Consider the following 57671-nt stretch of genomic DNA (forward strand, 5'->3'; position numbering starts at 1 on the left):
GGAGTTGGCCATAACTGCTGTTCAGCGCGAATGCACACCGGCAGCAGGTCCAGTTGACGCTGGCCGCCGACGATCCGCGAGGCATTCATCAGGGCGCGTCGGGCATTTTTGCCCAGGCCCCCGAAGCCGTCTTCACCGATTCCCACAACTGTCAGCCAAGGTGTCATACCGTTCCCTGATCCAGGATTGATCTACAAGGGCGGCATGATAACGCGGCGGTTGAGATCTGACGCGGATCTCGTCGCCTGCGGCGTTTTCGGGGTGGCTGGAAACTCGATGTATATAAAAATTACTTCTTCAGGTTGTTGGTTTTGTTAGTTTCAGTGCGCCTCGGGCTGTTGAGGTTATTTGAATATATTTTGTTAAACCGAAAGTTTGATCGAGGGAAAAGATATGGACATCAATTCAAGTTCCAATGCCGTCACCAGCCATGCGGTTGGCATGGGCAATGTGCTGTTTGCAAACGTCGAAGGCCAACCTGCAGACGACATGAGGTTTTTCATGAACTGCATTTATATTGCCTTGGACAAAGCAGATAAAACGTATAGCAGTGATAAGAAGCCGGGGCCGTGGTTCGACCATTTTGTCGGAATGCTCTGGTCAATGGGCTGGACTGCCGAGGGCGAGTCGATCGAACGGGTCGAAGAGGACTTTTCCGGCTCGGTTCAAAAGGCCTGGCGCAGTTCGGTAGCGCCTCTTCTCACCCGAGCGCAGTTGTTGCAAGTTGAAGCCAGCCTCGCCAGGCTTGAAAGCGACGTTGCACTGCTCAATAAGTTTGTCGGGTTAAGCGGCAAGACCTTCAATTCGCACATCGTACCTGTCAGTTATAACCGGCGGGGGGAAATAGAGATAGTGATCAGCCATGTTCGACTCATCAAGTCTGTCCTCACGACTAATGTGCTGTTCTGGCAGGTACATCAGCCACAGTCCCAGCTGGATGTTCGCGCCTGCAAACTGGTGATAACCCGCCGGGCATTGAATGCCAATCAAACAATCGTGGAACAGGCTATTGGTGAGGTTTCCCTTGAAATTGAGGAATACGAAATCTGAGGTCTGCGGTGGAGATTTTTTATGGGGTTCGCGAGAATTCCGATGGGCAGGCATTTTCATGCGCCGGGGCAAAACAGGCATAATGGCGCCCTCTCGCCCACCACAGCGCTGCCCTGCCAGACGGCCACCCTTTGAACGAACACCCGATTTCCACCGCCCTACGCCCCTCGGCCTGCCCGGGGTTGCTGCGTATCGTCCAGGCGTTGGATGGCGGCATCTGCCGGATCAAGCTGAATGGCGGTTCGATAAGTTCCGATCAGGCTGATGCAGTGGCCGATGCCGTCGAGCGTTTCGCCAGCGGCGCGATCGAGGCAACCAACCGCGCCAATCTGCAGATCCGCGGTATCGGCGGACAGTCTGCTGCGTTAATCAACAGCTTGCTGGGCGCCGGACTCGGGCCGCGAACCGCTGCGGCCGATGACGTGCGCAATCTGATGCTCAGCCCTGCCGCGGGAATTGACCGGCAGATGCTCTGCGACACTCGCACACTTGCCGGGCAGATCCTCGAAACGCTGCAAAGCCACCCGCGTTTCCACGAGTTGAGCGCCAAGTTCGCCGTGCAGCTGGACGGTGGCGAGGCGCTGGCGATGCTTGAGCATCCGCATGATCTGTGGATGTCGGCGTTCGATTGCGATGGCGAAACGTTGCTGGCGTTTGGTCTTGCGGGTTGCCCGACGGATCGTGCTGTCGGTGCCGTGCCTTTGGAAAACGGTCACGCGCTGGTGATCGCGGTGCTGGAACTGTTCCTCGATCTGGCACGGCCAGAGCAGACGCGGATGCGTCATTTGCTTGATGAGCTGCCAATGCTGGCGTTCCTCGAACAGCTCAGAACACGCCTGCCGATCAAAGCGACTAGAGATTGGCAGCGCACTCCGGCAGCCACGGATGATCTGCACATCGGCGTTCATCCACAAAACGCTGACAAGCATGTCTACGTGGGTGCGGTGCCGCCATTGGGGCGCCTCGATTCGGTCATGCTGCGCGGCGTGGCTCAACTGGCGCGGCGATTCGGCGATGGCAACCTGCGGTTCACGCCGTGGCAGAGTCTGCTGGTGCCAAACGTGAAAACGGACGATGCCGTTCAAGTTGTCGAAGGCCTCAAGCGACTCAACCTGCTGACCCAGGCCGCTGAGCCCTTGTCGAAAATCATTGCCTGCACCGGTTCCAGCGGCTGCGGCAAAGGCCTGGCCGACACCAAAGGTGATGCGCGTGTGTTGGCGAGGTTGTTGCCTTCTGCGCAGAGCGTTCACCTGTCCGGCTGTTCGCGCTCCTGCGCCGCCGCGCACCGTGCCCCGGCCACTTTGCTGGCGGTCAGCCCCGGTCATTACGACCTCTATTTCCGCGATTCAGCAGCGCCCGGTTTCGGCGCGCTGCACGCTTGCAACCTTACTATTGAAGCGGCCGCGACCCTGCTCGACGCCCGCTCCCGGAGCCCCCTTGATGCTTGATTACATCCGCGACGGTCAGGAGATCTATCGCAACTCCTTCGCGATCATTCGCCGCGAGGCCAATCTGGCGCGCATTCCCGCCGACCTGGAAAAGCTCGCGGTGCGGGTGATTCACGCCTGCGGCATGGTCGAGGCGGTCGACGGTTTGCAATTCTCCGAGGGCGCGGGCAAGGCCGGGCGCGATGCGCTGGCGGCCGGTGCGCCGATCCTGTGTGATGCGCGCATGGTTTCCGAAGGCGTGACCCGTACGCGCCTGCCGGCCAATAACGAAGTGATCTGCACCTTGCGCGATGACAGCGTGCCGGAGCTTGCGCGTGAGCTGGGCAATACCCGCTCGGCCGCCGCGCTGGAACTGTGGCGTCCGCATCTGGCCGGCAGCGTCGTGGTGATCGGCAACGCGCCGACTGCGCTGTTCTATCTGCTGGAAATGCTCGACACCGGCGCACCGAAACCGGCGCTGATCCTCGGCTTCCCGGTCGGCTTCGTCGGCGCCGCCGAATCGAAAGCCGCCCTGGCCGCCGACAGCCGTGGCGTGCCGTTCGTGATCATGCAAGGGCGCCTGGGCGGTAGCGCCATGGCTGCCGCCGCCGTCAATGCCCTCGCCACGGAGATCGAATGATGCAGGCCAAAGGACGTCTGATCGGCCTCGGTGTCGGCCCTGGTGATCCGGAGCTGATTACGGTCAAAGCATTGCGCCTGCTGCGCGAATCGCCGGTGGTCGCGTACTTCGTGGCCAAGGGCAAGAAGGGCAATGCGTTCGGCATCATCGAGGCGCATCTGGTCGAGGCGCAGAATCTGCTGCCGCTCGTCTACCCGGTGACCACCGAGGCCTTACCGGCGCCGCTGTCGTATGAACAGGTCATCAGCGATTTCTACGACGAAGCCGCTGTGGCGGTGGCCGAGCATCTGAATGCCGGCCGCGACGTGGCGGTGATCTGCGAGGGCGACCCGTTCTTCTACGGCTCTTACATGTATTTGCATGATCGTCTCGCCAGCCGTTACGAGGCCGAAGTCGTGCCCGGCGTGTGCTCGATGCTCGGCGGCGCCTCGGTGCTCGGCGCACCGCTGGTGTATCGCAATCAAAGCCTGTCGGTGCTTTCCGGCGTGCTGCCCCATGATGAATTGAAGCGGCGGCTGGCGGACGCCGACGCGGCGGTGATCATGAAACTGGGGCGCAACTTTCCCAAAGTGCGTCAGGTGCTGGAAGAACTCGGCCTCGCCGAGCGCGCGTTGTATGTCGAGCGCGCGACCATGGCCAATCAGAAGATCGTGCCGATGGATCAGGTCGAGCCGATGTCCTCGCCGTACTTCTCGCTGATCATCGTCCCGGGCGAACGGTGGCAAGGTTGATGACTCACTCCACCCCCGCCATTGTCATCCTCGGCCAGGGCAGTCTCGCCACGGCACGCCGTATTCAGCAGGTCTATCCGGCCGCAAAGATTCATGGCCTTGCCGGGCGCGTCGAGAGCGCCGACTGCACGTATCAGGAATTCGGCGCGACCTTGCGTACGCTGTATCAGCAGGACACGCCGATCATTGCCCTGTGCGCGGCCGGCATTGTCATTCGCACTCTTGCGCCGTTGCTGCTGGAGAAGGGCGCCGAACCGGCGGTACTGGCCGTGGCTGAAGACGGCAGCGCCGTGGTGCCGTTGCTCGGCGGGCTGGGCGGGGTCAACGTCATGGCGCGCGACATCGCGGCGGCGCTGCAAGTGGCGCCGGCAATCACCACCAGCGGCGAATTGCGCTTTGGCACCTGCCTGCTCAACCCGCCAAGCGGTTATGCCCTGGCGGATATCGAGTCGGGCAAACGTTTCGTTTCCGATCTGCTCGCCGGGCACAGCGTGCGCATCGAAGGCGCGGCGCCGTGGCTGGATCAGGCGCAGTTACCGCAGGATCCGCAGGCGCAGCGTTCGATCCATGTCAGCAGCGCACAGCGCGAGGCGCGCGCCGATGAGCTGCTGATTTATCCGCGCAGTGTTGCGGTGGCGGTGAGTGCTGAAGTGGCGGATCTGCCGAACGCTGTTCGCGATGCATTGCATCAGGCGAACGTTGCTGTGCAATCACTGGCCTGTCTCGTGGCGTCCGATACTGAAATGGCTTCGGCGAATTTGCGTGCGGCTGCATTCGAATTGGGTGTGCCGCTGCGTTTCGTGGCGGTGCAAGGCGATCTTCAGGCGTTGACACGCGTTGCACTGCCTGAAGCCAACGTTATCTGCCTCGACAGCGTTGCGATCGCCATCGCCGGGCAGCCGCTGGACGTGTCGCAGATCGGCCGCCCACGCGGTCGTCTCGCAGTGATCGGCCTTGGCCCCGGTGCCGCCGAACTGATGGTGCCGGCCGTGAAAGCCGAACTGGCCCGCGCCACCGATGTGCTCGGTTATGAAACCTACGTGCGGATGGCTGGGCCGTTCCGTGACGATCAGGTGCAGCATTGCACCGACAATCGCGAAGAAATGCAGCGTGCCCGCCATGCCTTCAGACTCGCCGTCGAGGGACGCTCGGTGATCGTGGTTTCTTCCGGAGATCCGGGCGTATTCGCCATGGCCGCCGCCGTGCTCGAAGCCCTGCACGAAACGGATGATCCTGCCTGGCACAGCGTCGATCTGGAGATTCTGCCGGGCGTGTCGGCGTCGCTGGCCACTGCCGCCCAGGCCGGTGCGCCGCTGGGCCATGATTTCTGCGTGATGTCGCTGTCGGACAACCTCAAGCCGTGGACAATCATCGAGAAACGTCTGGACCTCGCCGCCGAAGCGGATCTGGCTTTGGCGTTCTACAACCCGATTTCCCGTGCGCGTCCGTGGCAATTGGGCCGCGCGCTGGAAATTGTCGCGCAGCACCGCACGCCGCAAACCCCTGTGGTGCTGGGACGTGACATCGGTCGTCCGGGACAGACCTTGCGTACCACCACGCTGGGCGCGCTGACCCCGGATCAAGTGGACATGCGCACGATGGTGCTGATTGGTTCCTCCACGACCTGCACGTTTCCCCGTGCCGAGGGAGGTGACTGGGTGTATACGCCGCGTTGGTATGGCGAAAAACCGATTGGCTGACACAGCCTCTGTTACTTGCCGACGATAAGTTGTAAGAAATTCCATGTCTGCCTGACATCAGGTCGATACTATTTATTAAGTTAAAGAGTAAAAAAAGTCGCAATCCTTCCGGGGGCGCGGCTTTTTTCGTTTATATGACCGGCCACTGACAGACGCAGTTGTTACTGAGTAGTGCGATATGCGCGACGAAACGTTATTCGATGTTTCCTCTGACAAGGCTTGAGCCTATTGCAAGTTTGAGTGTACCGGGGTTCCCCATTAGGTTTGTCCGACTTTAATGATTCTTCAAGGAATAAGGCGGATGGGCACGATAGGGAATAAGGCAGGAGAAGTTTCTTTTGCGTCGGGTGCGGATTATTCAATGCTCCAGCTGGCACTGAGCGAATTTTCCAATTCAACTGAATATGCGGCGTTGTCTCAGTATTATGAAGCGGCCCGTGCCAGCAGCGATGCGACGGAAAAACTGCTGGCGGTAAAACTTTTTCAGGAAACACTTGGGTTATTGCTGGATCGCAAGTCTGTCCCTGTACCCGTGGAGGTCAGTCGTATCCAGGCCGAGTTGCACCGTTATGTATCACGGCTGTCAGCGACAGTGGACATGCTTACCGGCGTGGCCCGGCCGGTCCCGAAAATCATGCACTTCGTCTGGGTCGGTGGCAGTGAGGTTGGCACCATCCAGCGCGATTACATGAATATCTGGCGCGAGGTTCTGAAGTCCCAGGATTACAAATTCAACCTCTGGTACGACAGTGATGCACTGCTCGCCTTCGAAATGAATCGGGTAATTCTCGACAGCGCCAGAATAGATGCGATGGAGTCCGGGGGCGCCAAGGTCACCAAACCCAGCCAGTTGGCGCAAATGATTGAAGACCGCGCGCGTGTACTCAAACACCAGATGTTCGACTATCTGAATCAGCCGAAGTGGGCGGGCCGGGCGGACCAGGCTCGCATCGATCTGATGGTTCGCGCGTACGGCAAGGATCGCGCGACGCTGGAGGCTTTCCGCCAGCGGTGTCTGGAGACGCATCTGGCCATGGCCGGGACGGACTTGCAGTTGCGCGACGTTCACTATGAATTTGCCGGGCACTTTCTACAGGATGTCTATCAACGCGAAGTGGCCATGCGCGGCAACTTTGCCGCGGCGAGCGATGTAGTGCGTTTGCAGGCCGAACACATGGAAGGTGGCCGTTACAGCGACATGGATTACTTGCCGCCGCTGGCCGACAAGTTGGGCGGTGTGGACATCAGTGCGTTCAGTAGTAATCAGCGATTGGGCGTTCTGCAACTGTTGCTCAACCATAACGAGGCGTTGATGCCCGGACGGGATCAAGCACGCTATGAGGACAGGACCGGCAGCATTCCGTCCAGTCTCAAGGACGCTCTCGTTGCTTTCGCTTGCGCTAAACCTGATGTCGGTGAAGTTTTCGTTCCACCGCATGACACCTCGGTGCCCCATAACGGGTTTCGCATGGGCACTCAAATCGACAGAGAAATGAACGCTCATTTCCTTGCTCATCCTGACAGTGGCATGACCTTGGCAATCAAACAGTTGATTCGCTTCAACTATGACTGTCTGTATGACGTAGAACGCAGGGCTGCGGCGCAGGGAATAAGTTGGGCACAGAGTGACGAGCTGTCGCTAGTCATTGAAAGCGTATTAAACGAAAAAAGAAAAGGGGTAAAGCTAGGTCAACCGATTGAGGACTTTCTGAGTCAATTAGGCCAGGCCATCTATGACTATTACAAGGATGGCATTCGTGTCGACGCTCGCAGCACGATAGCCATGACCGGGCCTGGTGCTGCAGTCACCGGTCTAAAGCAATACATCGACATGCATCTTCTTGCGGCTTCCGAGCTCAGTATTCAGGAACGTTTGCGTCTGGCTGAAGGCTACAACGTCGATACCGAAGAGGAAAAAATCTCCGGCTGGACTGTCAACGATGATCCGGAGCAGTGGCTGGCGAAAGAGCAGGAGAAATGGAGCTCCGGCAAACTCAAGTCTCGTTACGCCGGCCAGTTTCCGGATCTGCTGAAAGAGCAGACCCTGAGCTTCAAACGAGGCTGGCCTGTCATAGAGGGCAAACCGGTTCTGTTGACCCCAGTGCTGCAACAACTGATGCATGACTTGGGCGATCCGTTCATTCGCGCGCTGAAAGACAAGTTGACCGGCGACATTACCTTCCACAAAGCCGTTTCCATCGGTTTCGACACCCGTCAGCAAATACGGGCTCAACCTGACCATGAACTGCCGCCCTCGCACGGCGCCGAGTCCACCAGCAACCTGAACGAGTTGCTCACCCGGGTTGCCCACCGCTCGCTTGCCGTCGAACAACTGAGCCCATTGCTGCGCGTGATGCTGGGTGGGATGTTCGGGGCGGCGAGCGTGGATACCGACGGCTTCGCCAGTACGTGGAAGGAGGTGGTGAACCTGGCCACACAAACCGGCGTCGATGGGCTTTTTGCCCGCTACAACGCGATCGAAAGAGCCTTGCACCTGCGCTCGACTCCGGCCTTCGAAGCCGGCCTTGCAAGTGCAGGTCAGCCGGGCGACCACACCGCGCGTGAACTCAAGGTACTGGCGTTTAACGACCCGCTGACGTTGCAGCAGTGGGGCGAGCGCATCGGGCAGATCAACAGCACGGCGCAACGTGAGTATCGCAGGCAAATTTTCAGGCGCGGCAGGCAAGTGGGGGCCGAGCTGTTCGAGGCAGGAGCCATTTCTGCCAGACAACTGCCACAGGATTTGCTCATGCGTACACCGGGCGATCCAGGTCGCCGTTGCTATCCGCTGGCGCTGATGATGGCGGCGGCGCTGGCGCTTGGCGACTCGGCGGAGCGCGCGCTGATCGGCCGGGTGGCCAATGCCAGTCTGGCCGCTGAAGATGCCGATTCGCGTGCTTTGCTGTCGGCGCTGGATGAATTGCAGAGCGCGCCCTTTTCTGAGGTCGGAACGCCTCAAGGCAGTCATGGTCTGGAGGGTATTGCGCAAGTGCTGGAGGCAAAGGCAGCGCCGACGGTCCTGCTGCTCGACACCGGTAACCATGCGCTGTTGGTGGCAAAAACGCTGGTGGCCGGCCAGACGGCCTACCGTTTTTACGAGCCCAATTTCGCCATTTACGGATTTTCCCGGGTGCAAGACCTCAGGTACGGCATACAGCGATACTTGAAGGGTGATGAAGGCGCAATGGCCAGGTTATATGGTCTCGCTGACGGCGACGCTGCACGATTCAATGTTGTCGAACTGAACACCCAGGCGATTGCCGACAAGATGGTTTCGTCGAATACCCGGTTGGACAGGTTTCTGCAAAACGCACCCATTTTCGACGCCAGCGCGCCTGCGGTCTGGGAAAAGCAAGCCGTGGGGCGTCATCGCTCCCTGAGTGAAAACGCCCGGATGGGCGCAAGTCTGGCGCATCTGGATGGCCATTACTGGGCTCGGGAGTTTTCACAGACCTGCGCTCAATTGCGCACCGAGCACAAGCTGAGCGCAGGGTTTTTGCCCTTGCTGGACACGGTTCAACACAACCCGGACGCGAGTTATAGCGTGACATGGGTCGATGCCCGCGATCCACAAATCACCCGAGTAGTCACCACCACCGATGCGCGGCTCAGCAAACTGAAACAGCACGTTCAGCGCCTGGTGACGGCAGTGCGCGGCCAGCCGTCAGTTGCGGGGGAGGCTGACGGCGGCAGTCGATTGAGTTTTGCTTTTGCTATCCAGACGCTGGTCACCGAGATGCGAAACCGCGAGTATCAGACCGGGAAAGAGCAAGTGCCGACGTTGTCGATCGCGCTTCAGGTGCAGGTCTACGTCAGTTACGCCCAGTTGGTTTATGGCGTATTGAGCGATTCGTTGCAAATCATCAACCTCGTCCGGCAGGTGGCTGCCAGCGAGCAGGCGCTGGCGTTGCGCCAGTCATCGCTGTCCGGTCGGCTGCTGGGCCGGGCCGCTGCGGGGATAGGGGTTGGATTCTCTGCCGTCAACGTAGGCTTTGATGTCTACGGATTGACGGTGGCCACCCATCAGGAACAACGCTCGCGGCTGGCCACACAACTGGTGTTTGACGTGACGGCACTGGCGCTGGATATCACTGCGCTGGCGGTTGGCGGAACGGTGGGCGCTGCCGCCGCGATTCTGTCGGTGCCCTTGCTTGGCGTCGGCATCGGCGTCACAGCCATCGCCAGCAATCTAGGACAAATCAGCGACAAGGCCAAAGCCGTGGGCGCGCACCTGCGTAAGGTTCAAGACGCCTACGGGCCCGGCGTTTACACGCGCAAGGATGGCGTGCTGACATTTGAACCCGAGGCCGTCATCACCGAGCTGGATTTGCAAGGCAACCGGATCCGCTTCGACAGCCAGAAGTTTTACCCCATGGATCGTGGAGGGCTTGAGCTGCCGCAGTTCAACATTGATCCGAAGCGCCGGCACCAGGCAATTGATATCCGCGAGGCGCTCGGATTGCCAGAGGCTGTCAGTTTGATCCGGCCGGCACCCGGTGATGTGCAGACGGTTGTGCTGCCGTGTACGCCGCTGTGTTACTACGGTTATGAGTACCAGCTTGGAACGGCCGGCTATCCCTACCAGCCACAGCCAGGTGAGTTGGAACGCGAGCCCCGGCAAGCAAGCGAAATGCCCTCGCTTGGCGTGCTCAGTGCTTTTTCGCCAATCGGCGTGTTAATTGATTCGCTCGCCCAGCCATACATGGAGACCTGGTACCCGAGCCTGCGCAACCGGACCGTGGAAAAGCTGGAGTACGACAAGAGTGGGGAACAGCGTTTCTATCTCTTCGCCAACACGCCTTTTCCGCACATTCTCTACAAGCTGCACCCGTTCAATAAGCCTACGCAAATCCGCGTGACACTCGACGACCACGTGCGCCAATTGCTGGTGCCGGCGTTGCCGGAAGAATGGAAACAGTGCATTTCCTACGAGATCCTTACGCGTTCACCGGGGGTTCGCCAGCTCTGGTTGACGCCTGGCCTCGTGGCGGTTTACTTGCGTAATGACTCGGCGAGCCAGTGGATCATTCATGCGCCTTGGGCCAGCGAAGACACGGTGCGCTTCGAGGACACAGGCTTGGCTGTCGACGGAATTCGCATAGAAGGTCGGGTGGACTTCATTGAGTTGGGCAATGGCGAATTGTTCAGTGTCGACCTGCAAACGCAGCGCTTGGTGCTAATGTCTATCACGCTGCAGCATAAGGCTGTGCAGGCAGGCTCGTCGACATGGAGTGTTTCGGTTGGCCGGCAAACCTCCCAAGCCGCAGTGCTCGCCCGCGTTCGAGCGCTGGCGGCGGAGCAGCGCGTTGCAGCGGCCCATATACCGTTACACAAGCTGAGGGTGCCGATGAGTCCGGCGGCCCGGCCCGCGTTTGTCACTGCCTGGTACGACGTGGCGCGTGCCCGCCTGCTGTATGCACGCAACCTCCCAAACGATGTCAGTGACGGTGCTGTGCTGGGGAGTGTCAACGCCGGGCACGCCTGGTTTTATCATCCGGAGCACGCGACAGTGTGGCGGGTCGATGTGATCACCGGCACGGTCAATCATCGCTACCGTCTGATGAATCCGGCCAGTGGTTCCAGGATTACGGCTTTTGAGCAGACGTCCCGCGGACTGCGTGTCCGGCAAAAAATGCTTGAAGTCACCAGCGGGGTAGAGGTCGGTTTCGAGTACCTTCTGTATGAAATGGCGGTAGTGCTTACGGGCATCGATACGTCAGCCGACTGGAGCGATTACACACCGAAGCTTGCAGCGCAGTTCTGGCATTCATTGGTGGCTCGTTTCACAACACCGCGCACTTATGCCGACGGGACGCCGGACATGGCGCCAAGCCTGAGCGCCTGGGGACCGACCGGATTCGTGCAAATACGCCGTCATGAAAAGCAGACGCTGCGCGATCTGGCCTGGATCCGTCTGGCGGATCGTCTGTTTTTCCAGTTGGACCACGACACTGGCCTGAAGCTGGACACCGTCCTGCTGACCTGGGATGACGGCCTGGGCGATTATCCGCTGTTCTACAGTAAGCAAGCCACGATGCTGTTCCGGCAATCGGCATCGGCGGAGGGGCAAGTCATGGCCACGGATGTCATCGATGTCAGCAAATTCGACCGGCGTCATATCGCGACCCGCGAAGACGGTCGGCTGTACGAGATAGACAAGCAAGGCCAACTGCAGTTTGTGGGTGTCGGGGCGTATTGGTTGAAGAAAAATACCGATTGGCTCTCTGCCTTGGCCGTTATTGCCAGACAGTATCGAACCGCACCGTTCCCGATCATCGGGCTGAGCAATGTCTCGGGGACTCACTCCGTGGCGGCGTGGTGTATCAACGAACACGTCGTGCTGACCGATGTCGGGTCGGGCAGAGAGTTGGCGTTGCTGGGGCTCAATCCGGACTCAAATGCGGCCTGGCTGCTGGATGTCCTCGCCGGGGAGCTTTATCGGCAGGCACTGGTTCCAATCGCGGCGTTACGCCAGGTATTTACCGATGGCACCCGGTTCGTGCATCCCGGCCAGTTGCCTGCAGCGACCAGGGTCTGGAGTCAGTGGTCGTTCACGCAAGTGGTGCCCCATGGTCAGGGACTGCTCGGACAAACCTACGAAGGCGTTCAACTGGAATTGCTCGATCAGCAGCCGGCACGCATTGTCGGCCTCGACAACCAATGGTCTTACAGGGGAGGCCAGACGGCTGAGCATCTGCGCTGGCGATTGAATGCGTTACTGCGCGGGAAGTCCCATGCACCGGTGCTACAAGTCGAAAGCTTTGGCGATCGCTACAAGTACTTCGTGCCGGAACTGGATCGTCTATTCGACGTTTCGGGCCGCGCCGATGGGCAATGGGCGGTGTTTCTGGGAACCCGCAACGAATCGGTGCCGATGCTCTACGACCCGGTCGATGGTTTGATGTTTACACGTGGCGCGCCCGACAATCTTTGGCTTGCGGACTGCCATGCTCGCCGTGATGGCAAGGTACTGACACTGGAAATGCAGGGCGAGGTCACAGACGTCGTGGCGCTGCTGCCAGACGGTGTCGATAAGGTGATCCTGGCATTCGGTTCGCAGACATCAAGTTATTGTGTGTCGGACGACGCCTGGCAGCGACTGGATTGCATTGTGGTCGATAGCCGGCGTCCGCTGGATGTCGAGGCGACGAGAACATACGCGCTGATTCTGGACATGGCCGCCACCGACCGACTGCTGGTGTCGCTGGTGGATGGAAACCTCGTATTGGCCGATCCCGACAATGCCCACAGTCTGATCGTGCGCGATGCCGAGCCACAGTCCGGTGAGCCGGTACTGTCGCTGCAGATGGGGATCAAGTTTCACGACAAACTTCACGCGTTCCCGATCAGGAAATGGATCGAGGCGCTGTCACTGGCTGGGGGCGATAACACGGTTGGCAGTCTGGTTGCGGCGATTCAAAAGCTCATCTGACATATCCAGCCAACATTGTCCGTAAAGGTCGTAAACGCTGCGTTTACGGCCTTTTTTTGTTTTTTTAGGTTTTCAAATAAAACGTCGCTGACCAATGTTATATGGGAAGGATTGGTTTTAAATGATCAAATGAAATGTGTGGTTTCAGACTTGTCTCGATATACCGTTTAATACCTTGTCGCGTTTGTCGCTATTGAAATTATTTGAATGTCTTCCTGTTTGAGTTTGTTCTCGTTCATCGTTATTTTTTCGCTCTGTAGTTCTCTCTACTTTATTGGGTAAGTTGCTATGAAGGTCGTGGATTTGGCAGGTGGCGAAAATTACATTGGTTTTAATGCGCTGTTAAGGTTGACGGACTTTGAGCAGGCTTTATTGCCATATAAAGGCAGTCAACGCTATGGCGCACTGCTGCGCTATTACGCTGCGTGCGTCGACGCCAAAAGTTCGCAACAGTTGCTCGAGCCGCTGGGCCTGCTCCGCCAGACTCTTGAGCAGGTAGCAGGATCGATGCGGATGAGACGCGAAGTGGAGTTATTGGCGCCCGCCTCGCAACTGTCACAGGTTTATCGAAAGGTCGAAGACTTTGAGTCCCATGTGCAGTCCAGTGCCGCATTGATCAAAGTGCGGGCAACACCCGTGCCCAACATTCTTCATTTTGTCTGGCTCGGCGGTGGGGTCGGCGAGATTCAACGCGATTACCTTAACGTGTGGAAACAAGTTCTCGCTGGCCACGGTTACACACTTAACCTCTGGCACGATAGCGACGCGCTACTTGCCTACCAGACCAACAAACTCATCGTTGAAGCGGCCAAGGCCGACGCCTTGGCAAAAGTTGCCGGCAAAGAAGTCTCCGAGAATGAATTGGCCACGCTTTTTGAAGAGCGCGCCATTATTCTCAAACAACAAATGTTCGCGCATATCAGTGCCGCGACGACGAGCGGCGAGTCGGCCGATGGCGCGCGCATCGACTTGCTGGTAAGCGCCTATGGCCAGAACGCTGCAGAACTTGAATCGCTCAAAATGAGTCATCGCAGCAGTCTGTTGGCTCTGGCCGACGGCAACTTGCAACTGCGTGACCTGCACGGCGCCGTTCCGTTGCAACTGCAGGATATCTACGCGCGGGAAACGGGTTTACGCGGCAACCTGGCTGCGGCCTCCGACGTCGTTCGCGCCGAAGTCCTGCACGGTGAGGGCGGCAGCTATGCCGATGTCGATAACCTGCCGCCACTGAGCAATATCCTCGGCAGCACGGATATCAGTGCTTTTGGGAGCGATGCACGCGTGGGCGTGTTGCAATTGTTGCTGGATCATAATTCCGAGTGGATGCCGGGGCGCCAAAAGTTGCGCAGTCGTTATGCCAGCTACCTGGAAAGTATCCCCGCAGAGCACCTTGCGGCGTTGCAGGGCTTTGCCAAAAGCAGCCCCTCCCTTGCTGAGGTTTTTCAGGCGCCGGCAGACCGCCTTGCGCGCCCATTTGCATTGCGTGCGGTGGCCGAAGGAGGCTCGATGAGCAACGCATTTCTGATGGCTCATCCCGGCGCGGCAATGCTGCAGACCCTTATCGAGCGGTTCCGCTTCAACTATGACTTGATCGACGCCACCGCTCGCCTGGGCATGCAACGAGGGATTGCGCTGAGTGACTTTGATCGGTTGACGCCGGTGGCCGAAGAGGTACTTGCCCAAACCTACGGTGTGCTGGAAGAACTGGCCACCGAGCGGGAAATCTCCGCAAGGCTGCTGGCGAGTGCAGCAGCCGGCCACTTCAGCGACGGCATTCGCCTCCAAAGCGAGTGGACGATCTACTTGACCGGCCCCGGCGCCATGCGCGATGGCATGGCCGATTACGAGCGCGCTCATCTGACCCCGGCGGATGCGCAGGCGGTGCGCCGCGACGCTGCTATTGCCGCCCTGCCGACTATTAACCGCAACACCGAAGAAGAACAGGATCATTCTTGGAAAGACAATGAAACCGATCCGCTGCAATGGGTTAAAAAGGAGCAGCAACGCTGGCAGGAGGGCAGCTACAAGACTCGCTATGCGGGCGATATCACAGAGTTGCTCCTAGGCTCGACCATTGAGTTCGAGCAAGGCTGGCCATTAATCGAAGGACGGGCAGTGTTGCTGACCCAAATCCTGCAGCGACTGGTCGATGGGCTCGGCGATCGCTTTGTCGAGGCCATGCGCCTGGGCCACGATGGTGCGATTACTTTCGAAGAGCCATTGCCGTTGAGCTTTGCTGATCGTCAACTGATCAGGCATCAGCCGCTCGATGCACGACCCGCGGTGTATCCCCGTGACCGGCGAAGCTTGAATCTGGGGCTGGACGAAGTGTTGAGCGGCATGGCTCAAGGTGAGCTGTCTCTGGCCGAGATAACGCCGCTGCAACGCCTGGCGCTGGGCGCGTTGCTGGGCATTGATTCGCTGCATGACCAAGGATTCGAAGCGGTCCGTGGTCAGACAGATAACTTGGCCAACAGCGTGCGCGAGCGGGGGGCGTCGAGTCGCTATGCCGTTATTGAACGGCACCTGTATACCCGTAAAGAACCGGCATTCCTGGCAGGTCTGGTCAGCCATATCACCGCGCCGGCAGCTTCGGTGGGCGCGCTGGCTCTGAAAAAGGCTGCGCTGACGAAGGCTCACTCTTTGCAGCAGTGGGGACGCTACGTTGCGCAGATCCAGCAAGCGGCCACGCTTGAGCATCGCTTGCAAATCGCCGAGCGCGTCGATCAGGTGTTCGGCCAACTCGACGTCAGTAGTGTATTACCGGTCCCGCAAGATCTGTTGGTCGATGGCGTGGGCGAATCCATTGGTGGGCGTTGTTATCCGCTGACCCTGATGATGGCCGCGGCTTTCGCCACTGGGGAGGAAGCTTCGCGGCGCCTGCGCGAGCGTTTTTACCTGGCTGTCATGGAGCCGCAACAGAATGATTCGATTGTTTTTTTGCAAGCGCTGGAGGAGCTGCAAGGTACCCGTTTGAGTGAAGTGGGAACCACGCTTTTGCGCGCTGATGTAGCGCAGATCACGGCGGCCCTGGCGGACTTTGCCGTCGATCGAACGCTGTTGCTCAACTCAGACAATCACTCGCTGCTGGTGGCGAAAACCCGGGTGGGTGAAAAGACCCTCTTTCATTTTTACGACCCCAACTTTGGTGTGTTCGAGTTCGAGACGCCTGCCATGCTCCAGCGCGCGCTTGAACATCTTCTTCTGAAAATGGGTATGGCCAAATATTATGCCGCCTACGGTACCGAGATCCGGCCAACGTTCGATCTGATCGAGTTGCAGGGCGAGCGAGTGGCAGCCTTGTCATTGTCAGCCGGATTCAAGGTGGCCAGGGTGCTGAGCGGCGAGCCGTTGCCGGGGCAACCCGCAGGCAGGTTGCGCCAGCGCATGAACAGTGCGCACGGCCGGTCGCTGACCGAAAATGCCCACTTGGGCGCCAGTCTGCTAGGGCTGGACAGCCATTGGTGGGGGCGCCAGATCGCTCACGCTACGCAGGCTTTGCAAGCGCTCCATGCTTCGACCACACCGCTGGTACCGTTGTTTGAAACGCTGCAAATCACGCCCGACGGCAAGTATCAGCTGAGTCTTGTTGACCCTGCGCAGCCCGAGCGGGTGGTGCAGGTTCTCAGCGACGATCATCGCCTGTTGCGGATCAAAAACTGGTTGTCAGAGCAGTTCTCCACCCTGGCGCGTAAACCGACCGCTGCCGGTACGGTGCTGGATCCCACCGAGGCCGGGAGTGTTCATACACTCAACGCAGGCTTCACCATACAGGCGTTGATGAATGCGTTGCGTGCTCGCGATGGCGATAGCCGCACGCTGACCACAGCAGTGCGTTTGCATGCTTACGTCAATTATGCGCAGTTGGTGCATGGCAACGTGGTGGACGTTGTCGGGCTGATTCGCCTGGTGCGCACTGCGCTGAATGAGCAAAAGGTCATTACACGCACGGTCGCCCCCGTGGTCAGCGAAGCGTTGGGCCACGTTGCAAACGAAGGCGTCGGCGCGGTGCTGGGGCTCGCCAACGTAGGGTTTGATATCTACCAATTGGCGACCGTAGAAGACGATGTCGCAAAGGCACAGTTTGGTACGCAACTGGCGTTCGACTCCGCCAGTCTGGCGCTGACGGCCGGCGGTGTTGCGGCGGCGGTGGCCGGCGCCTCGACCGCCGCGGCAGTACTGGGTGGCGCCGGCGTGATACTGGGCGGACTGGCCGTTGGAGTAGCGGCTCTGGCGCAAGGATTTGCCGAAATCGCCCGTGATGCACAAGCCGTGGGAGATTTTTTCGCTGACATGGAGCTTGCTTACCGTGGGGTGGGTTACCACTTCGATGCCGGAATGGGGGCGTGGATCGCCGATCCCGCGTTGACGGTCAGTAGCATTGATCTGGAGGCGGGGAAAATCGTCCTGGACAGTGCGAAGCTTTACCCGTTGCGCGACCACTTCGGCGTACCGGATTTCGATCCTGACTATGATCGTGCGATCGATATACGCAAGCAGTTGAACCTGCCCCGACAGAAGGATTTTGCACCGCCAGCCAATCAAACAATTGTGCTGCCGGCCACTCCGCAGATCTGCTACGGCTATGATTACAAGGCACTGCCGTTCTCCACGTTGCGCCATGATCGTGGATTCGCGACGGCACGCCGTCTGGAAAGGAAAAAAGCTGATGGCCAATGGCTGTTTCTGTTTTCGTTCTACTCGTTTCCTTCCCATTACATCGTGCAGCATCTGGTACCGGTTTATCGCGATACGGTCATCAGCGTTAACCTTGACGCGGTCGAGCGCGCCCTGGTGGTGCCGACGCTGCCGAGTGCCTGGAAGGGCAAACTGGCCTACCGGATTTCCGGTCAGGGCGCGTCCTGTACCGTGACGCTGACCCCCGGGGTCAGTCTGGAGTTACACGCGCCCAGCCTGCAGCAGTGCCGCTGGGTGCTCCAGGCCGGGTGGGCGCGTGAAGCCGACATTCACATCGAGCGTTCAGGCGAACTGAACATCGGTAATGTTCGAGTGACGGTGTCCGGCCGGGGGCATCATTTACTGTTGATCCGCACCGGCGACCATCAGTTGTTCAGCGTCGACCTGAGCAAGCGTCGGCTGAACATCATCGAGCAGAGTGCCCCCGAGGGACTCGATGAACAAGCATTGCTCAAGCACTACAGAGCCTTGGCTCACCAGCATCGTCTGGTGCTGCCGTATACGCCGGTTCATGACTGGCTGATCCCGTTCGAGTCGCCGCAACAACCGCGCTACACAACAGCATGGTATGACGCCTACGAAGACCGTTTCCTGTACATCCGCAATGACCGCTTCGATACCGACGATGCGCAATTGGCGCTGGTGGCTGGCGAATCTGCCTGGTTCTACGCGCCCGAGAGTTTACATATCTGGCAGGTCGATGCCGTCAGTGGCTTGCTCAAGCATCGATACCGATTGCTGTTCGCGGGGGACCAGAGCACGATTGGCAATGTCCGGATGGACACCCACGGTGTCATCCACCTGGAGCAGTCGGTCAGTGACACAGACGGGTCGCGACAATTCGGTTATTTGATCCACGACGGGCAACTGCTGTTGAGTTCGGTCACTCATGATCTGGCCCAGGAGCTGCAATCCGTGTTGCTGGACAACGAGACCCTGAACGATTGGGACAATGTATTGGGCAAACATCTGAGCCCCAGTGCATGGCCCGAGACCGACGGATTCACGACCGTGGACTGGCAACCGGCACCCTACGTTTCAGTCTGCTGGCAATCGGAGCCGAACAAGCGTGACATCACCTGGATCCGCAGCCGCGACCGGTTGTTGATCCGTCCGCTGCCTTCGCGGCATCACGCGCGGGGTTGGCCCGACTCGATCAAAAAACTGAACGATCTGGTGCTCTTGCCTCTGGCTGAGAAAGACGATGCATACGTCGTTTACAACCGCCTGCATCAGACACTGTGCTGGCTGCGTCGAGCGGTGGTGCAGGGCAAGGCGCAATGGTCGCATCGCTGGGTGAGGCCCGAAGGGCTGAAGCAAGTGGTGGCGGTCGAGAGCGGCTATCTGGTACTGGATGAAGAAGGACGATTCTTTAACCTGACCACCGAGGGCGATGTGCAATTAGGCGGTCTCGGTGAGCAATGGTTCAAGGATCGTCCCCAGTGGTGGCTGGCGCTGGCAGCTGTCGCCAAACGCTATCCGGTGATGAGCTTTGCTCTTCTGGGTTTGCGCAACATCAGCGGTGACGGCAGCCTGAGTGCCTGGTATGTGAATGACCGCGTGTTGCTCTGCGATCCTGGGCACAGCGAGACCCTGCGCCTGCTCGGCGTAACGCCGGATCAGCGATCGGGCTGGTTGTTCAGTGTGTCGAGTGGCGAAATCCTGAAGCAGGCACTCGTCGATCCATTGTCCCTTGACCGGTTTTTTGCCACAGGCACGCGATTATTGCATGCTGATGCATTGCCGCAGGCGCAAGCGCAATGGGCCGACTGGCGGTTCGCCGACGTCACCGTTGATGGTTCGAATCTGCGCGGCACGACGGTCGAGGGCGTGTTACTGCGACTTCGCGACCAAGCGCCCGAAGTGGTGGTAGGGGTTAATCGGCAGTGGGTAAACGCACAAGGCGAATCACTGGTCGAGCGCCTGAGAGCTTTGTTGCGCGAGGTCGCTCACGGAGACTTTGTTTCCGTGGAGTCCGCGCCCGATACGTTGCGATGGTACGACACGCGCAGCGCCCGACTGCTGAGCATCCACTCGAGTACCTTACCCAAATCGTTTGATCTGCTCGGCACGCAGACTCAGTCCGGCATGCAGACCAAGGTGTTATTGCACGAGCAACGGGAAGACAAGGTGCAGGTGTATCCGGGCATGCAAAGCTTCGGACCATTTGATTACTTCCAGCGCAATGAGCAAGTCATGACGATTGAAGGGCACGACCATCTGGATGATCTGCTGCCGTTGATGGCCGATGACGTCCGCACGGTGGTTCTGCGACTGGGGCAGGGCAACGTGACGTGTCTGTTGTCCAGGGCCGCCTGGTTACGACTGGACTCGATTGTCATCGATTGCCGGCATGACTGGGGAGCCGCGCCAGCGGTGCCGGGTAAATTGATCTGGGAGCATGTACAGGTGGACGACCTGCTTTTCGAAATCGTTGCAGACCATCTGATCATCATCGATCCAGCCACCGAGCACAGCCTGATTTTTCGCGATGTACGTTCCGTTGATCCTGCATTGCGCGCAGACGTGTTCCTGGCGTTCAACGGGCAACAGCCCCTTGCTATTTCGGGGTGGGTGCAACGGGTACAGGCAGGGAAGGCGGACACGGCCCGCATCACTTTGCAGACGCTGATGGCGGAGCCGGCCATCGCCGAGTGAGCCGACACTGACAGCAAAACGCCGCGAATGGTGTCGTTCGCGGCGTTTTGCTGTGTGTCATTGTTCAAGCAGCACTGCTCAGGGCACCAGGTAGCCTTTAATCCCGGTAAAGATGATCTGGGCGGCCAGCGCGCAGACAAACAATCCCATCAAACGGCTGACGATCTGCAGTCCCTGGTCGCCAAGAATGCGTTCGATACGGTTCGACAGATACAGGACCACGCCCACGGTGAAACTGGCCAGGGCGATACTGAGGATCGCGGTGAGCTTGTCGTCCCAGTGTGGCTGGCTGACACCCATCACCAGCAAGGCACCGATAGTGCCGGGGCCGACGGTGAGCGGAATGGTCAGCGGCACGATCGTCACGTCCTGCTGCACATTATCGGTCTGTACTGCCGGTTTGCCCTGCGCCATGCCCAGCGCAGAGATGAACAGCACGCTGCCGGCGCCGATGCGGAAGGCATCCACAGTGATGCCGAATACATCGAAAATCACTCGCCCGAACAGATACAGCAGAACGCTGGAAACGAGCGTCGCGACCGCCACTTTCCAGGCCAGGCGCCGTTGTTCCTTGCGCGAGTATCCACGGGTCAGGCTGATGAAGCAGGACAGCACGAAGAACGGGCTGTAAAGCACCAGCATCTTCAGGTAAACGCTGAATAACACGTGGAGCATGGTTTCGGCTCGCTGCAGAAGAGTGTTGGGGTGGAGTCTATCAGCCGTAGATGAATCTGTGGGTTTGCGTATTTAAAGTTTTAAGTTTGTTGTTTTGTTAGTTGTTGGATGGTTTTGCGTGGTAACTAATGTTACATGTTTTTGTTTGTGTGGCGGTTGTTAATTTGTTTATTGTTCTTCTCGCAAGTTCATGAGGGCTTGTTTAAATGTCGAAAGGAATCCGCAGTGAACAATCAAGCAATGCACAAAAACTATATTTCCAACTGCATTGAAAGTCTGCAGAACTATGAAATCGATGGACTTTCAGTTATTCAGAATCGCAGTTTTGCTGTGGATATCAACTCGGGTGACGAAGTAGAGGCGCCCACTAAAGGCTCCATTGTCGGTGAAGGCATTCTGTCCTTCTCGGGCGGACTCAGTGATGAGAACCGATCCGATGCGCAGAACGCTTTTCTCTTCGCCAGCCTTGTGGCCAACAAACGTTATCCGCAGGAGCATCAGGGCCAGGAATGGTACCTGTTGTTCCGCCAGGTCATGACCGACGCCGGCTGGACGCCGGTCAGCAAGTACTACAGTGATCTGGAAATCGCGGGCACCAGTGTCCGGATGGACAAACTGGTGCTGGAGATTCTGGGCTCGGTGATTGCAGGTGTTGCCGTCCCGGGCCCCACCACTGCATTGATGCTCAAGGTCGCGGGGGACGCCATTGCCGCCCTGCAAAAACGTGACACCGCCTTGACCCTGTACGAGCGAAATCTGCTGAGCAGTGGCGTTGGTGGCGTTACGGCTGCCGCCTGCACAGAAGTCAACGGCGAAGCCATCATGGCGATGGGTGCTGTTCGTTTTCTGCGTAGAAACACCTCAACCAAGGTCTTGTTTGTAGACGTCGATGTTCGCAATGTGAAGCTGTACCGCGGTGAAACGGTGCTTGCCAGGAATACGCTGGTTGCTGATGCCGTTCGCGATACGATCCGGACCAAGCTCGGGCTGAACGCCACTACGAAAATTGAAGAATACGAGATTTAATTGATGTTAAAGGGTGGCCGACTACCGGCTGCCCTTTTTATATGGATGAATACAATATGGCTAGCGATTTTTCGGTGTTGATTGTCGGAGCTTCCATTCTGATTCTGCCCAAAACGGATAGAGTGGAAATTTATGATGATTCGGTTAACTCAATCTTGCTGGCGCAATTGGTCGCCAACAAAAAGATCGAAAAAGAGCCGGGGTTAAATTGGTACGACGTGTATATAAGCGTTCTCGATGATTTCTGGTTGCGTCATCAAAAGACGAGACAGACCTGGAATGTCAGCAACAGCACCGAAGAAACTTCACTTGAGTTTTTTTCCGCAGCGTTGAGCTACGGCGCGTTGGGGCAGACTTGCACAGTGGCTAAAGTGCTCGCACAAATGGGAAGGATGTCGGGAGACGAGCCTGCCATCCAGCTGCTGCGCAGTCACATGGCGGCTCCTGCTGCTCAATCGGCCACGGTCCCGGCGCCGTCCACAACTGTACGACTGCTGGTGACTTACGCCGATTCTCCTTCTTCAATCACAACCTCGTTTGTGGAATTCAGCATGCGCGAAGCGGTGGCAGCCAATCCGTTCCTGCAGGCTTACCAGCCCGATAATGTGGAAGGTCTGGTCCAGGCGAATCATGCGCGGGCCAGCCTTTCCGAAACCCGATACGGTCCTGTGCGCGACGCGATTGCCTTGAAGGTCAGGGAACGGCGCGCCATCAGTGTCGCAACGTTGACTTCGGTCGCGTCCCGGTTCCCGCAGCTACCTGAGTAATCTCGAATCCTAGCAAGTGGTCGTCAAGGGAGCTCAGATGGTCGAAGCCGTCCGGTTCTGCTGATCGCGTTGCGCGACCCAGTGCTCGACCAATTCACGCAGCTGTGACAACTCGACCGGTTTGGACATGTGCCCGTCCATGCCGGCCTGACGCGCGCGCTCCTTGTGTTCGGTAAGAATGTGGGCGGTCAGGGCGACGATCGGGGTGCGGATACGCTGGTTGCTGACTTCCCAGGCTCGTAATTGCTGGGTGGCAGAGAACCCATCGAGAATCGGCATTTCGCAGTCCATCAGCACCAGATCGTAACGCTGGGCTTTCATCGCCTGCAGGGCTTCTTCACCATTGCTGGCGGTATCCGGTTGCAGGTTGAGCTTGCCGAGCATGCCACGAATCACTTTGGTCGAAATCGTATTGTCTTCGGCGACGAGGATGCGGAAGTCGCTCGGTACTTTGGCTGCCGTGGCTGCCGTAAGGACTTGCGGCTGGTACACCACCTGGCCTTTGTTGCGCTGGTTGAGCTCGTCTGCCAAAGTGGTTTTGAGGGTATAGCCGGCAACCGGTTTGGCCAGAATCCGTTTGATTCCCGAGTTACGCGCAATGATTTTGCTCGGCGCATTGCTGATGCCGGTGAGCATGATCAGCAGAATGTCGTGATTCAGGCTTGGGTCTTCCTTGATCTTGGCCGCCAGTTGCATGCCGGTCATGCCGGGCATGTTCTGGTCGAGGAGGACCACATCGAAATAATCGCGCAAGTGTGCCTTGGTGCGCAGCAGCGCCAGCGCTTCCTTGCCCGAAGGTACGGCGCTGACATTCAGGCCCCAGGCGCTGCATTGCTGCACGAGTACCTTGCGGCAGGTGTCGTTGTCATCGACCACCAGCACCCGCGCGCCTTGCAGCGGGCTGTCCAGATCGGAGGTCGGATGCTCGAGGCGATCAGGGTCAAGGGGCAGGGTCAGCCATAGAGTACTGCCTTGATTAGCGCCGCTCTTGATGCCGAATTCGCCTTGCATCAGGCGGATCAGTTGCCGTGCGATGACCAGCCCTAGATTGCCGCCCAGACGATTGGCCGAAAGGAAGTGCTTGCTGTGCAATTCGGCGTGCAACAGCGCTTCGCGCTCTTCCGGCTCCATCGGCACGCCGCTGTCCTGCACGGCGATGCGCAGGCGCGGTTTGCTGCTGCGCTCGTCAAGGGCGACGACGATAAGCACTTCGCCTTCTTCGGTTTTCTTCAGGGCGTTTTCCAGAAGGCTCAGCAGGGTCTGGCGCAGGCGCGTCGGGTCGCCACTGATCACCCGTGGCACTTGCGGCTGGATAAAGCTGATCAGTTCGACGTTTTGCTGCTCGGCCTTGGCCCGGTAGATGCTCAGGCAATCGTCGATCAAGGCGTTGAGATCGAACTGCACGTCATCGAGTTCGATCTGCCCGGATTCGAGCTTGGAGATGTCGAGGATTTCGTTGATCAGCGTCAGCAATTCGTTGCCGGCACTGTGAATGGTTTGCACGTAGTCGCGTTGTTTGACCGACAGCGGCGTGCCGAGCAGCAGTTCGGTCATGCCCAGTACGCCGTTCATCGGCGTGCGAATCTCATGACTGATCTTGGCGAGGAATTCAGCCTTGGCGTTGATTTCGGCGTTGCTCGCCGCAAGGTCACGGCTGATGCTGAAATCGCTTTCGGTAATGCTGCGCTGTCGCTCGCCCAAGGCAATGCTCATCAGCAGGCCACTGATGCAGATGAACACCATCAGCGTCATGATCAGGCCTTGCGGCGCCACCAGCGTCAGACCCAGCAGCGCCGGGAGGATAATCAGCGTGCCGATATTGAACACCACCATCGCGGCGACAAACAGGCGCGCGGGGCGATAGCCTTTTTGCCAGTGATAGGACCCCACCAGCAGCATGCTCAGACCGGCCAGTGCCACCAACGCATAAGTGATGATATTCAGCGGCAGCGTGTTGACGAACAGCAGCAGCAGGCTGCACGTCACGATCACCAGAATGTCGCCCAGCAGCAGCTTGTTCAGCGGATGCGGGCCCAGCGGGGCGAAAAAGCGCAGGGCGAACATCAGCCCGGCAGGGGCGGTCAGCAGCAGCGCCAAATAGGCGCCTGGCGTCTGGACCGCATGCCAGTTCGGCAGCCAGGCCCCGGCGAGGTTGAGCAGCAACAGCAAGCTCAGCCCCAGCAACGCTTCACAGATCGCCAGCCAGAGACTGCTGCGCGAGCGTGAGTAGGCGTAACGCACCAGATTGTGCAGCAGCAACATGCCCAGGCAACCGAACAGCAGGCCGAAGACCAGCGTCCGGCTCTGATCAGCTGCTCCGTCCACTGCCGACTGCAGGGTGACGTGGGGGCGCAACTGATGGTCGGAGACCATGCGCACATAGACGTCCAGAGGTTTATCCGCCTGCGGCAGGGGCAGCATGAAATCGCTGCTCGACAAGGGTCGCTCGGCCTGGGGCCGCTCGGTGCCGGTGTTGCGTTGCTCTATCAGGCGCTCGCCGTCGAGCACGTAGAGATTGAGCTGTGACAGATCAGGGGCGAAGATGCGCAGCACTTGTTCGTGCCTGCCCGGTGCCAGTTTGAAGCGCAGCCACAACGCCCCCTCGGGTTCGGACGCGGTCAGGCGGTCGAGGTCGATGGGGCTGAATTGATTGGTGTAGCGGGGGGAACGGATGTCGCTCAGTTGCAGGACGCCCTGATCGTCAAGCAAAACCGACCAGCCACTGCCTTGCGCGGCCTGGGCCGGGAGCATGCAGAGCAGGGTCATCAGCGTGACGGTGAAGCTTATGGCAATCCTGAGCCAGCGCACGGCGAAATCCCTTCGTAGGTTGATGCCAGAATATAACGATGCGCGATGACCGAACAGCCCGGCAAGGAACGGCATCCCTCGCCGGGCGTGATGGGGCACCTTATTCCTGAGTTTCTCCGCGCTCACGGGCTATGGCGCGGTAGCCAATGTCCTTGCGGTAGAAGCAGCCTTCCCAGTCGATGGCAGCAGCGAGTTTGTAGGCTTGCTGCTGAGCTTCACCGACCGTAGCACCCATCGCAGTGGCGCACAGCACGCGACCACCGGCGGTGACAACCTGATCGTCTTTCAACGCGGTGCCGGCGTGGAAGACTTTACCTTCCAGCCCTGCCGCTGCATCCAGACCGTTGATCGACGCGCCTTTGGCGTAGTCGCCCGGGTAGCCGCCAGCTGCCAGCACGATGCCGACGCTCGGGCGCGGATCCCACTGCGCTTCGATCTTGTCCAGCGCTTGCGCCAGCGCAGCTTCGACCAGCAACACCAGGCTCGACTGCAGGCGCAGCATGACCGGTTGGGTTTCCGGATCGCCGAAGCGGCAGTTGAATTCGATAACCTTCGGATTGCCGGCCTTGTCGATCATCAGACCGGCATAGAGGAAGCCAGTGTAGACGTTGCCTTCATCGGCCATGCCGCGCACGGTCGGCCAGATCACCTGATCCATCACGCGCTGATGCACGTCGGCGGTGACCACCGGGGCAGGGGAGTAGGCGCCCATGCCGCCAGTGTTCGGGCCGCTGTCGCCGTCGCCGACGCGTTTGTGGTCCTGGCTGGTGGCCATCGGCAGAACGTTCTTGCCGTCGACCATAACAATGAACGAGGCTTCTTCGCCGTCCAGGAATTCCTCGATGACCACACGCGAACCGGCGTCGCCAAAGGAATTACCGGCGAGCATGTCACGCACGGCGTCCTCGGCTTCGGCCAGGGTCATGGCGACGATTACGCCTTTACCGGCGGCCAGGCCATCGGCCTTGATCACAATCGGCGCGCCTTTTTCACGCAGATAAGCCAGGGCCGGCTCGATCTCGGTGAAGTTCTGATAGTCGGCAGTCGGGATCTTGTGGCGCGCCAAAAAGTCTTTGGTGAAGGCTTTCGACCCTTCCAGCTGTGCAGCGCCGGCGGTCGGGCCGAAGCAGTCCAGGCCACGGGAGCGAAACAAATCAACGACGCCAGCGACCAGTGGCACTTCAGGGCCTACGATGGTCAGGGACACGTTTTTTTCGGCGAAGTCAGCCAACTGCTCAAGGGCCAGCACGTCGATGGCGACGTTTTCGCATTTGGCTTCGATTGCCGTACCGGCGTTGCCCGGCGCGACGAAAACTTTCTGCACGCGTGGGTCCTGAGCCACTTTCCAGGCCAGGGCGTGTTCACGGCCACCGCTGCCAATGATCAAAATATTCATTTCAAAAACCTCAAAATTCTGTGGGGCGCTGCAAAACCTCTGTGGTCAAACCGTGTAGGAGCTGCCGAAGGCTGCGATCTTTTGATCTTTGAAAGCAAAGTCAAAAGATCGCAGCCTCGTTTCACTCGACAGCTCCTACAAAGCGCCTGCACCGAGGGAGCTTTGTATCAATGCCTGAAGTGGCGCATACCGGTGAATACCATGGCAATGCCAGCTTCGTCGGCCGCAGCAATCACTTCAGCATCACGCATCGAGCCGCCCGGCTGGATCACCGCAGTGATGCCGACCTTGGCCGCGTTGTCGAGGCCGTCGCGGAACGGGAAGAACGCGTCAGAAGCCATGACCGAACCGGCCACTTGCAGGCCGGCGTGTTCAGCCTTGATCCCGGCGATGCGCGCCGAGTTCACGCGGCTCATCTGGCCGGCGCCGACACCGATGGTCTGACGGTTCTTGGCGTAAACGATGGCGTTGGATTTAACGTACTTGGCGACTTTCCAGGCGAAGATCAGGTCGTGGATTTCCTGTTCGGTCGGAGCGCGTTTGGTCACGACTTTCAGGTCATCAGCGCTGATCATGCCGATATCACGGCTCTGTACCAGCAGGCCACCGTTGACGCGCTTGTAATCCCATGCCGCAGCGCGGTCAGCCGACCACTCGCCGCAGGCCAGCAGGCGCACGTTGGCCTTGGCGGCAACGATGGCGCGGGCTTCTTCGCTCACGCTTGGGGCGATGATCACTTCAACGAACTGACGCTCGACGATCGCTTTCGCGGTGTCTGCGTCCAGTTCACGGTTGAAGGCGATGATGCCGCCGAACGCAGATTCTGTATCGGTGGCGTAAGCCAGTTCGTAGGCCTGGCGGATGCCGCCTTCGGCGTCCGGGCTCACAGCCACGCCGCACGGGTTGGCGTGCTTGACGATGACGCAGGCCGGTTTGACGAAGCTCTTCACACATTCCAGCGCGGCGTCGGTGTCGGCAACGTTGTTGTACGACAGCTCTTTGCCTTGCAGCTGGGTCGCGGTGGCGATGCCGACTTCGGCAGGCTTGGCTTCCACGTAGAACGCCGCGCTCTGGTGCGGGTTCTCGCCGTAGCGCATTTCCTGGGCCTTGATGAACTGGCTGTTGAAGGTGCGGGGGAATTCGCTGCGACCTTCGGTGGTCAGGGTTTCAGCCGACTGGTTCACGGTGCCCATGTAGTTGGCGATCATGCCGTCGTAGGCAGCGGTGTGTTCGAAGGCCTTGAGCATCAGGTCGAAACGCTGCGCGTAGGTCAGGCCACCGGCCTTCAGGCTTTCAAGCACGTTGGTGTAATCACTGGCGTTAACCACGATCGCCACGTCTTTATGGTTTTTCGCCGCCGAACGGACCATGGTCGGGCCGCCGATGTCGATGTTCTCGATGGCGGTCGGCAGGTCGCAGCCCGGCTTGTTGATGGTTGCTTCGAACGGGTACAGGTTGACCGCCACCAGATCGATCGGCTTGATGCCGTGCTCGTTCATGATCGCGTCGTCGATCCCGCGACGACCGAGGATGCCGCCGTGGATTTTCGGGTGCAGGGTTTTCACCCGACCGTCCATCATCTCGGCGAAACCGGTGTAATCCGCGACTTCCACTGCGGCAACGCCGTTATCGCGCAGCAGCTTGAACGTTCCGCCGGTGGAGAGGATCTCAACGCCCAGGGCTTCAAGCGCCTGAGCGAATTCGAGGATCCCGGTCTTGTCGGAAACGCTGATCAAGGCGCGGCGGATCGGCAGGCGGGTAGTCTGGTCGGTCATCTCAATTTCCATCAAAAGCAAAGGAAGTCAGCAAAAAAGGCGACCGTTTTTTACGCGGGCGCCTTTCTGGTTTGATTGAATGCTTACAGCAGATCGTACTGCTTGAGTTTCTTGCGCAGCGTGCCGCGGTTCAGTCCCAGCAGCTCACTGGCCTTGGTCTGGTTGCCCTTGACGTAGTTCATCACGCTTTCGAGCAGGGGCGCCTCGACTTCGGACAGCACCAGGTTGTACACATCCGTGACGGACGCGCCCTCAAGGTGGGCGAAATAATTGTGCAGCGCCTTCTCGACACTCCCGCGAAGGGTCTGACCTTCTTCGCTCGGCGTGTTGAGGTGCTGTTTCAAATTCACGTTGTCGCTCACGGGTGTTGTTCCACTCACTAAAGTCTCGGTCATCATCGTCATGCGGCCACCCCTTCTTCGTCCCCTGTCAGGCTCTTGTAACGCTCGGCGAAGAACTCCCGAACGTCGGCGCATTGTGTTTCCGTACCATCCAAACGATTGAAACGGGCGCGAAACTCCCTGGCGCCCGGCAAGGTTGCGAGATACCAGCCCACATGCTTGCGGGCAATGCGCACGCCCATTACATCGCCATAGAAGGCGTGAAGGGCGGCCAGATGCTCCAGCAGGATGCGTTCCACTTCGCTCAATTCCGGCGCAGGCAATTTCTCGCCAGTGCGCAGGAAGTGTTCGATCTCGCGAAAAATCCATGGCCGCCCCTGAGCGGCTCGGCCTATCAACAGGCCATCGGCACCGGTCGCGTCGAGCACGTAACGGGCCTTTTCCGGCGAATCGATATCGCCATTGGCAAACACCGGGATCGACACGGCCTGCTTGATCGCGGCAATCGTGTCGTACTCGGCTTCCCCCTTGTACAGATCGGCGCGTGTGCGGCCATGCACGGCCAGCGCGGTGATCCCGGCCTGCTCGGCGATCTTCGCCACGGTCAGGCCGTTCTTGTTGTCGCGATCCCAGCCCGTGCGGATCTTCAGGGTGACCGGCACATCAACCGCCGCCACGACGGCCTGCAGGATCTCGGTCACCAGTGCTTCGTCTTTCAGCAACGCGGAGCCGGCGGCCTTGTTGCAGACCTTTTTTGCCGGGCAACCCATGTTGATATCAATAATCTGTGCGCCCAGTTCGACGTTCGCCCGGGCCGCATCCGCCAGCATCTGCGCGTCGCCACCGGCAATCTGTACCGAGCGCGGCTCGGGATCGCCTTCGTGGATCATGCGCATGCGCGACTTGCGGGTGTTCCACAGGCTCATGTCGCTGGTGACCATTTCCGAGACTACAAGCCCTGCGCCCAAACGCTTGCACAGCTGACGAAAGGGCTGGTCAGTGACGCCCGCCATCGGGGCGAGAATCAAACCGTTCTGTAATGTGTATGGGCCGATGCGTACCGCCGACATAGGACTTCCCTGAAGTGGGGCCGGATCATGAGACTTCGAAAAAGGGTGGGCATGATACCCGCTCTCGATGACTGGTTAAAGGCTGAATTGAACAAAATCTGAACAGTTATTCTGTTATCGCCAACGGTTTGGTTGGCCGCGTTCCGGTCAGAAAAATGCCGCCAATCAAGAAGCGCTGAAGCGGTTTATTCCGGTGAATGAAAGTTGAGGCTGTAATTCACCGCTTTCGGGCCTGGATCGAGAATGTCCAGCGCGATGTGAATAGGCGTCTGCGGCGGCATTTCCGCCAGGCCTTCGAGATCACCGCTCAGGTACTCGCCGGGTTTGAAGCGACGGCTGGCGATCAGGTGGCCGTTAAGATCGGCAAAACGCAGCTCCAGCAAGGGGAACGGCTGAGAAAACGTCGCGCGGTTGTAAATAATCGCGTCGACCACCAGCGCCCCGCTGAATTCCGGATGGCTGCGCACCACCAGGTTGCTGCTCTTGATTTTGCCGATATCAACCTTGGAAGGCACGGTGCAGCCGATCTGCGGGCAGACTTGCTGGAACCACGGTCGGTATTGATCCTGCCGCGCCAGTTCCTCGAAGTGGTAGGCGATGTACTGGCCTGCAAGCGCACCGCCGGCCAACAGCACCAGCACCAGCCAGAGCAGGCGTCGGCCCCAGGGCGAGCGGCGTTTTTGCCAGTCCAGTTGCAGTGGATCGTCGGTCAGGTCTTGCAGCGCTTCGGCGCGTACCCCGTGTTCGGCACGTTCGCGCTTTTTGCGCGGCGGGGTGATCAGCGGCAGATCGTCGTCATCACTGTCGTCACTGGCTGAAAGGCGTTCACGGCGGGCGTTGGGGTCGATCGGATCGTGCAAACGCAGTTGCGGGATGGGGGGTTCGTCGTCCAGGTCCACCGGTTCCAGCGACAACGAGGGCTCGGTGCGCACGGGCTCGAGGGGTTCGATGTCTTCGATGTTTTTGATGTCTGGCTCGACATTCGGCTCCGGCGAGCGCTCGTCGGCAGGTTCGCTGAACAGACTGTCGGGCCATGTGCCTTCGTCCGGTTCCGGGCTGTCTCGCCGGGCGCTCAGGGAATCTTCACGCGGGCGGCCGAACTCGGCGACTGGTTGAATTTCACGCTGTTCGAGGCGGGCGAGCTCTTCATCCAGATCAAGGCTGTCGAGGTCCAGCTCGGATGCGCTCCACTGCTTTTGGCTGATGGCGCGCGGCGGTGCTTCCTGACTGGCCGGCGGTTCGCTGAGGGGCGCTGGCGCTTCAGGCAGCGGTGGCGCGACGGGCGTCACCGTGTCCTTGCCGGCATGTTGCTCGAGCAGCTGCTTGGCGGCATTGAACACTTGCAGGCAGGAGCCGCAGCGAACCACTCCGCGCGCCACGCTCAATTGAGCATGGTTGACGCGGAAACTGGTCTGGCAATGCGGGCACTGGGTGACGAAACTGTCGGTCATGCGGCGATCCGGTTCAGGCAAGCGGTCATTTTAGCGCCGACGCCCGGTGATGCGCACCCAGCCGTCGCGATTGGCGATCGGGTCGAGATCGAAGTCCTGCGCATAAGCCGCCGCGACCTCATCGCCCTGTTCGGCGAGGATGCCGGACAGTGCCAGGCGCCCGCCGGGTTTGACCAGGCTGGACAGCTGTGACGCCAGAGACACCAGCGGGCCGGCCAGAATGTTGGCGACCAGCACGTCAGCCTGAACCTGCGGCAGATCCTCGGGCAGGTACAGCGGGAACAGCTCGTCGGCGATGTTGTTGCGCCCGGCGTTGTCGCGCGACGCTTCCAGCGCTTGCACGTCGATGTCGGTGCCGACCGCTTCTTTCGCACCGAGCAACAGGGCCGCGATCGCCAGAATCCCCGAGCCGCAGCCAAAGTCGAGCACATTGCAGCCTTTAAGGTCCTGACCGTCGAGCCATTCCAGGCACAGCGCGGTAGTCGGGTGCGTGCCGGTGCCGAACGCCAGGCCCGGATCCAGCAGCAGATTGACTGCATCAGGCTCGGGCGCTGCGTGCCAGCTTGGCACGATCCAGAGGCGCTGGCCGAAACGCATCGGCTCGAAACCGTCCATCCAGCTACGTTCCCAGTCCTGATCTTCGATGACTTCGCTGTGATGCTCGGGCAACGGGCTGCCAGTCAGCAATTCCAGATGGGCCAGCACCGGTGCAGGTTCGGTGCCGCCCTCGAACAGGGCCAGCAAGTGGGTGTGCGACCACAGCGGCGTGGTGTTGAGTTCCGGTTCGAAGATCGGCTGATCTTCTGCGTCCATGAACGTCACCGACACGGCGCCCACTGCAAGGAAAGCATCCTCGTAGGTTTCGGCTTGTTCCGGGGTGATGGCGAGACGGACTTGCAGCCAAGGCATGGCGAGCACCTTTGAAAAATATGATTGCAGCCTAGCGGCCAGCGAGAAGCGCGCAAGTTTACGCGACCGCGCAGGGTTTGTGGGAGCTGCATTTGTAGCGCAGATGTTGAGCGAAGCGTGGAACCTGTGGGAGCGAGCCTGCTCGCGAATGCGGTGGGTCAGCAATGAAGGTGGCGACTGGCACGGCCTCTTCGCGAGCAGGCTCGCTCCCACAGAGGGGGGACCTGCAGATGCAACAAAGCCGCCCGAAGGCGGCTTTGTCAGGTGCGGGCTGAAGCTTAGTGCTTTTCGCCAGCCAGCTTGTGCTCGAGGTAGTGAATGTTCACGCCCCCTTTGCAGAAGCCTTCGTCACGAACCAGATCACGGTGCAGCGGGATATTGGTCTTGATCCCGTCAACCACGATTTCGTCCAGGGCGTTGCGCATGCGTGCCATGGCTTCGTCGCGGGTGGCGCCGTAGGTGATCAGCTTGCCGATCAGCGAGTCGTAGTTCGGCGGAACCGCATAACCGCTGTACAGGTGCGAATCGACGCGAACGCCGTTGCCGCCCGGGGCGTGGAAATGCTTGACCGTGCCAGGGCTCGGCATGAAGGTTTTCGGGTCTTCAGCGTTGATCCGGCATTCCAGCGAGTGACCGCGGATAACCACGTCATCCTGAGTGAACGACAGCTTGTTGCCAGCGGCGATGCTGAGCATCTCCTTGACGATGTCGATACCGGTGACCATTTCCGAAACCGGGTGCTCCACCTGAACACGGGTGTTCATTTCGATGAAGTAGAAACGGCCGTTCTCGTAAAGGAACTCGAACGTGCCGGCGCCACGGTAACCGATGTCGATGCACGCCTTGACGCAGCGAGCCAGCACTTCCTGGCGCGCCTGCTCGTCGATGCCCGGTGCCGGCGCTTCTTCGAGAACCTTCTGGTGGCGGCGCTGCAGCGAGCAGTCGCGGTCGCCCAGATGGATGGCGTGGCCCTGGCCGTCGGACAGCACTTGCACTTCGACGTGGCGTGGATTGGTCAGGAATTTTTCCAGATAGACCATCGGGTTGCCGAACGCCGCGCCTGCTTCGGAGCGGGTCAGTTTCGCCGAGGCGATCAGGTCTTCTTCCTTGTGCACCACGCGCATGCCGCGACCACCACCGCCACCGGCGGCCTTGATGATCACCGGATAGCCGACTTCACGACCGATGCGCAGCGCCGTTTCTTCGTCTTCCGGCAGCGGGCCGTCAGAGCCTGGAACGGTTGGCACGCCGGCTTCGATCATCGCGTGCTTGGCCGACACCTTGTCACCCATCAGGCGGATGGTGTCGGCTTTCGGACCGATGAAGGCAAAGCCGGAGTTCTCGACCTGCTCGGCAAAATCGGCGTTTTCCGCGAGGAAACCGTAGCCTGGGTGAATGGCGGTAGCGCCGGTCACTTCAGCTGCCGCGATAATGGCCGGGATGTGCAGGTAAGAGTGCGTGGCGGAGGCCGGACCGATGCAGACGGATTCGTCTGCCAGACCCAGGTGCATCAGCTCTTTGTCGGCCTTGGAGTAAACGGCGACGGTCTTGATGCCCATCTCTTTGCAGGCACGCAGAATCCGCAGGGCGATCTCACCGCGGTTAGCGATCAGAACTTTTTCCAACTTCGCAGTCATCAAAGGCTCTCCGCGGTTCAAACGATGGTGAACAGCGGTTGGTCGTACTCAACCGGCTGGCCGTCTTCGACGAGGATGGACTCGATCACACCGCTGGTTTCAGCTTCGATGTGGTTCATCATCTTCATGGCTTCGACGATGCACAGAGTGTCGCCTTTCTTCACGGTCTGGCCGACTTCAACGAAGGACGGCGAAGTTGGCGAAGATTTGCGGTAGAAGGTGCCAACCATTGGCGAACGGGCAACGGTGCCGTTCAGCGCTGGCGCAGCAGCGGCAACCGGGGCAGCGGCAGCGACTGGAGCCGCAGCCGGGGCAGCGGCCGGAGCCTGCATCGGTGCTGGCGCGTAGTACTGCTGAGCCGGGGTCTTGCTGTGACGACTGATGCGTACGGACTCTTCGCCTTCCTTGATCTCCAGCTCGTCGATGCCGGACTCTTCCAGCAATTCGATCAGTTTCTTGACTTTACGGATATCCATGAATCATCAACTCCCAAGGGTCGGTCAGGGGCGTATAGCTTGTTGTTCAAGCTGCTCTAGTGCGGCCTCCAGGGCCAGTCGGTAACCGCTGGCGCCAAGGCCGCAGATCACTCCTACCGCTACGTCAGAGAAGTAAGAGTGATGGCGGAAAGGTTCGCGTTTGTGCACGTTGGACAGATGCACTTCGATGAATGGGATGCTCACTCCCAGCAGCGCGTCACGTAATGCAACACTTGTATGTGTAAAAGCGGCCGGATTGATCAGGATGAAGTCCACGCCTTCATCGCGTGCAGCGTGGATGCGATCGATCAATTCGTACTCGGCGTTGCTTTGCAGATGCAGCAGATGATGGCCCGCGTCACGGGCGCGGCGTTCCAGGTCCTGATTGATCTGCGCCAGCGTCGTCGACCCGTAGGTTCCCGGTTCGCGGGTGCCGAGCAGGTTCAGGTTGGGGCCGTGAAGCACCAGTAGGGTCGCCATCTGCGTTGTCCTTGTTATCAATGAGCAGTCGTCAGAACCCGGCGACTATGCCGCAAAGCCTTTATGACTGTCCAGTTCCATGCAATAGCCGGCACGATGGGCGATGTTTGCGCGAAATATGTGACCGGGTGACCTAATCCGGTCACATGCGATGACAGCGCGGCCGCCTTCGCGAGCAGGCTCGCTCCCACAAGGTGACTGCAATTTCGATGGTGGGAGCTCGCCTGCTCGCGAAGGCGGGTTGTCAGACGCGGAAGGCCTGAACTGCTGTGTGCAACTGTCCGCCGAGTATCATCAGGTTTTCGCCCTGTTCGCGCCCCTGACCGATGCGCAGCAAGTTATCCCCGCCCAATTGGTGAATCCGCTCGCTGTGGTCGCGAATCTCGCTGACGGCGCCGCTCTGCTGAGCGGTGACATCGGCGATGCGAATGGCCGTGTCTGAAATGGTCTGGATCGCGCCGACAATCTTGTCCAGCGCACCGTCCGCCGCTTGGGCCTGACTGGCCGTGGCTTCGGCGTGTTCGACTTGCGCGCGCATGCCTTCGACCGATTGCCGGGCGGCGGTCTGCAGGCCGGCGATCAAGGTTTGAATTTCGGCGGTGGCCCCGGCGGTGCGTTGTGCCAGGGAGCGCACTTCCTCGGCCACCACCGCAAAACCACGGCCCATTTCCCCGGCGCGGGCCGCTTCGATCGCGGCGTTCAAGGCCAGCAGGTTGGTCTGGTCGGCGATCGAGCGAATCACCGTCAGCACACCGCCGATAGTCGCTGACTCTTCAGCCAGGTGTTCGATCATCTGCGCGTTGCTCTGGACTTCGCCGACCAGGGCATGCAGTCCGGTAAGGCTCTGGCCAATGACAGTCTGGCCATGCTCCACGGCCAGCCCGGCGTGGCGGCTGGCGTCGGCCGCCTGACGAGCATCGCCCGCGACTTGCTGAATGGTCGCCTCGAGCTCGCCGAGCGAGTCGCGGATCAAAGCGGTATCGCCGGCCTGATGCTCGGCGCCGCTGTGCAGCTCGTTGCTCAGTTCAGCCAGGGTGCGGCTGCTGCCCGCCACTTGCTCGGCGTTGCCGCGGATCGTGCCGACCAGATCCACCAGGTAGGCACGCAGGCGATTGAGCGAAGACTGAATGTCATGCAGTTCACGGTTGGTCTTGCCCAGCTGAATGTCGCGGCTGAAGTCACCCTCGGCCCAGGTGGACAGCGCAGGCGCAAGGTGGGTCAGGGTTCGGGCCAGGCGTCGCTGCAAGGTATCGATCAGCAGAGCGATCAGCAGGATCAGGCCGATCATCACGCCTTGCATCAGGCGTACTTCGCTTTGGATCTGCCCGTGCTGGGCTCGCACCACCGGTTCCAGGCCGGCGATGGCTTGTTGCACGGTGGCAATTTTTTCGTAAGCGGCAGCGCTTAGGCTGGCGCGCTTCTGGATCTGATCGCGGGTGCGCGCCAGTTCCGCCGGATAGCGGCCCAGCAAGCTGTTCAGTTCGCGCTTGAGACCGACGCCGGCGTCCTCGGCGGCGGCTTTTTCAGTGTTCTCGATGCCCATCATCGCGGCGAAATCGTCGCTGTTCGACTCGCTGCTCGCGACCACGCCGAGCAAGGGCAGGGCATCGATTGCCTGCGCCTGAGTGCGCATGTTGCTCACCTCGCGCTCGACGTCGGCGGCCAGTTCACTGCGTCCGCTGCTGACCAGTTTTTCCCGGGCCAGCGACAGTTTGCCCAAATGCTGCGACGCGACAAGCAGCGGCGTCAGATACGCTGCATTACAATTGGCGTAAATGCTGAGCTGATCGAGGCTGGCGCCCAATTCGCGTTCGGCTTGCAACAACAACGCTTGCGGATCGCCCGCCAATTTACCTGCGGCGAGCAGATCGGTTTTGCTGAATTGCTCCAGACCCGACAGGCTCGGGCGCAGCGTGTCGGCCAAAGCCTGGGGCAACTCGTCCAGTTGCTTCTGTACGCTTTCGATGGCCTGAGTGGCGCTGCTCAAGCGCAACGCGTCGCCGCTGGCGAGGTAGTCCTCGATATTGCGCGCGACGTCGTTCTGGAATTGTTGCGACAGCCCCAGGTATCGCTCCATTAACAAATAGGGGCGTTCGAGGGCTTTTTGCGACCACCACAGCGTCGCGCCGAGGGCCACACAGACGGCGACCAGCAGCAAAGTGTTGAGATTGGTGAGCAACTTCAGGCGCATGACGGCTACCAACGGCAGAAATGGTAAGCGCCTGAATTTATTGCGGTTCTGTTACAGGGTTATGACCGAATCAGTGGATTCCGATGAAAAAGTGGCACTTTGCTTTGAGTGTCGCGCGGCCTGCACACGATTTCGCCCGGCCCCTTTGGCTCGGTACAGCGCCTCGTCGGCCTGGCTGGCCATCATCAGGCTGTCGGAATCGTCGCTCATCTCCACCACTCCGGCGCTGAACGTGCACCACAGATCCTGTGGCTGCGCCGGGTAATGAATTTCGGCGAAACGCTGGCGAATCTCGTCGAGCACTTTGTGCGCCGAGTCGATGTCCGTGTCCGGCATGACGATGGCGAACTCTTCGCCGCCGTAACGGCCAATGAAATCGGTCTTGCGCAAACGCTGTTTGAGAAACAGCGCCAGGCTCTTGATCACGCGATCGCCCATCGGATGGCCGTGGCTGTCGTTGACCCGTTTGAAGTGATCGATATCAAGCATCGCAAAGCTCAGCGGCTTGCTCTCGCGGCGGGCGCGGAAGGAGCAATCCTCGAGCAATTGCAGGATGTGTGTGTGGTTGTACAGGCCGGTGAGGCTGTCGCGAACCATTCGCGCTTTGAGATTGCGCGCCCGCGCCGCACGGTTACGCACGGTGGTGATCAGGTGCCGGGGCTTGATCGGCTTGGTCAGAAAGTCATCGCCGCCCTCGCTCATGGCGTCGAGTTGCTTGTCCAGATCGTCCTCGGCCGACAGGTAAATGATCGGCACGCTGACGTAGCGGTCGTTGTGACGGATTACCTTGGCCAGCTCGGTGCCCGTGCAGGCCGGCATGTACATGTCGAGAATGATCAAGTCCGGCTGAAAATCTGCCAGCTCGGCCATTGCCTGGATCGGCTCGATCAAGGTGCGGGTGACGATCCCGGCGCTGTTGAGCAGACGCTCGGTGTGCAAGGCCTGGGCGCGCGAGTCGTCGATGATCAGCACTTTATAAGGCTCGTACTGGGCGACACAGGTCAGCACTTCGATCTTCTCCAGCAGGCTCGACGCTTCGAGGGTGCCGGTGAGGAATTCCTGGCCGCCAGCGCGTACGGCGGCGAGACGGGTCGGCGTGTCGGTTTCGTGCAGGCTGAAGAACAGCAGCGGCAGGGGCTCTTCCAGACCGACCTGGGCCTGGGCGGCGAGTTGGAGGCCGATCCCCGGGCCGCTGAAATCCACGTCCATGACAATGGCGGCGGGCAGGCGCTCGACCATCGATGAACGAAATGCCGCAACGCTGTCCAGTGCCTGAGCGCTCAACCCGAAAAACTCCAGTTGCTTGGCCAGTCGTTCGCCGCGGTCGTGATCCTGCAACATCACATAAATCGGTTTGCGCAGCGGCGGGAGGAAGGTCTGGTCGAGCTGGTCGCCGTGGCGCAGGCCGGTGCGCGACAAACGCTGCATCAAACGGTTGAGCTCGGTGATAAGGCCGCTGCTCAGGCGCCCGCGGTTGGCGTCCACCGCTTGCAGCGACTGGCTGATGTGGTGCGCCAGCTGCGTGTGTTCCGGCTGTTCGAAACGCTCGGCGAAACGCAGCAGGCGCAGATTCGCCTCGCTCAGTTCGGCGAGATCCACGGTGGACCACTCACTGCGTTGCAGGCGCTGCCATATCTCAAGAATCTGACGGGCCTGATGAATTACCCGCTGGGCAAAGTGGTGCTTGAGACGCTCACGGCTGGGGTCTTCTGGCTCGGTCATATCCTGACTACTAGTTAGGGTGCATGCTGAGATCGACTGGTGGCTCTATGCTAGCACCTCTTTTCCCTTAGACGAGTGTCGTACGTCAATAATCTGCTGGGCGACACGATTCAGTTTCTGACCGGGCGGTCTGGTGTGACCCCGCGCGCAACGCTTGAACGCCCGTTGTTGTTGCAGTTATGGGTAAGGAGAGCCTCGGGACCGTCGGCGTTTTCAACGGAGTCAGGTGTATCAGCTAATGTTGTTTTCTTTCAACGGGCGTCGATGCTCGCATCAGGGAAACCCCTAGATCGCCGCGAGCGTCATTGGCTCAAATGATTTGCGGCTTATCGTTGCCGGCGGGTGCCAGGCCTTGGCACGTTGTTGTATGGTTGTGGTCGAACCGTTGAACCCAAGTGATTGAAAGGATATCGCCATGCTGGACTGGAAAAACCGCGCGGGCAGCGCGCCTGAACGCGCCGCCGAGCCCAAGTCGGCCACCCGCAGTTATGTGGGTGGATTGCTGTTCAGCCGCGCGCTGGCCACGCTGGTCGGCCTTTATCTGCTGGTGACCATTGCCCTGGGCTGGTACTGGAGCCAGGAGCCGGAACTGTTTCCCGTGGCGCAAAACGCTCAAGTGGCGGCCGAGAAAGAAGGCAAGCAGATGGTGGTCGGTTACACCACGGTCGAAACCCTCAAGACCGTTGCCGGCACCTTGCTCAACAAGCCCGGCGGTTATATCTCCAACGATCGATTCCCGCCGGGCCTGTGGATGGATAACACGCCGAGCTGGGAATATGGCGTGTTGGTACAGGTGCGTGACCTGACCCGTGCGCTGCGCAAAGATTTCGCCCGTTCGCAATCGCAGTCGGCCGAAGACGCCGATCTCGCCAAGGCCGAACCGCGTTTCAACTTCGACAACAAGAGCTGGGTGCTGCCTTCCAGCGAGTCGGAGTATCAGGAAGGCATCAATTCCCTGAGCCGTTATCAATCGCGCCTGTCTGATCCCAATCAGAAAAACGCTCTGTTCTACGCACGCGCCGACAACCTGAACAACTGGCTGGGCGACGTCGGCACCCGTCTCGGTTCGCTGTCGCAACGACTGTCGGCCAGTGTCGGTCGGGTCAAGCTCAACACCGCGCTGAAGACCGAGGTTCCAGCGGTCGGCGAAGTGCCGCAGGTTGACGAAGAAGTGGTTGAAACCCCATGGATGCAGATCGACAACGTGTTCTACGAAGCACGCGGTCAGGCCTGGGCGCTGTCGCATCTGCTGCGCGCCATTGAAGTCGACTTCGCGGATGTACTGGCGAAGAAAAACGCGACGGTCAGCGTGCGCCAGATCATCCGTGAACTGGAGGCTTCGCAGGAGCCGGTCTGGAGCCCGATGATTCTCAATGGCAGCGGTTTCGGCGTTCTGGCGAACCACTCGCTGGTCATGGCCAACTATATTTCCCGGGCTAACGCTGCCGTGATCGATTTGCGCCAGTTGCTCAATCAGGGCTGAAGCATGGACCAACAAGCCAGAGAGGCCGAGCACCGCGCCGCGTCGGATGCCGAACAGATCGCCTGGGTCGACGAGCAGGACAACCTGCTCGGCGTCCTGGTGCGCTCTGATCTTCGCGACCGCGGGCTGATCGGCCGTGGCACTTACATCATGCTGTTCAACTCTGCCGGTGAGCTTTGCGTCCACCGGCGTACCTTGAGCAAGGCGATTTACCCCGGTTACTGGGATGTCGCCGCAGGCGGCATGGTGCAGGCTGACGAAACCTATGCCGAGTCGGCGGCGCGTGAGCTGGAAGAAGAGCTGGGCGTGAGCGGCGTGAAGCTGACCGCTCACGACCATTTTTACTTCGAAGACACCGGCAACCGTCTCTGGTGCTCAGCGTTTTCCGCCGTGTGGGACGGCCCGCTGAAACTGCAGCCGGAAGAAGTCCTCGAGGCGCGATTCATTCCCGTCGAACAGGTCATGCGCGAAATCACCGAAAAGCCATATTGCCCGGACTCTCTGGCCGCTTTAAAGCGCTATCTCAAGGCGCAGCAAAGCGACGTCGCAAAGAACACATAAATTGGCGCCGATTGGCACTTAGCAATCGGGTTTTTTGTCGTTACACTGCGCGACCTTTTCAAACTGCACCGACCTGCTTCCCCGGAAGCGTCGGTGCAGTAGCGCTGCCCCTGCCTGAGTGGGGTTTCGCGGTCGCTGACCTTGCCCAAGGTTGCGATCAGTCTTTGTCCTCCCGAGAGGATTGCCGGTGGCCAAAAAAGCCGCATCCTTCGCCGCCCTGGGCGGCCTGGTATTTTCCACCGACGCAGGTCGTCATTGCCCGGAATGCAGCAAACCGGTGGACGCCTGTATCTGCAAACAAACCTTGATCCCGGCCGGTGACGGCATTGCCCGCGTGCGTCGTGAAAGCAAAGGGCGTGGCGGCAAGACGGTGACGACCATCACCGGCGTGCCCCTGGCCGAAGACGCGCTCAAGGAGCTGGCGACGACGTTGAAGAAACGTTGTGGCACTGGCGGGGCGCTGAAGGACGGCATCATCGAAATCCAGGGCGATCACGTCGAGCTGCTCCTGGCGGAGCTGATCAGGCACGGTTTCAAAGCAAAGAAGTCCGGCGGCTAGCAGCCTCTGTGAAACCCACCGGCGGCTTGATCCGGCTTCGAGTGATCTCAAATCCGGCATCGTCGCCATGGTTTTCACAGAGCCTGTTCATGACCGGTTTCTAAACTCCACGCAGTCAGTGCGGTCTACCGCCGCACTGACGAACCGTCATTTTCATTCTTTAGACTGCGCCGGCCTGAGTAACAGGCGACGCACTATGACTTCTTTATAGGGGACTTCGATGTCCGTACGACGCACACGTAAAGACGATGGCAGCCAATGGACAGTTGCGGACAGCCGCAGCGTTTACGGGATCCGCCATTGGGGGGCCGGGTATTTCGCGATCAATGAAGCCGGTCGCGTCGAAGTTCGTCCGAACGGCCCGAACAGCTCGCCTATCGATCTGTTCGAGCAAGTGGATCAACTGCGCAAGAGCGGTTTGTCCTTGCCGTTGCTGGTTCGTTTCCCCGACATCCTGCAAGACCGTGTCCGTCAGTTGACCGGCGCCTTCGATTCCAACATCGAACGCCTGGAATACCAGAGCAAATACACCGCGCTGTACCCGATCAAGGTCAACCAGCAAGAAGCGGTGATCGAAAACATCATCGCCACCAAAGATGTTTCCATCGGTCTGGAAGCCGGCTCCAAGCCTGAGCTGCTGGCCGTGCTGGCATTGGCGCCGAAGGGCGGCACCATCGTCTGCAACGGTTACAAGGACCGCGAGTTCATTCGTCTGGCGCTGATGGGCCAGAAGCTCGGCCACAACGTGTTCATCGTCATCGAGAAAGAATCCGAAGTGGCGCTGGTGATCGAAGAAGCCGCTTCGCTGAAGGTCAAGCCGCAGGTCGGTTTGCGCGTGCGTCTGTCGTCGCTGGCCTCCTCGAAGTGGGCGGACACCGGTGGCGAGAAATCCAAATTCGGTTTGTCGGCGGCACAGTTGCTGTCGGTGGTCGAGCGTTTCCGTGGCGCCGGTCTGGATCAGGGTATTCGCTTGCTGCACTTCCACATGGGTTCGCAGATTGCCAACCTTGCTGACTATCAGCACGGCTTCAAAGAAGCGATCCGTTACTACGGCGAGTTGCGTAACCTCGGTCTGCCGGTCGATCACATTGACGTCGGCGGTGGCCTGGGCGTGGACTACGACGGTACGCATTCGCGCAACGCCAGTTCGATCAACTACGACATGGACGATTACGCCGGTGTCGTGGTCGGCATGCTCAAGGAATTCTGCGACGCGCAGAGTCTGCCGCATCCGCACATTTTCTCCGAAAGCGGCCGCTCGTTGACCGCGCACCACGCGATGCTGGTGGTGCAGGTGACCGACGTCGAGAAACACAACGACGAAATCCCGCTGATCGAAAACAAGGAAAGCCTGCCGGAAACCGTGCAATGGCTGGTTGACCTGCTCGGCCCGACCGACATCGAAATGGTCACCGAAACCTACTGGCGCGCCACGCATTACATGAGCGACGTGGCGGCGCAATACGCCGACGGCAAACTGACCCTGGCGGAAAAAGCCCTGGCCGAGCAGTGCTACTTCGCTGTCTGCCGTCGCTTGCACAACTCGCTGAAAGCACGTCAGCGTTCGCACCGCCAGGTGCTCGACGAGCTCAACGACAAGCTGGCCGACAAATACATCTGCAACTTCTCGGTGTTCCAGAGCCTGCCGGATACCTGGGCGATTGATCAGGTGTTGCCGATCATCCCGCTGCACCGTCTCGACGAAGAGCCGCTGCGACGCGCGGTGCTGCAGGACCTGACCTGCGACTCCGATGGCAAGATCAACCAGTACGTCGACGAGCAGAGCATCGAAACCAGTCTGCCGGTCCACGGTTTGAATGAAGGCGAAGATTACTTGCTGGGCGTGTTCCTGGTCGGCGCCTATCAGGAAATCCTTGGCGACATGCACAACCTGTTCGGTGACACCGATTCGGTGAACATCTACCAGAACGCCGACGGCAGCGTGTACCACGCCGGCATCGAAACCCACGACACCATCGAAGACATGCTGCGTTACGTGCACTTGTCGCCGGAAGAACTGATGACCCACTACCGCGACAAGTGCGCCAGTGCCCGCATCAGTGCCAGCGAGCGCACGCAGTTCCTCGATGCCTTGCGTCTGGGCTTGACCCGCTCCTCCTATCTGTCTTCCTGAGACCTGATAGCGCTCCGGCCGGGTTGTCCGAATTCTTCCTGCAAGTTGTGGAAAGTTCGGGCAACCCGGTAGGACATCTCCTCTTTTTTTCAGGAAATCCTTGGCTGTCACGGTCAGCAAACTCCTCCGGTCTGCTTTTCACGTAGGTCATTTCCTAAGTTGTACTTCACCTCTCTACTCGGCCATGCCTCTCGGCGAGAATCCCCGGCCGCCCCTCCTGTAGAGATCCGCCCATGTTCGATCCAGTCAACGAGTCGTCGTTTCGTCTCGATGTAGCGGGTCTGTCCGACCCCTTCGAAGTTCTGGCCTTTACCGGAAGGGAAGCGCTCAGCGAACCCTTTACCTTCGAGATCGATGTCGTGATTGATGATCCTCATCTGGATCTCGCCGGCCTGCTGCACCGTTCGGCCTTTCTGTGTTTCGGCCCTGCTGGCCAAGGCGTGCACGGGCAACTGCAGAGCCTTGTTCAGCACGAGCACGGCCACGGCCAGCGCTTGATCCGCGTGCGTTTTGAACCGAAGCTCGGCTGCCTCGACCTGCGCTTCAGCCAACGCATATTCAGCGGTCGCTCTGTCCCGCAGATCATTGAGCAGGTCCTTCGCGAGCATGGCATCGTCGGCCCGCAACGGCGTTTCGACCTGCACGGCGACTACCCGGCCCGCACTTTTTGCACGCAGTACCGCGAGTCTGATCTGCAACTGCTCCAGCGCCTGTGCGCAGAGGCCCGCATCCACTATTACTTCGAGCATCACCGCGACAGACATTGCCTGGTATTCGGTGACGATCCGACGAGAATGCCTCAAGCGGATGTCGCACAGTTCCAGGGGGAACAAGACCGGCGTTGCGTCACTCCAGCCGTGCGTCAATGGCAACTGCATGAAGACGTGCACTCCAGCCGACGAGGGCCCCATGCCGAAGGACACAGCGACTTGGCAGCTTTGCGCAGCGGCCAATGGTTGCCGCTGGACGGCCATGCCTTCCTCGAATGTAACCGGCCATGGTTGTTGACCCGCATCGAGCACCGCGCCGATCAGTCTCTCGAACCGCCTTACAGCAACCGACTGTTCGCTGCTGCGCAGGTCCCGGCCTGTGCGCCCGGTTCTACCCGACCCAAGCAGCGCATGCACAGCCTGCAACGGGCCTGGGTAGTTTCTGTCGATGAAGCGCAGCCGGATCGATCACGGCCGGTCGCGGTGCAATTCGACTGGCTTTATCAAGGCGAAGGCGCAGCGCCGAGTCATTGCTGGCTGCCGCTCGCGCCAAATCTGAGCGAGTTGCGCTCGGCGACACTGGCCGATGGTGTGGAGGTGGTGGTGAGTTTTCTCGAAGGCGATCCTGATCAACCGATAGTCAGTGGCGTGCTTCAGGCTTGCGTGCTGCCAGAGGATGCGGCTGAGGGTGACCCGCCGTCACTGCTGCCGGAGCGATTGATGAGTGATGGGCTGCAACAATTGCTGCAGTCTGGCGAGCCTTTGTTGCTGCTGTGCCTGATGCCGGGCGGCGGCAGCTTCAACCATTGTGCTGAATCCGTGTGCAGTTGCCGGCTGCTCACTGCCCTCGATCAGAGCAGCGCAAGATGAGCGGCGCGGCGCTTGAGCCCATGGCGCAATGGCTGTTGCTCGATACTCCGGAGGCGTCACGAGCCTTGCTGACCCTGCGTCAGGGGTTTGCCGGTGTGGCACGGCACCGGTTGTTCGACGGCACTGAATTTCAGCCGGTCAGTGAGCACGGCCCGGTGCTGGTCGATCTGCGCGACAGCCCGGCACTGACCGCGGTGTGCCTGCGCGACCCGGACACCTGGCGTGGCCTGTTGCTGAATTGCGAAATACCGGTTGCGCCGTTGCTCAGGCACTTGCAGCGCATGCTCACCGTCTCCTTCGGATTGAACCATCGGGCCTTGCTCAGCTATTACAACCGCCAGACCGCCAGCTACTTCTTCGACGCTTGTGACGCCGCGCAACTGAGTCGCTGGCTCGGACCGATCCGCCAGCTGCGATGGTTTGGCGGCACTTGGGCCGACCGCGCCATTGGCAGCCAGGGTTGGCAGCAACTGCGCAACCCCGGTCTGGCTGTCGAGCCACTGGGTATCGAAGAAAGCCTGACGCGGCGTCAGCGCGAACGCCTGCAAACCTGCTTGCTGGAGCAGCACATCTGGCGCTGGTGCCAGTCGCTGAACGCCGACTACCAGACGATGTGTGCGCATGTGCAACAAGGTCTGGCGCTGGGCTTCAATGATCGTGCTGTGCTCGATGGCTGGCTGTGGTTGCGCCTGCTTCATCCACGCGCCGCGCTGGTGGCGCCGCCGGCCGGTCTGACGCAGCAGGAGCGGCTCGACCATCTGCGTCGCCAGTGGGGCGCGCCCGGCTGACGTCGCGCAAACACTGTGTGACTAGTGAGCCTTGCCGTTGAACCAGCCATCGCTGCGTTTCAGCCACAAGGCTTGCGCGCCGAGGGTCACGCTGCGCAAGACCATGAACAGCAGGAACGATATCCACAGGCCATGGTTGCCCAGGCCCTGCAAGAACCAGGCGAAGGGCAGCAACAGCAGCACCGTCAACAGCATGCCGTTGCGCATTTCGCGCGCGCGGGTGGCGCCAATGAACAGGCCGTCGAGCAGATAACTCCAGACCGCAATCAGCGGCAGTACGGCGAGGTACGGCAGGTAGACGAATGCCGTCTCGCGCACACTCTGGATGTCGGTCTGCATCTGAATGAACAGGTGGCCGGCGAGCAGAAACAATACGGCGAATCCAAGGCTGGCGATCAGTGACCAGCCGCCAGCCACCACCAATGAACGTCGCAGCGCGAGGCGATCCCGCGCGCCGATGGCATGGCCGCACAAGGCTTCAACAGCGTGGGCCAGGCCGTCCAGCGCATGGGCGGTCAGCAGCAGGCCATTGAGCAGCAGCGCGTTGGCCGCCACCGTCGCATCGCCCAGACGCGCACCTTGCACGGTGATCAGGAAGAACACCGATTGCAGGGCGAGGCTGCGGATGAAGATGTCACGGTTGACGGCCAGCAGCGGGCGCCAGCTGTGCCAGCGCTTGAGCGCCGACCAGATGATGCGCCCGGGATAAGCGCGCAATGCCGTGCGCGTCAGTAACAGGCCGAGCAGGGCGCCGCTCCATTCGGCGATCACCGAAGCGCGCGCGGAACCGGTCACGCCCCAGTCCAGGCCGATAACGAACCACAGGTTGAGCACAATGTTGATCAGATTGGTGGTCAGCAGAATCGCCAAGGGCGCCCGGGCATTCTGCGTACCGAGGAACCAGCCGACCAGCGCATACGTTGCCAGCGCTGCGGGCAGGCCGAACAAACGGGTATGGAAAAACTCCCGGGTCAGATGATCCAGCTCCGCCGACGGTTGCATGAAGTGCAACGCGACGCCGCTGAGCGGCACGCCTAGGCTGCCCAGCACAATGGCCAGCCCCATCGCCAGTAACAGGCTCTGCAACAGAATCTGGCGCAACGCCGCGCCATCGCTGCGCCCGGCGGCCTGCGCGGCAAAACCGGTGGTGCCCATGCGCAGAAAACCCATGGCCCAGGCCAGAAAGGTGTACAGGCTGGCGCCAACCGCCACCGCGCCCAGTTGATGGGCATGGGGCAGGTGGCCGATGACGGTGCTGTCGACCAGCGCCACCAGCGGCACGGAAATATTGGACAGGATCATGGGGGCTGCGAGCGCCCAGACCTTGCGGTGAGTCGGGCGGTCGCGCCAGTCGGTGATCAGAGTGGACATTCGGGCTCCTTGGGGGAGCGGGGATTGTAGCGATTCATGCCATTCAATGTGGGAGCGAGCCTGCTCGTGAAGACTTACCGACCTTCGGCGAAGAGTTCGAGTATGCCGGCCATTCGCGATCGGGCTCGCTCCCACAGGAGGGCAGTGGTGTTAGTGGATGATCCAGCTCAACAACCACAGCCCCAGCAACAGCCAGATGATCCCGGCAATGATCGACGCATTCATGAACGCCCGGATCGCCGACCACAACAGCATCAGCCCGACTATCAGCGCAATGATGCTGATGATCGAGGTGTCCATGCCCAGCGTCCGGGACAGGCCCTCGACAAAATTGCCTCCGGCATTGCTCAGGATATTGAACAGGCCGCTGAGGCCATCGACGATAAACCGGATGACCGAACCCAGCGCCTGACCGAGCCATTCGAAAAAGCTTTCTACACGCATGTGTGCATCCCTGATGAAAGAGCTGAGCCTTGGGCCACAACGAGGGTGGCCGAGTTCCCTGCATGATAGTGGTTTTGCTCGACCTCTGTGGAAGCGAGCCTGCTCGCGAGCGCGCTGCGTCAGTCAAATCAGATCCGGATGATCCGCCGCCTTCGCGAGCAGGCTCGCTCCCACGTTAGTTCACCAGCGGGCCTTGCCTTCAGCCCGCATCCCCCCGAAGCTATGCGCCTTCAGGAGAGCCCGATGAACCTTGTTGAACTGACCGAACGCCTGCACACCATTCGTGACCGCAATGACTGGCGGCAATTTCATAGCCCGAAAAACCTTGCCATGGCCGCCAGCGTCGAAATGGCCGAGCTGGTGGAGATTTTCCAATGGTTGACGGAAGACCAGTCGCGCCAGTTGCCGGCGGACAAACTCGCGCACGCAGGGCAGGAAGTCGGCGATATCGTTTTGTATCTGTTGCTGCTGTGCAGCGAGCTGGGGCTGGACATGAATGAAGTGGTGCGCAGCAAGCTGGCGGACAGCGAACGGCGGTTCAGCTGATGAGCGACCGTCATTTCGATCAGTTGGCCACGCGCTTCGCGGAGAAAATCTACGGCGGCGCCAAAGGGGCGATTCGCCTCGCCGTGTTACAGGCCGATCTGGCCGAGGCTTTGCCGGATCGTCCGCTGCGGGTGCTGGATATCGGCGGCGGCCTGGGCCATATGTCGCTGTGGCTGGCCGAACGCGGCCATGACGTCACTTTCACCGAGCCGGCCGAGCCGATGCTTGAGGGCGCGCGTCAGCGTTTCGCCGACGCCGGGCAAACCGCGACGTTCATTCAGGCGCCATGGCAGGAGCTGCTTGGTCAGCTCACCGAACCGTACGATCTGGTGATCTGCCACGCCGTGCTGGAATGGCTCGCCGAACCCCACGCCATCCTGCCGGTGCTGCACCAGTTGACCAGGCCCGGTGGCTGGCTGTCGCTGGCGTTCTACAACCGCGACGCATTGATTTACCGCAATCTGCTCAAGGGTCATTTCAAGAAAATGCGCAAAAACGTCATGGCTGGCGAAAAGCAGAGCCTGACTCCGCAGCAGCCCCTCGACCCACGGGAATTGGCAACGCAACTCGCCGGTCTGTGGCAGGTCGAAAGCCAAAGTGGCGTGCGGGTTTTTCACGATTACATGCCGGTGGAATTCCAGGCCCGCGCCGAACTGGCGGACCTGCTGGAAATGGAACTTGCGCACCGTCGTCACCCAGGCTTCGCCGGGCTTGGGCGTTATTTGCACTGGATCTGCCGGCCGATCTGATCGGAGCACGACATGAAAGCTCACTGCGGGTTATTGCTGATGTGTCTGGGGTTGGCCGCTTGTCAGGGCAGCAACCCTTACGTGGCGCAGTCGCGACCCTTGCCACCGGCACCGCCGCAAGCCGCCACCACGTTCGACCGCAGCGCCTACCCGGCGGCGCCGCGTGATTATGGGCGCTACCGCAATTGGGCCTGGCGCAACGGGCAGTTGCCACCGGGCACGGCATGGGCCGACTCGGCGCAGGTGGCCGAAGCGGTGAGCAACGCCCTCGATCAGCGTGGCTTGCGCCCGATGCGCGACAACCGCCCGGCCGACCTGCTGGTCAGCGCCGATCTGCGTCTGGAAACCCGTCTGCGTCAGGTCCGCGACGACTACGGTTATCACGGCAGTTACGGCGGCTATGATCGTTATGGCCGCGGTTACGGCATGTACAACACGGTGCCGGTCATGCGCACCTATCAGGAGCAGGTTGTGGTGGTTCGGGTTGATCTGTTCGATGCCGGCAACGGTCAGCCGGTGTGGAGCGCCAGCGCCGAAACCGGCACCCAGGGCAATCAGATCGAGCGCGCCGATGCGATTCGCGAAGCTGTGGAAAAAGCCATGGCGGCGTATCCTCCCAGTTAACTTTTCGTCAGCAGGTTCATGTCTTCAACCGGAGAAAAATCATGTTCCGCCGTCTCGCTCTACTTGCTTTCACCGCGCTGCTCAGCGCCTGTGCCGCTAACCAGGTCAATCATGATTTCGATGCCAGCCGCGATTTTGCCGCCTATCGCAGCTGGAGCTGGAAAGACCCGGCCCTGCAATACCGCCCCGATGATCCGCGAATCAAGAGTGACCTGACCGAACAGCGCATCCGCCAGGCTGTTTCCGACCAACTGGACCAGCGCGGTTTGCGCCCGGCCGCTGGCGGCGCAAAGGGTGACCTGAACGTGCAGACCTACCTGATCGTCGAAGATCGTCAACAACAAGTGACGACCAACTATGGCGGCGGTTGGGGTGGCCCGTGGAATGGCTACTGGGGCGCACCGATGTACAACGAAACGCGCAACATCACCTACAAGGTCGCCACCGTTCAGATCGACCTGCTCGACGGCAAGGACGGCAAGCTGGTGTGGCGCGGCAGCGATGAGCAGATGCTCAGCAGCCGACCCAATCCGGCCGATCGCAGCACGGCCATTCGTGAAACCGTCGCGCGGATTCTGGCGAACTATCCACCGCGCTGAACCGCTCTGAAGCGGGCACCGTCCCTGTGGGAGCGAGCCTGCTCGCGAAGGCGGTGTGTCATTCAGCATTGAATCCTCTGGCACGACGCTTTCGCGAGCAGGCTCGCTCCCACAGTGGCGGTGGTGACAGGAATGGCGCGACGCCAGCAGTCTCGACCGACCGCGTCTACACTCTTTTTCATTAACGGAGGTAGCGCTCGGCACTGCGCCGGCAAAGGAGTGCGCCATGTCGCCTGGTTCGCAATGCAACGGCCCGGCCCGGCAACGTGGGGCGATCGGATTGATGGCGGCCGCCACTCTGAGCCTGGCGCTGGTGATGATGCTGCTGGTGGTCGACAGCGGTCGCCTGTACATGGAGCAGCGCAAACTGCAGCGCGTGGTGGATAACGCCGCCCTCGAAGCCGTGAGCCGTGGCGGCAATTGTCTGCCGGGGCTGACGGCGGCCAGTTACGCCGGGCAAAGTGCGGTGCGCAATGGCTACATCGTCGATGCCGACAATACCCTCGCCACTACTTGCGGCACGCTGGCCACGGGCGCCAGCGGTTTGCGCAGCTTTACTGTCGATGCCACACAATCAGCCGCCGTGAAAGTCGCGGCCAGCCGCACGGTGACCACCAGTTTTATCGGTGGCGTGCAGGCCTTGTTCAGCGCCACGCCGGTCAGCCTCAATACCACCCTTGAGGCGTCGGCGGTTGCCGCCAAACCCCAGGCGACCGTCGCCCAACTGAACATCCGCAGCACCCTCGCCAGCATCAACACCGCCCAGTCGAACATCCTCAATCCGCTGTTTTCCGGACTGCTCGGTGGCAACGTCAACCTCACGGCCGTGGGCTGGGATGGCCTGCTCAACACCGATATCAATCTGCTTAAATACCTCGACCAACTGGCAATCAACCTCAACGTCGGGGCGGGTAATTACGCCCAGTTGCTCAATACCCAGGCCACCGTCACTCAACTGATTCAGGCGGCTGCGACGGTGGTGCAGCTCAATGGCGCGACCGCTGAAGTGGTCACCGCACTGGGTCAGTTACAGGTCGCCGCGATCAACGCGGCCCCGGTCAAACTGGGTGAAATTCTGCAACTGCAAACCGGCACCACGGCGGCGGGTCTGGATGCCAATCTGCAATTGCTGCAACTGGTGCAAGGCGTGGTGCAACTGGCCAACAGCAAAAGCGCGGTGGCGGCGACCTTGCCGGTCAACGTGCTCGGCCTGGCCGGAGTCACGGTGCGCGTGAAGGTGATCGAGCCGCCGCAGTTTTCTGCGATTGGCGATCCCGCGCGGGCCAAGGCCAACCCGTTGGGGCCTGACCGGATTTATGTGCGAACCGCGCAGGTTCGTACGCTGCTATCGATGAACCTGCCGGTGTTGTCCGGCGTGACGGGGCTTACGAATGCGGTATTGGGATTGGTCGGTGCCCTGACGCCGACGCTCAATGCATTGCTGAGCCTGAATCTGGTGGACACGCTCAACTCGCTGGTTTGCCTCTTGGGCGCCGGTTGCCAACAGCTCGATCCGAAGCTGCTGCCGTCACCGCAAATCGACATCGCGCTGGACGCCGGCGGCGCGAAAAGTTATGTCACCGATTTTCGTTGCCCGACAGGTGGCGTCGGCAGCAAAAGTCTGACGGCGCACACCGTGACCGCAGTTGCCGATCTCAAACTCGGCAAGATCGATGCGACGGACGCGTTTTCATCGGCAGCCGAGCCCACCGTGGCGCCGTTGCCGCTGGTCGATCTGGGCATCGTCACCTGCCACAAGATCCTCGGCCTCGGCAGTTGCAACCCGGCCACGCACGTTCAATTCGGCGCCGGCGGCATCGCCATCAAACTCGACACCAGCGTCGCGCAGACCACGCAGGACCTGGTGTTCTCCAGCACCACGCCGTTCGCCACCCCGGCGAATCTGAAACTGCCGCCGAGCATCCTGCCTGCCGCACCGGCCAGCAACATTGTCGGCAGCCTGTCGAGCACCCTGTCAGGCATCAACCTGATCGTCTACAAACCTGTGGGCAGCAATCCGCTGGGCGCCATCGTCCCGGGCGTGGCCTCGTTGATCAGCGATGTCACCAACCGACTGTTGCCGGTGATCACCGGTTTGATCAGTCCTGTGCTCGACCCGCTGCTGAACAACCTGCTCAAAGGCCTGGGCATCAGCCTGATGAACACCGAAGTGGGCGCCAATATGACGTGCGGGCAGACCGGCAAGGCCTATCTGGTGATCTGATCGTCCGTCGCCAACGGCAGTTCGATGCAAAAGCGCGCCCCCTGCGCCGAGTTGCGCACGCTTAACTCGCCGCCCATGTTGGCGATGATGCCGTAGCTCACCGACAAACCCAGACCCGTGCCCACGCCGATCGGTTTGGTGGTGAAAAACGGCTCGAAGATCCGCTCCAGCAATCGCGGGTCGATACCGCCGCCGTTGTCTTCGACCCACAGCCGCACGTTCTCCTCGTCACGTTCGACGTAAATCGAGATCCACGGCTTGAACGCCGAGTCGTTCTCGCGTTTGCTCAGCAAGGCGTCACGGGCGTTGACCATCAGGTTGATCAGCACCTGTTCGAGCTGATCGACGTAACCGCGCACCTGCGCCTCGAAACCGGTCTCGCTGATGCGCAGATCCACACCTTTGCCGCGCATGCCCTCGGCCAGCAGCGACAGCGTGCCTTCGATGGCCTGCGCCGGGTTGAAGAGCTGTTGTTCGATTTCCGAGCGCCGGCCGAACACGCGCATGTGGTCCACGACTTTCGCTGCACGCTGCACTTGAGCGTCGATGCGGTGGAGTTTGTCGGTCAGGTAATCGACCTGCACATCACCGTTGCCCAGGCGCTTGAGCACGTTGACGATGGCCATGCGCATCACGTTCAGCGGCTGATTGATCTCGTGGGCGAGGCCGGTGGCCATTTCGCCAAGCGTGGCCATTTTCGCGCTCTGGGTGAGTTGCTGTTGTGAGCGGCGCACCTCGGTGTTGTCGCGGCCCACAGCTTGCACTTCGACCAGTTGCCCGCGCTCATCGAACACCCCACGATCCGACCAGACCCACCACGCATGCTCGCGCCCGGGCAATTGCAGGCTGATCTCGGCGGTGCTCACCGGATGTTGCGGGGTCAGTTGCGTCAGGCGCTGAAGAAAAGCAGCGCGCTGTTCCTCCGACATCCAGCCGCCCAGATCAATGCCCGGCAACTGTTCCGGCGCGCATTCCAGATAGGTTGCCAGTGGACGATTGCCGAAGGTCAGCGTCAGGTCCGGGCGATAACGGCAGATCATCGCCGGCGAATCTTCCACCAGAATCCGGTAGCGCTCCTCGCTCTGCCTGACCTGCTCGGCGGCGAGCGTTGCGTCGGTGACGTCCAGCCACAGACCGACCGCTTCGACCGGCAGACCGAGATCGTTGCGCAACAGTTTTGCCTCATCGAGCAACCAGTGATACTCGCCACGGCTGTCGCGCAGTCGATATCGCGTGCGCACCGAGCCTTCGCGCAGCAACTGACGGCTGCGCTGGAAATACACTTCGCGGTCGTCGGGATGCACGCGTTCGCCCAGTGCGGCGGCGTCGCAATCGGCCAGCGTCCAGCCGAGCAGAGGTTGCAGGCTGGCGCTGAAAAATGCCGGAATCAGCGCGCCTTCCTCATAGCGCTGGACGTAAATCACCGCCGGCGAACTGGCGATCAGATTGTCCAGCCGCGCGTGTGCGGCAGCGGCCCGCTGTTGCTGATTCTGGATGTCGCTGATATCGAGCATGAAGCCGGTCAACCGTCGGTGCTCACCCGTGCCGCTGACCTGGCCCTGAATGCGATACCAGGCGGGTGCCTGCCCGGCCTCCGCGCGGTGCAGACGAACGCTCAGCGTCAACGCTTCTCCTTGCAATTGCAGGGCGCGCAGGCGGCTGCGCAATTCATCACGATCGGCGGGATGGAAGAACATCAGCCAGTCCTCGACCGGCAACGTGCATTCGCTCAGACCCAGCGTCGTGGCCAGCGACGGCGCCACCGAAATCGCTTCGTGATTGATCTCCCACCAACCGGTGCCGAGCAGGTTCTGTAACGATTCGAGGCGCTCCATGGATTGCTGGTGGCGTTGTTCGCGCAAGCGGCTGAGCAGCGGCCCGGCCAGCGCGCCGGCCAGGGTCAGCCAGTCACGGTCTGTCAGCCACGGCGCCACGGCATCGACTGAATAAAAACCGCAGAGCAGCCAGGCCACCACACCATGATCATTGCTGTAGGGCACGGCGAAACCGTTGGCATTGCCGAATGTGGCCTGTAATCGCGAGTGTTCATATTGACCCTGCTGGCCGTCGAGACGCTGAGGTGCGCTGCCGTTGAGGCTGTCCAGAGGCGTGCCCAACCGTTGCCCGTCCACCCAGAGTTCGGGGGCATCGTGGCCGCGAAACTGCTGATGAATCTGCCAGCCCTGGGTCTGCTCATCGAGCAGAGCCACGGCCAGACAGGGGATGTGCCAGCGCTGGGCGATGGCCTGCAACTGTTCGCCGAGCACCGTTGACAGACGCGTCAGGCTGCAGGTGCGCAGATGATCGCTGATCTGCGCGGCGAGGGTCTGGCACGCGTCGCGGTGGCGCGATTGCTGACGCTCGAGCAGCAGGTCGGCGATGTCGAGCATCTGCAGCAGCCAGCCGTCACCCAGCACTTGCACCCAGCCGCGCAGGTGCAAGGGCTGATCGTTCAGGCCGGGGAAGTCGAGGTCGAGCAATTGTCCTTGCCAATCCCTGGGCTGGCCTTCGATGCTCAATAAGCTGTGGGGCAGCACATAGGCGCTGAGCGGCAGGGGACGGTCGTGAGGTTTGTGCTGGGCGAGCAAATGCCGCAGCGGGCCGGCGATTTGCAACACGTCGCCGTTGCCATCCAGATACAGATGCAGACCGGTGGGCGGCACGCCGAGTCGGTCCGGCAGGTCGTGGGCAGCGGTGGGTGAGCGCTTGAGCAATCGCCCGAAGAGGTTATCGCCGGTTGTCAAAATTGCAGGCTCGAGCGGGCGGTCAGGTGGGTGGGCAGATTGGGCACCGTGCCAACGCCCGGCAGCACCAGAAACGGCATGATCTGATTCAGTTTGCTCACCGGGTAATTGACGCTGACGGTCAGTGTGCCGCTGCCCGTGTCATACACCGAACTGGTGTCCACCCCGACCACCAGGTTCAGTGCCGACGGCAGCCACTGCAATTGTTGAGTCAGTGCGGCATTGGCAGTGCTGACCACCACCGTCGAATAGTTGGGCGTCGTCGGATCGACCGCCACACTGCGGCGCACTGCTTCGGCGGTGGCCTGATTGAATGATTGCATCATGACGAAGGGCAGGCCGTAGCTCACCAGTCCGTAAAACACGGCGAAAAAGATGATGAACACCAAGGCGAACTCGATCGCCACCGCACCTTTTTGTGACCTGCGAAAGCCGGTTTTCATGCGTGCGTCTACCCTGACCATCACTGCGTAGTATCAGCATAGAATCATTCAGCCGAAACGGACGGTTTTTACCGGATGCAGATATTTATTCTTCTGATGTGGCTGGCATTGTGTGCCGCGCAAGACGTCCGGCAGCGGCGGATTTCCAACGTCTTGACCCTGGGCGTGGGCGCGCTGGCACTGGTCTGGCTGTTGACCAACGGCACCACTTGGCTGGGCGCCGACGCGACCCAGGGCGGCTGGGCGTGCCTGATCGCCGTGGCGCTGACGCTGCCCGGTTACGTCATGGGCCGCATGGGGGCCGGCGATGTGAAATTAATGACAGCCTTGGGTCTTGCGACGAACGGCGTGTTTGTTCTTGGCGCATTTATCGGCGCCGGCGTTGCAAGCGTGATCTGGCTGCTGCTCGCGCCAAGAGTCTGGCTTCATATGTCTCAAGGACTTAGAGAGCATCTGCGATATCTGAAGCCTGATGCGTCAAAAAAGCTGCCATTTGCACCGTTCGTGTTGACCGGTGTTGTGCTTTCCCTGATCTGGATTACCTGATCGCTTGGTGCCACTAGTCCTATGTACATAGTCGGAAAGTGGGTCTACTTTCAGTTCAGGTGTATACGCCACCAAAGTGCAGGAATCGTCAGCGTTGGCCCGAGCAATGGAGTGGTTCGTGAACAAGCCTACTGCGGTAAAAATCCTTGTGGTCGATGATCAGCCGCTGATTGTCGAAGAACTCTGTGAGTTTCTTGAGAGCAGCGGTTACCGTTGCGTGCCGTGCGAGTCGAGTCTTGAAGCCATTGAGCTGTTCAGGGCGGACCCGGACATTGGTCTGGTGCTGAGTGATCTGCACATGCCGGACATGGATGGCATCGAGTTGATTCAGGCATTGCAGACGCTGGCCGGCAAGCAGCGGGTGTTCGAGGCGATCATGCTCACCGGGCGCGCCGACAAGCAGGATGTGATCAAGGCGTTGCGCGCGGGGATTGCCGATTATTATCAGAAACCGATTGTTCTGGATGAGTTGCTCGAAGGGGTGCAGCGTCAGCAGTTGGCTTTGCATGAACGACAGAAGAATCTGCATCTGGGGCACCTGAATCAGAAGTTGCAGTTTTTGTCCGAGTCGATTGATGACCTTTATCAGGATCTGGATAAAGTTCGGCGCACGCCCGCGCCGGTGTCGGTCGATGGTGAGCCCGGTGACGCTGAGATCCCTGCGGTCTTCAGTCAATTGTCGCCGCGCCAGTTGGACGTGGCGCGATTGGTGGGGAAGGGGCAGACCAATTATCAGATTGCCTGTGAGCTCGGGATTACCGAGAACACGGTGAAGCTGTATGTGTCGCAGGTGCTGCGGTTGACGCATATGCATAATCGGACGCAGTTGGCGTTGGCTTTGTCGCCCAGCGGGGTTGGGGCGCGGCAGCGCGTTACGGCTCATTGACTTGGCGGCCTTTGGGCCGACCAGGCTTTGGGTTGGTTGGGTGAATATCCGTTGCTTCGGTAGCAGCTGCTGGCGGTTTCGCCTGACGGCGACTTACTTTTTTACAAGCGCCTAAAAAAGTAAGCAAAAAACGCTAGCTCCTACGTTCGGCCCTCGCAGGCTCGGGTTCCTTCGCTCCGGGATCGATCCGGGCGCAGCGGCTCCGGTTTGCTTCGCTGCACCTACACTCGCTGTGTTTGGCTGCGCCAAACGGTCGCTGCGCTCCCACCCCCAGATCAATCCCTCCACTCAGCCTTCCGACGTCGCCCGTGGATCAAGATCAAGAGCGGT

At 60.1% G+C, this 57671-nt stretch carries 39 protein-coding genes and 1 pseudogene (1 of these 40 running past the window's edge); 22 read left to right on the top strand and 18 right to left on the bottom strand.

Going from position 1 to position 57671, the window contains the following annotated elements; all coding sequences use genetic code 11:
- Window positions 1-167: the beginning of a precorrin-6y C5,15-methyltransferase (decarboxylating) subunit CbiE gene (gene cbiE / locus HU727_RS12815; RefSeq protein ID WP_186531606.1), read on the bottom strand. 1045 nt of this gene lie to the left of the window's left edge; the window shows 167 of its 1212 coding nt (coding positions 1-167); its start codon is at window positions 165-167; the stop codon falls past the left edge of the window.
- Window positions 168-393: 226 nt separating this feature from the next.
- Here cbiE and HU727_RS12820 point away from each other — a divergent pair, with 226 nt between their 5' ends.
- From HU727_RS12820 to HU727_RS12850, 7 genes are all read left to right on the top strand, one after another.
- The gene (locus HU727_RS12820; RefSeq protein ID WP_186531604.1) at window positions 394-1050 is read left to right on the top strand and encodes a hypothetical protein; all 657 of its coding nucleotides are present in this window, start codon (window positions 394-396) and stop codon (window positions 1048-1050) included.
- A gap of 131 nt (window positions 1051-1181) precedes the next feature.
- Entirely contained in the window at window positions 1182-2498 is a 1317-nt protein-coding gene (gene cobG / locus HU727_RS12825; protein ID WP_225919829.1) for a precorrin-3B synthase, read from the top strand.
- Window positions 2491-3117 (top strand): precorrin-8X methylmutase, encoded by a 627-nt coding sequence (locus HU727_RS12830; RefSeq protein WP_186531602.1) that lies wholly within the window; start codon window positions 2491-2493, stop codon window positions 3115-3117. Before cobG ends, HU727_RS12830 begins: the two co-directional genes overlap by 8 nt.
- Window positions 3114-3848 carry a precorrin-2 C(20)-methyltransferase gene (locus HU727_RS12835; RefSeq protein WP_437180402.1) on the top strand — a complete coding sequence of 245 codons (735 nt, stop codon included), beginning with the start codon at window positions 3114-3116 and terminating at the stop codon, window positions 3846-3848. The genes HU727_RS12830 and HU727_RS12835 overlap by 4 nt, the downstream gene beginning before the upstream one ends.
- Window positions 3848-5548, top strand: coding sequence for a precorrin-3B C(17)-methyltransferase (gene cobJ / locus HU727_RS12840; RefSeq protein ID WP_186531600.1), 1701 nt, complete (start codon window positions 3848-3850; stop codon window positions 5546-5548). The genes HU727_RS12835 and cobJ overlap by 1 nt, the downstream gene beginning before the upstream one ends.
- A gap of 361 nt (window positions 5549-5909) precedes the next feature.
- A complete protein-coding gene (locus HU727_RS12845; protein ID WP_186531598.1) occupies window positions 5910-12980 on the top strand; it encodes a TcdA/TcdB pore-forming domain-containing protein in 7071 nt (2356 codons plus the stop codon).
- Window positions 12981-13268: 288 nt separating this feature from the next.
- On the top strand, window positions 13269-20336 hold the full coding sequence (locus HU727_RS12850; RefSeq protein ID WP_186531597.1) for a TcdA/TcdB pore-forming domain-containing protein: 7068 nt from the start codon (window positions 13269-13271) through the stop codon (window positions 20334-20336).
- 78 nt (window positions 20337-20414) lie between these two features.
- Here the strand turns inward: HU727_RS12850 and HU727_RS12855 are convergent, their stop codons facing one another.
- On the bottom strand, window positions 20415-21011 hold the full coding sequence (locus tag HU727_RS12855; RefSeq protein ID WP_186531596.1) for a MarC family protein: 597 nt from the start codon (window positions 21009-21011) through the stop codon (window positions 20415-20417).
- Window positions 21012-21236: 225 nt separating this feature from the next.
- On the opposite strand from HU727_RS12855, the gene HU727_RS12860 reads away from it, so the two are divergent.
- Window positions 21237-22037: a hypothetical protein gene (locus HU727_RS12860; RefSeq protein WP_186531595.1), complete on the top strand. Its 801-nt coding sequence runs from the start codon at window positions 21237-21239 to the stop codon at window positions 22035-22037.
- Window positions 22038-22093: 56 nt separating this feature from the next.
- Window positions 22094-22804 carry a hypothetical protein gene (locus HU727_RS12865; RefSeq protein ID WP_186531594.1) on the top strand — a complete coding sequence of 237 codons (711 nt, stop codon included), beginning with the start codon at window positions 22094-22096 and terminating at the stop codon, window positions 22802-22804.
- A gap of 33 nt (window positions 22805-22837) precedes the next feature.
- Here the strand turns inward: HU727_RS12865 and HU727_RS12870 are convergent, their stop codons facing one another.
- From HU727_RS12870 to gcbA, 12 genes and pseudogenes are all read right to left on the bottom strand, one after another.
- Entirely contained in the window at window positions 22838-25612 is a 2775-nt protein-coding gene (locus HU727_RS12870) for a hybrid sensor histidine kinase/response regulator (RefSeq protein WP_186531593.1), read from the bottom strand.
- Window positions 25613-25712: 100 nt separating this feature from the next.
- Window positions 25713-27008 carry a phosphoribosylamine--glycine ligase gene (gene purD / locus HU727_RS12875; RefSeq protein ID WP_186531592.1) on the bottom strand — a complete coding sequence of 432 codons (1296 nt, stop codon included), beginning with the start codon at window positions 27006-27008 and terminating at the stop codon, window positions 25713-25715.
- A 167-nt stretch (window positions 27009-27175) separates the two neighbouring features.
- Complete coding sequence (gene purH, locus HU727_RS12880; protein WP_186531590.1) at window positions 27176-28783, bottom strand: bifunctional phosphoribosylaminoimidazolecarboxamide formyltransferase/IMP cyclohydrolase; 1608 nt, start codon at window positions 28781-28783, stop codon at window positions 27176-27178.
- A gap of 83 nt (window positions 28784-28866) precedes the next feature.
- Window positions 28867-29187 (bottom strand): DNA-binding transcriptional regulator Fis, encoded by a 321-nt coding sequence (gene fis / locus HU727_RS12885; RefSeq protein WP_002555375.1) that lies wholly within the window; start codon window positions 29185-29187, stop codon window positions 28867-28869.
- Window positions 29184-30194: a tRNA dihydrouridine synthase DusB gene (gene dusB, locus HU727_RS12890; RefSeq protein ID WP_186531588.1), complete on the bottom strand. Its 1011-nt coding sequence runs from the start codon at window positions 30192-30194 to the stop codon at window positions 29184-29186. The genes fis and dusB overlap by 4 nt, the downstream gene beginning before the upstream one ends.
- A gap of 185 nt (window positions 30195-30379) precedes the next feature.
- Window positions 30380-31645, bottom strand: coding sequence for a DUF3426 domain-containing protein (locus HU727_RS12895; RefSeq protein ID WP_186531586.1), 1266 nt, complete (start codon window positions 31643-31645; stop codon window positions 30380-30382).
- A gap of 30 nt (window positions 31646-31675) precedes the next feature.
- Window positions 31676-32554 (bottom strand): 50S ribosomal protein L11 methyltransferase, encoded by an 879-nt coding sequence (prmA, locus tag HU727_RS12900; RefSeq protein WP_186531585.1) that lies wholly within the window; start codon window positions 32552-32554, stop codon window positions 31676-31678.
- A gap of 278 nt (window positions 32555-32832) precedes the next feature.
- Window positions 32833-34191, bottom strand: coding sequence for an acetyl-CoA carboxylase biotin carboxylase subunit (accC, locus tag HU727_RS12905; protein ID WP_186531584.1), 1359 nt, complete (start codon window positions 34189-34191; stop codon window positions 32833-32835).
- Between the two features lie 17 nt (window positions 34192-34208).
- Complete coding sequence (gene accB / locus HU727_RS12910; RefSeq protein WP_129388525.1) at window positions 34209-34667, bottom strand: acetyl-CoA carboxylase biotin carboxyl carrier protein; 459 nt, start codon at window positions 34665-34667, stop codon at window positions 34209-34211.
- 24 nt (window positions 34668-34691) lie between these two features.
- The gene (gene aroQ / locus HU727_RS12915; protein ID WP_186531583.1) at window positions 34692-35147 is read right to left on the bottom strand and encodes a type II 3-dehydroquinate dehydratase; all 456 of its coding nucleotides are present in this window, start codon (window positions 35145-35147) and stop codon (window positions 34692-34694) included.
- Window positions 35148-35391: 244 nt separating this feature from the next.
- Window positions 35392-35898 (bottom strand): annotated as a pseudogene (locus HU727_RS26125) (methyl-accepting chemotaxis protein); the annotation flags it as partial.
- 1491 nt (window positions 35899-37389) lie between these two features.
- Window positions 37390-39060, bottom strand: coding sequence for a diguanylate cyclase GcbA (gcbA, locus tag HU727_RS12925; RefSeq protein WP_186531581.1), 1671 nt, complete (start codon window positions 39058-39060; stop codon window positions 37390-37392).
- A gap of 415 nt (window positions 39061-39475) precedes the next feature.
- Here gcbA and HU727_RS12930 point away from each other — a divergent pair, with 415 nt between their 5' ends.
- The 6 genes from HU727_RS12930 (at window position 39476) to HU727_RS12955 (ending at window position 46165) form a co-directional block, all read left to right on the top strand.
- On the top strand, window positions 39476-40543 hold the full coding sequence (locus HU727_RS12930) for a DUF2333 family protein (RefSeq protein WP_186531580.1): 1068 nt from the start codon (window positions 39476-39478) through the stop codon (window positions 40541-40543).
- Between the two features lie 3 nt (window positions 40544-40546).
- A complete protein-coding gene (locus tag HU727_RS12935) occupies window positions 40547-41104 on the top strand; it encodes an NUDIX hydrolase (RefSeq protein WP_186531579.1) in 558 nt (185 codons plus the stop codon).
- Between the two features lie 187 nt (window positions 41105-41291).
- On the top strand, window positions 41292-41663 hold the full coding sequence (locus HU727_RS12940; RefSeq protein ID WP_186531578.1) for a translation initiation factor Sui1: 372 nt from the start codon (window positions 41292-41294) through the stop codon (window positions 41661-41663).
- A 220-nt stretch (window positions 41664-41883) separates the two neighbouring features.
- The gene (gene speA, locus HU727_RS12945; RefSeq protein ID WP_186531576.1) at window positions 41884-43797 is read left to right on the top strand and encodes an arginine decarboxylase; all 1914 of its coding nucleotides are present in this window, start codon (window positions 41884-41886) and stop codon (window positions 43795-43797) included.
- 233 nt (window positions 43798-44030) lie between these two features.
- A complete protein-coding gene (locus HU727_RS12950) occupies window positions 44031-45377 on the top strand; it encodes a type VI secretion system Vgr family protein (protein WP_186531575.1) in 1347 nt (448 codons plus the stop codon).
- Complete coding sequence (locus tag HU727_RS12955; RefSeq protein WP_186531574.1) at window positions 45374-46165, top strand: DUF4123 domain-containing protein; 792 nt, start codon at window positions 45374-45376, stop codon at window positions 46163-46165. Before HU727_RS12950 ends, HU727_RS12955 begins: the two co-directional genes overlap by 4 nt.
- Before the next feature lie 21 nt (window positions 46166-46186).
- Here HU727_RS12955 and HU727_RS12960 read toward each other — a convergent pair whose 3' ends face one another.
- A complete protein-coding gene (locus tag HU727_RS12960; protein ID WP_186531573.1) occupies window positions 46187-47536 on the bottom strand; it encodes an MATE family efflux transporter in 1350 nt (449 codons plus the stop codon).
- Between the two features lie 150 nt (window positions 47537-47686).
- Window positions 47687-47980: a hypothetical protein gene (locus HU727_RS12965; protein WP_186531572.1), complete on the bottom strand. Its 294-nt coding sequence runs from the start codon at window positions 47978-47980 to the stop codon at window positions 47687-47689.
- Window positions 47981-48223: 243 nt separating this feature from the next.
- Here HU727_RS12965 and HU727_RS12970 point away from each other — a divergent pair, with 243 nt between their 5' ends.
- The 5 genes from HU727_RS12970 to HU727_RS12990 all read left to right on the top strand — a co-directional run bounded on the left by HU727_RS12970 (window position 48224) and on the right by HU727_RS12990 (window position 52722).
- Window positions 48224-48526, top strand: coding sequence for a MazG-like family protein (locus HU727_RS12970; protein ID WP_186531571.1), 303 nt, complete (start codon window positions 48224-48226; stop codon window positions 48524-48526).
- A complete protein-coding gene (locus tag HU727_RS12975) occupies window positions 48526-49275 on the top strand; it encodes a methyltransferase (RefSeq protein WP_186531570.1) in 750 nt (249 codons plus the stop codon). Before HU727_RS12970 ends, HU727_RS12975 begins: the two co-directional genes overlap by 1 nt.
- A gap of 12 nt (window positions 49276-49287) precedes the next feature.
- A complete protein-coding gene (locus HU727_RS12980) occupies window positions 49288-49899 on the top strand; it encodes a DUF4136 domain-containing protein (protein ID WP_186531568.1) in 612 nt (203 codons plus the stop codon).
- A 41-nt stretch (window positions 49900-49940) separates the two neighbouring features.
- Window positions 49941-50498, top strand: coding sequence for a DUF4136 domain-containing protein (locus HU727_RS12985; protein ID WP_186531567.1), 558 nt, complete (start codon window positions 49941-49943; stop codon window positions 50496-50498).
- 226 nt (window positions 50499-50724) lie between these two features.
- The gene (locus HU727_RS12990; RefSeq protein WP_186531566.1) at window positions 50725-52722 is read left to right on the top strand and encodes a pilus assembly protein TadG-related protein; all 1998 of its coding nucleotides are present in this window, start codon (window positions 50725-50727) and stop codon (window positions 52720-52722) included.
- On the opposite strand, the gene HU727_RS12995 is transcribed toward HU727_RS12990, so the two are convergent.
- On the bottom strand, window positions 52707-55466 hold the full coding sequence (locus tag HU727_RS12995) for a PAS domain-containing sensor histidine kinase (protein WP_186531565.1): 2760 nt from the start codon (window positions 55464-55466) through the stop codon (window positions 52707-52709). The two genes, HU727_RS12990 and HU727_RS12995, sit on opposite strands and share 16 nt — an antisense overlap.
- Entirely contained in the window at window positions 55463-55909 is a 447-nt protein-coding gene (locus HU727_RS13000) for a TadE/TadG family type IV pilus assembly protein (RefSeq protein WP_186531564.1), read from the bottom strand. Before HU727_RS13000 ends, HU727_RS12995 begins: the two co-directional genes overlap by 4 nt.
- A gap of 75 nt (window positions 55910-55984) precedes the next feature.
- On the opposite strand from HU727_RS13000, the gene HU727_RS13005 reads away from it, so the two are divergent.
- Window positions 55985-56455, top strand: a complete 471-nt coding sequence (locus HU727_RS13005) for an A24 family peptidase (protein WP_186531563.1) — start codon at window positions 55985-55987, stop codon at window positions 56453-56455.
- Window positions 56456-56573: 118 nt separating this feature from the next.
- On the top strand, window positions 56574-57341 hold the full coding sequence (locus HU727_RS13010) for a response regulator (RefSeq protein ID WP_186531562.1): 768 nt from the start codon (window positions 56574-56576) through the stop codon (window positions 57339-57341).
- Window positions 57342-57671 lie beyond the last annotated feature (330 nt).

The sequence above is a fragment of the Pseudomonas khorasanensis genome (assembly GCF_014268505.2).
Lineage (GTDB): Bacteria > Pseudomonadota > Gammaproteobacteria > Pseudomonadales > Pseudomonadaceae > Aquipseudomonas > Aquipseudomonas khorasanensis.

Excerpts from the sequence above, each read along its gene's own strand:
- HU727_RS12820 (WP_186531604.1), top strand. The coding sequence starts at position 394 with ATGGACATCAATTCAAGTTCCAATGCCGTCACCAGCCATGCGGTTGGC.
- HU727_RS12830 (WP_186531602.1), top strand. The coding sequence starts at position 2,491 with ATGCTTGATTACATCCGCGACGGTCAGGAGATCTATCGCAACTCCTTC.
- HU727_RS12835 (WP_437180402.1), top strand. The coding sequence starts at position 3,114 with ATGATGCAGGCCAAAGGACGTCTGATCGGCCTCGGTGTCGGCCCTGGT.
- cobJ (WP_186531600.1), top strand. The coding sequence starts at position 3,848 with ATGACTCACTCCACCCCCGCCATTGTCATCCTCGGCCAGGGCAGTCTC.
- HU727_RS12845 (WP_186531598.1), top strand. The coding sequence starts at position 5,910 with ATGCTCCAGCTGGCACTGAGCGAATTTTCCAATTCAACTGAATATGCG.
- HU727_RS12850 (WP_186531597.1), top strand. The coding sequence starts at position 13,269 with ATGAAGGTCGTGGATTTGGCAGGTGGCGAAAATTACATTGGTTTTAAT.
- HU727_RS12855 (WP_186531596.1), bottom strand. The coding sequence starts at position 21,011 with ATGCTCCACGTGTTATTCAGCGTTTACCTGAAGATGCTGGTGCTTTAC.
- HU727_RS12865 (WP_186531594.1), top strand. The coding sequence starts at position 22,094 with ATGGCTAGCGATTTTTCGGTGTTGATTGTCGGAGCTTCCATTCTGATT.
- purD (WP_186531592.1), bottom strand. The coding sequence starts at position 27,008 with ATGAATATTTTGATCATTGGCAGCGGTGGCCGTGAACACGCCCTGGCC.
- purH (WP_186531590.1), bottom strand. The coding sequence starts at position 28,783 with ATGACCGACCAGACTACCCGCCTGCCGATCCGCCGCGCCTTGATCAGC.
- fis (WP_002555375.1), bottom strand. The coding sequence starts at position 29,187 with ATGACGATGATGACCGAGACTTTAGTGAGTGGAACAACACCCGTGAGC.
- dusB (WP_186531588.1), bottom strand. The coding sequence starts at position 30,194 with ATGTCGGCGGTACGCATCGGCCCATACACATTACAGAACGGTTTGATT.
- HU727_RS12895 (WP_186531586.1), bottom strand. The coding sequence starts at position 31,645 with ATGACCGACAGTTTCGTCACCCAGTGCCCGCATTGCCAGACCAGTTTC.
- prmA (WP_186531585.1), bottom strand. The coding sequence starts at position 32,554 with ATGCCTTGGCTGCAAGTCCGTCTCGCCATCACCCCGGAACAAGCCGAA.
- accC (WP_186531584.1), bottom strand. The coding sequence starts at position 34,191 with ATGACTGCGAAGTTGGAAAAAGTTCTGATCGCTAACCGCGGTGAGATC.
- accB (WP_129388525.1), bottom strand. The coding sequence starts at position 34,667 with ATGGATATCCGTAAAGTCAAGAAACTGATCGAATTGCTGGAAGAGTCC.
- aroQ (WP_186531583.1), bottom strand. The coding sequence starts at position 35,147 with ATGGCGACCCTACTGGTGCTTCACGGCCCCAACCTGAACCTGCTCGGC.
- gcbA (WP_186531581.1), bottom strand. The coding sequence starts at position 39,060 with ATGACCGAGCCAGAAGACCCCAGCCGTGAGCGTCTCAAGCACCACTTT.
- HU727_RS12930 (WP_186531580.1), top strand. The coding sequence starts at position 39,476 with ATGCTGGACTGGAAAAACCGCGCGGGCAGCGCGCCTGAACGCGCCGCC.
- HU727_RS12935 (WP_186531579.1), top strand. The coding sequence starts at position 40,547 with ATGGACCAACAAGCCAGAGAGGCCGAGCACCGCGCCGCGTCGGATGCC.
- speA (WP_186531576.1), top strand. The coding sequence starts at position 41,884 with ATGTCCGTACGACGCACACGTAAAGACGATGGCAGCCAATGGACAGTT.
- HU727_RS12950 (WP_186531575.1), top strand. The coding sequence starts at position 44,031 with ATGTTCGATCCAGTCAACGAGTCGTCGTTTCGTCTCGATGTAGCGGGT.
- HU727_RS12955 (WP_186531574.1), top strand. The coding sequence starts at position 45,374 with ATGAGCGGCGCGGCGCTTGAGCCCATGGCGCAATGGCTGTTGCTCGAT.
- HU727_RS12960 (WP_186531573.1), bottom strand. The coding sequence starts at position 47,536 with ATGTCCACTCTGATCACCGACTGGCGCGACCGCCCGACTCACCGCAAG.
- HU727_RS12965 (WP_186531572.1), bottom strand. The coding sequence starts at position 47,980 with ATGCGTGTAGAAAGCTTTTTCGAATGGCTCGGTCAGGCGCTGGGTTCG.
- HU727_RS12970 (WP_186531571.1), top strand. The coding sequence starts at position 48,224 with ATGAACCTTGTTGAACTGACCGAACGCCTGCACACCATTCGTGACCGC.
- HU727_RS12975 (WP_186531570.1), top strand. The coding sequence starts at position 48,526 with ATGAGCGACCGTCATTTCGATCAGTTGGCCACGCGCTTCGCGGAGAAA.
- HU727_RS12980 (WP_186531568.1), top strand. The coding sequence starts at position 49,288 with ATGAAAGCTCACTGCGGGTTATTGCTGATGTGTCTGGGGTTGGCCGCT.
- HU727_RS12985 (WP_186531567.1), top strand. The coding sequence starts at position 49,941 with ATGTTCCGCCGTCTCGCTCTACTTGCTTTCACCGCGCTGCTCAGCGCC.
- HU727_RS12990 (WP_186531566.1), top strand. The coding sequence starts at position 50,725 with ATGTCGCCTGGTTCGCAATGCAACGGCCCGGCCCGGCAACGTGGGGCG.
- HU727_RS13000 (WP_186531564.1), bottom strand. The coding sequence starts at position 55,909 with ATGAAAACCGGCTTTCGCAGGTCACAAAAAGGTGCGGTGGCGATCGAG.
- HU727_RS13005 (WP_186531563.1), top strand. The coding sequence starts at position 55,985 with ATGCAGATATTTATTCTTCTGATGTGGCTGGCATTGTGTGCCGCGCAA.